The organism is Devosia sp. LjRoot3 (assembly GCF_964252865.1).
Lineage (GTDB): Bacteria > Pseudomonadota > Alphaproteobacteria > Rhizobiales > Devosiaceae > Devosia.
Map to the genome: position 1 here is coordinate 1 of NZ_CAXUPK020000003.1, position 57,671 is coordinate 57,671.

A 57,671-nucleotide genomic window follows, 5' to 3' on the forward strand; every position below is an offset into this window, starting at 1 on the left:
TCACTTCTCGGCGGAAATCAACACGTCTTCGCTCTAAAGTCATCTACGCCCCAATCGAACCTTAACTGCAGAAGTTTTCGCGCACTACGAACATCGCCGATCCGTAGGGCTTCCCCCTGTCCAGGATGGTGAACCCACAAATTCAATACCAAGCGCACCAAAAAACAAATACTTAACCTTTACCCTTGATGGGTATTTTATGAACTTGAGCTGCCAACGCTTCCCCCGTATGCCCTCCGCCGTTGGACAAAAATTCTTTCGTCCTCGGTAGTTTACTAAGTTGGGTTGAGTATGGACCGCGGTTTTATAGGCGCAGGCATGATTGGCGTCAGCGACACGAATGGGCTTGGCGAGATCAGTCCGGGCGCTCACATTGAGCATGACATCAAACCGAAAAGTGGAGCGAAAGTCCCACGGAACATCCGCTTTCCGGACCAGGCAGTGCAGGGTCGATCTTTGCGCTGGAAACGGGAGCATGCTGAACTGCAGGTCGCACTGGGCATCGTCGTGCGATCGCAAATCACTCTAATCAATTGCGGTCCAGACTCGTGCCTCGAAATTCCGGCAAAGCAACTTGGCTTTGGTCGATTCGATATCGCCACGTTGCGGGTGCTTTGCGGAAACCGCATCTTCAGCGTCATCTGCGCACCGTCCAGGGTCTGGAAAAAGAAAAGGCTCTTTAACAAACTTCTCGCGCTCAAGGCAGAAGCTGCTCAGAACGGCCATCGCGTTTTACTTATTCCGTCCCACTCGATCCTCAACGAGCAGCGGCTCGCCAAGGCGACAGCCTTGGCCTCGGCGAGGGCGTTAAAACCCAGCCGTAGTGAGCGGCAGAAAATAATCGAACATGTTGTGAAGCGTCAGGGCAGTTCAGTCGAGAATTGCGCAAACCTGATTTCACATCACCAAGACCCGGTAGGTGTGATACTGAACCTGGTCGTGCATCGTTGGCTTCAACTCTCGCCCGGCCCTGTGGGGCCTGACTCCTTGGTCACTGCAGGAGGCTGAAGCGCCTTGAGCATAATGCCACGGGCGCCGTCTCGCTCAAGAAACTCAACACCGAGTTTTTCCAACGCCAACTTAATCTTGAGCCGCGTCGAGTCAAATGGCTGGGCATCGCCATTTTCTGCGCCGGCTAAAGTCTTGCGGGTGATGCGCGCCTTTTTCGCAAGCTGTTCTTGTTGCAGTCCGAGCATCGCTCGAGCTGCACGAATTTGCGCCGATGTTATCGATTCTGGTGACATCGAGCGAAGAACACCACGGCTAACCGTAAAATGCAAACTACCCACCATGAGTAAAGTGGCTTGACATGCGGGTATTTTTCGTATAGGGAAGCCATCGTCAGCGACTAGACCCGCCTGACCGAGGGCCCTGCCCCTCCTGGCGCTTAGCGCCCTACCCTACATTTCGCACCACCCGGTGACGTTCTTCAATTCCTCAACAGCGAGGAAACATGAACGCTTTTACTCCCTTTACTCCCGCCGACACCCTCGATCTTGAGCGGCGCAAGCGCTACCGCATCGACATGGACCGTCTTCGCCGTAGCGCAGAAGCTTTGCTCTTGAGCCACCGTTCTATCCACTTCGTTGGTGAGCACGACGAAGTCTCCGAGCTCTGCATAGCGCTCGGGCTTGAACGCCATGACTTTTGTGCTCTTGAAGTTCGCATCAAAAGCCGTCGTGCGGTCCTGATATGCGTTCCCGGTCGCTTATGGCAGCGATCAGACGATATGTCCGTTTTTCACGATGTGAAATTGGTGAGCGCTACGCACGGATACCAAGTCATCCTGGTCCCTGAAAATTTCATCCGCCGTCAGCCCCGCCTCGATAACGCGATGCTCATCAGTGGCACAGCAAAGGTCCACGTCAGCCCGACGGATCGGATGTCGATACTTGGCCACCTCATCGAGCACGGTGATGCTTCGATCTATGACCTCGCCGGCTTGGTGAAGCACGGAGATCCGATATCGGCGGTATTGCACCTCGTCACCACTGGGGCGCTGTATCTCGATCTCAATTCGCGCATCACGCCGCACTCGATCATCAATCTCACTCCAGAGCTCTGAGGTCGAAATGAGTATCGATTTTCTTGGCTATGATCCGCTGGCAACAGCGGATCAATTGGCTCGTGCTGCCTACGATTTAGCCGAACTTGCCGCTGGGCATCCTCCCGACCCACTGTCTATGTCCGAGGCTCCGCTTTTGCGGCGCTGGGGAGCGATCAGAGCAGCCCGCCCCGCTTTGACTGGGGTCATCTACGGGCATCCGGAGCTTGAGGACGGCAAGACCGTGGTCACATCCGGACTTCTGGCGATTAATCGCCAAGCGGGCTGGGCCCGAACCCACTCGCGCTTCTATCTACTCGGTGCAGCATCACTTTTCGGACTGGATGCATAATGGCAAATATCGAAGACGAAGTCCCACGCCGCATGATGAAGCGCCTGTATCCGGCGAACCGTAAGCACGATGCCGAAGTCAGCGTCCAAATCTTGGTCGCAGAACAAGCACTCAAAAATGTCCTGTCAGTGGATTTGAGGAAGGCCTGGTCAGGCGGTGGCGGGGGTGCAACCGCGGTCCTTGTTCCGTCTTCGGAATGGGTACCGCATATCGCAACTGCGGTGGAGGATATTTGCGGCGAACTCTGCGTTCACATGAAAGTAGATGGCAAGAAGCGTGACGAGCACGGCTCGGCGATCGCACGTGCATTGGGCCAGGGTAAAGGCGTGGTTGCGATCAGCCCATCGCCGGATTTTCTGCCAAAGATGTTCCACACCGTCGTTGATCATACCCTGCAGATTGCGGTCACTCCGGCCACGATCGCAGCGGTCGTTCGCACGGTCGCAATTGGACGACTTCCCCGGTCCTTCAGCGAGCTGAATCTCGGGCTGCTTGATTTCGATGAGATTTGTGGACTGATCGTGCCGGGAAACTCGGCTTCGGACATTCACGGACGGTTCGAGCGAGCAATCGCGGGCAAGCGGAGCTTGGCTCGAAACGGCGAGAATCTTCCAAATATGGAGGAGGCCATCGAATTCGGACAGGCACAACGCTGGGCACTGGATCTTAAGCAGGATCTCTCCGATTTCTTGGCAGGGAAAATTGGTATCGAAGAGGTCGACAAAGGAATTATCCTTCACGGCCCGCCGGGAACTGGCAAAACGCTATTTGCTCGTAGTCTTGGACAGTATTTGGGAATTCCCGTCATTGTCTCAAGTATGGCGGAGTTTTTTGCAAGTAGTGCCGGATACCTTGATAGTGTCGTGAAGGCTCAGAGGGATCTCTTCGAGAAGGCACGTCAACAGAAGCCATGCCTGATTTTTCTAGATGAGCTGGATGCCACCCCGGATTTGGATAAGATTGACCGAAATACGTCATGGTGGTCTCCGGTTGTAAACGATTTCCTCGCTCTTCTCGATGGAGCCACTTCCGATCGCAGCGGCGTAATCGTGATCGGTGCAACGAACCGTCTTCATGCGATCTCACCCGCTCTTCGTCGTCCGGGCCGTTTCGAAAGGGAAGTTTTTCTTGGCCTTCCAGACTCCTTGGGCACGCTCCGTGTCTTGAGGCATCATCTTGCCGATCAACTCGCAGATAAAGATCTGACCGAAATTGTTGATCGCTGCACTGCACGCTCCATGAGTCCTGCAGTGATCATGGAAAAGGTTAGATCTGCGAAACGAATATCGCGGAGAGCCAAACGCGACATGACACTGGACGATTTACGGGCGTCGATCGTCCCGGTTGATGAGCGGGATCATTGGGAAAGGTTTCGAGTGGCAAGTCACGAGGCCGGACATGCCCTGCTCGCTGCTCTGTATTGCCCTGAACTTTTGGTATCAGTCGACATCGAACAAGATGGCGGAAGCAGTGGTGGCTCAACGCATTTTCGACCACTGAGAACGGCGGCATTGACTAGGGAATCTCTGATAAAACAGGTCAAGGTGTTGCTCGGTGGAAGAGGCGCGGAGACGCTGATGATGAGAGAGCCGTCGGCTGGATCAGGGGGAGGCCTGCAAAGCGACCTCCACCAAGCCACATCACTTCTTGCGATGGCTGCGATGTCATTCGGTCTCGATGCCCGCGTTCGGTGGCGATGCACACCAGAGCAGGCCGTGGATAGCCTTCTGATCGATCCTGAGCTTAGACTGCAAATCGAGGATGATTTAGAAAGCCTGGCTGTCGAAGTTGAAGTTGAACTGCGAAAGCATCGCCCAGCCTTGGAAGCGCTTGTCAAAACCTTGATGAATGAGCGTCGTTTGAATGCCGACCGAGTGCTCCATATCCTCTCTGAATACAAGCCCGGCTCTGTGCGAGCTGTAAATCATTGAAGGCGCAATCCGGCACAACGCTCAGCCAACTGCTAAAAAGTCGATCTGTGCAGGGTCTGCCGATTATTCCAACCCTTGCACTCGTAGGAGAAAAAATCACAAGAATTCGAACCAGCGAATCTGCATTTTAGAAAGCGGTTCACTACCACTTTAAAATAGTCGCGTTGGCGTTCGAAAAACGATTCAAGACGTCATTTTGGATCAACAGACCATTGAAATCCGAAATTTTCTTTTCGACAAGACGAATCAAATTTTTCGACTCTGCGTTTCGTCTCGCAATTTAAAAATCCGCTTAAGGATTTAAAGACGTCATCACGGACGCGCCCCTATGGCACATGCCATTGTCATGCATTTGATGCACGACATTCAGCCCGCCAGGCAGTTAATGTAAAACATTAAGAAACGCCAATAGCGGACTCGAAAGACTCAACTTCCGGGGACAAGAACGACAAAAAAATGGGGTGAGTCGCTGGACAGATGCGTAAAATATAGCATCATCAACAGCGTCGACGGCACAAGTCGTAGTCAAAGAAACTGAAGAAATGAAAAACGCCCCGGACGAGTCCGAGGCGTTTTTAAAACCGACATTTCCCAACAAGCTTGGCAGCACCGGGGAATGTCTCAACACGAAACTGAAAGGCCTCATGCAGGCCCGACTATCCTTGATAACCTCCACGGTGTCAATGGTCGGGCGGCATGAGCAGGAGAACTCATGTCTTTTTCACCCTCCTCTCCGTTCATTCCCCCAGAACGCAGCCGCGCCACCCGCCCCATATCGCTTACGGGCCGTAACAGCTTCCGTGGTGCCCTCGTGGCAAAGTTCGGCGGCATCGACCAAATAATTGCGTATGAATCCCTTCTTGAGCGCGGTTGCCTCCATATGCTGTTGGCGGATCCCAACGTGAATTACGTGTGGGAGCAACCGCCAGCGATCTCATTTCTCGACATCGAAGGCACTCCCCGCAAACACACGCTCGACTTCCTGGCGACATATTCCGACGGTCGGCAGATCGGATTCGCATGCAAGCCACACAAGAAGGTTTGGAACGACGACGGTTCCCCGACCAAGTTTCGGCGTGACATGGCCCGTGTTGCTGCAATCGCCGGCTTTCCGATCAAGATCGTCACGGAGAAGAGCTTCAGCCGCATTCAGCTTCAGGATGCTCAACTCATGCATATCTGCAACAGCGACACGGATGAGGAAGCTGACGCAGCGGTCTTGTCAGTCATGCAAGGTCTCAAGGGAACCTTTCCCGTTCGCACGCTTGCCGACATCACCAGTCTTGAGGGCCGTGCATTTCGATCCGCAGTGCGACTTTTTCGAGCCGGGCGCTTGGTAAAGTGCCAGAAGCGCCGTTTTGCCATCGACACCCTGGTGGAGGCGCGCCTCGATGGCTAAGACACCTTGGCAGCGCTTAGGCGATCACGACGGGCTAACCATCGACGGTGTCGAATACACGGTTCAAACCAGCGATGCGAATGGCCAAAAACTCCGCGAGGTCGCTCGACCTGGCGTTACGGCCATGTTCAATCATGATCAATGGCGCGCATTGCAAAGTAAACCCGGCTTTCAGCACAAGCCGGGTTTACATGATCGGCTGCAGGCCGAGCTACGCTCGAAAGTGGGCGTTGCATTCGCATCTGACATTCCGTTCAAACAATTCACGCGGATGCAATACTACGAGGACCTAGTTCTCGAACTGATCACGAAACATGCTGCCGGCAGCTTCACGCTCGATCCCGTCGAGGTGCAACGGCAGATGGATGAGAACGGCCTTGGTGCTATCGCAGATGAAAAGATGCGCCAACGACAGCTTCACAAATCCGGTGGGCTCGGCGGCACGGAGTATTCCCTCTTCAAACGCCCGTGCGGCAGCGTGTTGCTCGAAAAGCGTCGGGTTTATCTCAAGTATGGCCTTGAAGGTCTGAGAGACGGCCGCTTCCGTGCTGGGCCAGGTAGTCGACTAGATCCAGACGTTGCTGCCATCGTAGCGATTCATCTGGTCAAATACCGCGACAATCCTTCGGCCACCAAGCAATCGACCTTCCGGGATATCGTTGACGCAATCGACGAGCGCAACGAGCGACTATTGGCGCAGCAGCTCACGGCAATAAAGCCGTCAGACCAAATCGCGCTTTTGCAGGCGCCGGATCGCAAAACGGTTTCGAAGGCTATCGATGGCCTTGACCCGTTCCAGGTCGCGGTTGGGCGCAACGGCCTAGATGTTGCAATCCGAATGTTTCCTGCCGTGAGGGGCACTTCGGACCGCCTCGGCCCAATGGACCGTATTGAGTACGACGAGAGCAAAGTTGATCTGCTCAATTTGTTCGCAGAGACAGGCGTCTGGTCACTTTTGACGGCCGAGCAAAAGTCAGAGGTCAAAAAAGCCCGCATGATGATCGGCATCGCGATCGATGTCGTCACAAAGTGCATTCTTGCAATGAGAATCTACCAGGTCAGTAATGGAGATAATACAACTTACACACTGAAGATGATTATGCAGGATAAGACCCACCATCTTGGGTCCTTGGTCCGACATGGTCTCACCTGGCATCAGCATGGTGGCTCGCGCGTGTTCGTCATGGACCAGGGTTCGTCAAATATTGACCAATACACGCGAACGGCAATCAGCAATCTCGGAGCAGAAATCGTCTACGCACCCGCGGCGGACCCTGCCAAGCGAGGGGTCGGCGAGCGACTTTTTCGCACCTTTGGCAGTTTGATCTATGCCGAGTTCGATGACCGGACAGGATCGAACGTCATCGATCGCGAAAAGTACATGCCTGAAGATACGGCCCGTCTGACGCTGGACGAGTTATGCCACGTTATGGTTGCTGGCGCCGCCGGCCTCTATCACAACTCACCCCACCGCGATCTAGATGGTCGGACGCCGGCGGGCGAGTGGGAACGCCTCGTTCTTGTGCACGGGGTTCCTCACCTGCCGGATGGTAATCGATGGCGTGTGACGTTCGGAATCCACCGTTCCCGTCCGGCCACTCGCTACGGCATCACGCACTGTGGCCAATGTTACACCAACGACCTGGTCGATAACCATTACCTTCATGGTCACGGCGAACTCGAAATCGCCGCTGACCCTGACGATCTGGGCTTCATATCAGTCAAATTTGGTACCGCGTGGCATGAGGCAGCTTGTCTTGACTCCGACATGAGGGGGAAGAGCGCAATGGAATATCTTGCTGCATGCCGACTCCAGAAGTCGATCGCTGACGACGACGTCAAAAAGCGAAGTGCCGCTCGCCGTGCAGCGAAGAAATACATGCGTGACGTTCAGGAACGGGCTCGGCAGCGCCTCAAGGAGACGGATGAGGACGAACTCCCGGACGATCACATCGGCAAACCCAAAGTCACTTTGGCGATGATTGAAGAAGGTGAACGTCAGATCTTCGGAAAGTACCAGCACGCCGAGGACGACATGGACGTCGCCGACGGTGCCCTGGGCTTCGAGATCGCGCCTGACAACTCCGACCCACTGCTGCTTGCAGCGCCTGTCCCCACCCCTGTTGAAACTCCCGCGGCCAAAAAACCCGGCGGCAAGAAGAATTGGTCAGTGAAAAATGGCTGAAAACGTACGCAATATTAGTCTTGATGCCTGGGATCCTGTTGACGACGAATACGAGGTCGAACAGGGCTCAAACGTTGCTCACCTGGCAGCCGTGAAGGCCAAGATTAGCGAGCTTCGCAAAATGTATATCAATACGTCTCGCGATGCATCTCTCAACGAACAATTCGAGCGACTCTTGGAGGAGAAGGAGTCCGGTGCACCCGAACGGCGCTGGGCCGGTTTGCTGGTTAAGGCACCGTCCGGCTTCGGCAAGTCCCGCATGCTTCGCGAGTTTTTCGAGACCCACCCGATGATCCACGAATATGGTTCCGAGACCAGCAACCTCCTCGCAATCCAGGTGCCCTCCCCAGTTACGAACCGCTCACTGGGCTTGGCAGTCGTCCGAACGATGTATCCCCAAAAAACGGACCGCGGGAATCGAGGAATCAATAAGGATTCCGCCCTCTCCGACATCTGGTCTGAGGCACGAAATCTCTCGGAAGAGCTCGGTGTCTTAGGGCTGTGGATCGACGAAAGTCATGATCTGGCCGTTGGCGGTGAGAAGACACTCAAACTGCTCCAGCTCACATTCAAACGCTGGATGGGGCACGCTCACCGACCGCTGCTGATCCTGTCCGGGACGCCGGAGATCGAGGGCATGTTCACGACCCGTGAACTTCGCCGGCGTTTCCTGGATGTGGACTGTCCTGACCTGTCGGCAGAAGCTGACCAAGACGACCTGAAACGCGTCATCGCAAAATACCTTCGCAAGGCCGAGCTCGGTATTGATGCCTCTCTTGAACACCTGATGGGGCGGCTCGTTCACGCCGGAACGCGCCAACTCGGCTGGACATGCGATCTCGTGATTGAAGCGATCCGGGAAGCCTTGCTCACCCGTTCCGATCAGCTCGCGATGAAGCACTTCGCAAGCAGCTACGAAGCAATCGTCAAATGTTCCGACAACGACAACCCTTTCATCGCCGGTGACTGGTCAGGCATCGACACTGTCCTCCAGCGTGTCCGGGTCATCACGTCTCCTCCACCCGCCCCAAAACGTCGCCTCCGCCGGGAGCTAACGCCATGGTAAAGCATCTCCGTATTTCCGCCCCGCTGCAGCCTGAACAGACGATGTTCAGCTATGTCGGCCAGCTTGCGGCTTTGAATTTCCAGCCTGATACAACAGATTTCTGCAATGACATGGGTGCGCCACTGCTTGAGCTCACCGGCGGCCATGTTGAATCGATCAAGAAGATCGCCGAACTTTCCGGCGAAGACCCTGAACGACTGCTGGAAGCCTCCATTTTACGACGTGGCCCGGACATGTTTATCGGCGACGAAAAGCTGAGCAAGGCCACTCGCGCTCGCCGGGAGACCAGGTTTTGCCCTCAGTGCTTGATGGAAGACATCGAGGAGGCAACCAAGCTCGGCAAAAGACGGCCACACCTGGCGATATACGGCCGCCGTGCATGGCTTGTGTCCCAGGTCTATAGCTGTGTGCATCACGACATCGAGCTGGCCAGCGTAGGGGTCGGCTTTGGTCCGCAGCAATATGACTTCTTTGGCCATGTGCTGCCCTTGGTGCCGCAACTTTCATCAATTGCGGCGACCCTGGAGCGACGTCCCGCGACCGACTTCGAGCGCTATGTTCACGGCCGGCTAAATTCGCGAGGCAGTTTATGGTTGGACGAGCTCGGCTTCAGCACAGCTCTTCGGCTCTGTGAAATTGTCGGCACCGTGATCCGTCTTGGCCGCGACAAGCCTTACGCGAGCCTCAGTCCAGGTGAGCTGCGCCTTTCAGGTCAGTCTGGCTTCGAGGTCCTCCAACACGGTGTACCAGCTTTCCGCGAACTTCTGAGCACTCTTCAAGACGATGCTGATCGGCATGCTCGGGACGGTGCGAACACTGATTTCGGCAATATCTACGTGTGGGCAACACATGTCGGCGATCCAGATGTCGAGGCGGTGCTGGATATCATGCGCGATCATGTCGAAGAGACAACGCCGGTGGGAGCCGGCGATCAGGTCATGCGCCGTATCGTCAAAAAACGGAAGGTCCATTCAGTATACACAGCTGCACGCGAATTCGGGATCCATAAGGATGTTCTGCGTGCCCAGTTGAGTGCCCTGGGTGTCATCAACGATGATGGATCGAAGTATCATCACCATCTGCTTTTTCCTGCCGAACCGAATCTACAACTCCTCGAACGACTCGGCCGGGCTTTGACAGCCAAGGACGGGATGAAACACATCAACTGCGAGCGGCAGGTCTGGCCACTGCTTCTCGGGAAAGGGCTCATCAAGCCAATTTGTGAGACAGCAGCCACGGCTTTGGTCTTTGATCCGGCCGACCTGGATGCCTTTGTCGGAAGCCTGACTGGTTGCGTCAACGAACTGCCAGCCGACGGCCTGCTACCGATCAATCGCGCCGCAAGAAGGGCTCAAGTCAGCCAAGGTGATGTCGTTGAATACATTCTGGCCGGGAAGCTGAAAACGATCGGCCAAATCCCGGGGCAAGAGGGGTATTCATCTATCCTGGTGGATCCGGCTGAGTTGCTGGCACTTACAGCTAAGCCCGAGATCGACGGAATGGTGATCACCAAGATAGGGAGTGATCTCGGTGTGCCACATGCGGGTTTGGTTCAAATGCTTGGGAAACAATTGCCCACCACGTGGCGGCCCTACCCGAAGATGCGCAACGAAATGCAGCGCGTGGTTGATCTCGATGTCTACCGGGCGTTCAAAGAGAAGTACGTCAGTCTGCGTGATCTATCTCGAGCAGCCGGGTTAAACGGCAGAATGATGGAGGCCCAACTCAAACGAAACGGCATTTTCTCCGAAGCAGGCTTTCCACCGAACGTGCACCTCTATCTGCGAAGTCGCTTCCCCTGACCTCACCAAATCGGTAATTAAAGCCCGGCACATGCCGGGCTTTTTTTATTCCCGGGACTCAGGATTCGGTGTCTTGGGCAGATATCCAGACTCGGAATGCCAACGGACATATGTCGGTTTTTTCGACGGATATATGTCGGGATTATCAGACTGCCATTGCGAAAAAGCCCGGATTTCCGGGGGGCCATCAGTGTCCCAGACTCGGGATTACGACGGACTCCTACATTTGGCGCGGCGACTGTCGCGGTGTGCGCAGCGGCCGGCCGCCAGTTGGCCTAGATCGATCTATGGAAAGTGAAGAGCGCTACCAACGCCGCCGACGACGCATGAATACTCTACCGAGCGGCACACCCAAAAGGACGGCAAGAGTAGTCGCGGACAAGAGGCTCATAAAAACCGGAAAATTCACGGGCGCACCTATAGATCAATATTGGAGCGCATACGCAGTACCCAGCGCAATATTGAGTCTGGGCTGATTTGGTGAATAAGCGATAAATGGCCTTTTGCCGAGCTTCGAAACCAGGGCCTATCAGTCGGCCTTCCCTCCCCCTTGTGGGGAGGGAACGAGGGTGGGGGTACTGACAAACTCAGAAGAAGACACTTCCCCCTACGAGCCGATGTTCTCCCAATCGAGCACGATCTTGCCGCCCGTCCCGGACGCAGCCTCTTCGAACGCCGCCGCATAGTCGCCCGCAGGACGACGCCCGGTTATCACCCGGCGCACATCCAGCCCGCTTTCAAGCATGGCCAGCATCTTGTGCCAGGTCTCGAACATTTCGCGCCCATAAATCCCCTTGAGCGTGATCATGCGGAACACGATCTTCCCGAGATCAAACGGAAACGGCCGCGCCGGAATACCCAGCAGCGCAATCTTCCCGCCCATCACCATATGGTCGATCATCTGGTCGAGCGCCGCGGGTGCACCGCTCATTTCGAGCCCAACGTCAAAACCCTCGCGCATGCCGAGCCGGTTCATGACCTCGCGCAGATCCTCCTGCGCCACATTGACCGGCACCACATCGGCGACCTTCGCCGCCAGTTCCAACCGCTGCGGACTGATGTCGGTAATCACCACATGCCGCGCCCCAACATGCCGCGCGACTGCTCCAGCCATGATCCCGATGGGACCAGCGCCCGTAATAAGAACATCCTCGCCGACAATGTCGAACGACAGCGCCGTATGCACCGCATTGCCCAGCGGATCGAGAATGGCCCCGATTTCGTCGTCAACACTGTCCGGCAGCGGCACGACGTTGAAGGCCGGAATACGCACGAACTCGGCAAACGCCCCCGGCAGGTTGACACCAATCCCCTTGGTATCGGGATCGAGATGATACTTCCCGCCCCGCGCCGCGCGACTATTGCCGCCGACCACATGGCCCTCGCCGGAAACACGCTGCCCGATCTTGAGCCCGCGCACATTGCCACCCACCGCGACGATCTCCCCGGCATATTCATGCCCGGTGATCATCGACACCGGCACGGTGCGGCTCGCCCATTCATCCCAATTGTAGATGTGGACGTCCGTGCCGCAGATGCCGGTCTTCTTGACCTTGATTAGCACGTCATCCGGCCCGATTTCCGGCACCGGACGATCTTCCATCCAGATGCCGCGTTCCGGCTTTGCCTTGACCAGCGCTTTCATCAAATCACCCCCAGCGCGCGGCCGGCGTCGCCAAAAGCCGCAATTGCAAAATCCACATCCTCATCGGTCAGCGCCGCCGACATCTGCGTGCGAATACGCGCCTTGCCCTGCGGCACCACCGGATAAAAGAACCCGGCGACATAAACGCCCCGAGCATCCAGTTCCTTGGCCATGCGCTGCGCCAGCACTGCATCACCCAGCATCACCGGAATGATCGGCGTCTGCCCATCGATCAGCGAAAAGCCCGCCTCGCTCAGCCCCTTGCGGAATTTTGCCGCGTGCCCCGCAAGCTTGGCCCGCAGGTCATCCGCATCCTCGGCAATATCAATCGCCTTCAGCGACCCGGCGGCCACGGCCGGCGCCAGGCTATTGGAAAAGAGATAGGGCCGCGCCCGCTGCCGCAAGAGATCGATGATCGGCTGCGCCGCCGCGATGAACCCACCCATCGAGCCGCCCAGCGTCTTACCCAGCGTACCCGTAACAATATCGACACCGCTCCCCGCGCCGGTCAGCGCCGGCGTGCCCCTGCCCTTTTCGCCCAGGTGCCCCGTGGCATGGCAATCATCCACGGCCACAAGCGCCCCAAACCGTTCGGCCAGCGCGCAGATTTCCCTAAGCTTGGCGACATGCCCATCCATCGAAAACACGCCATCGGTAATGATGAGCTTGAACCTGCAACCATCGGCCTCAGCCTGCTTGAGCTGGGTTTCGAGCGCATCCATGTCCGACGTGTCATAGCGATAGCGCTTCGCCTTGCTCAGCCGCACGCCATCGATGATGGAAGCATGGTTGAGCGAGTCGGAGATAACGGCATCTTCCGGCCCGAGCAGCGTCTCGAACAGCGCGCCATTTGCATCGAAGCATGCCGCAAAGAGAATAGCGTCGTCCTTGCCGAGATATCTAGCGATCCGCCGCTCCAGCTCCCGATGCAGATCCTGCGTGCCGCAGATGAAGCGCACCGAAGCCATGCCAAACCCATGGCTGTCCAGCGCCTCTGCCGCCGCGCGACGAATATCCGGATGGTTTGCCAGCCCAAGATAGTTGTTGGCGCAAAGGTTCAGCATCTCGCGCCCGCCGACAGCAATCCGCCCGCCCTGCGGCCCGGAAATCTCGCGCTCCGTCTTGCGCAGGCCCGCCGCTTCGATCTCGGCCAGAACCGAGGTCACATGATCAAGAAATCCGCTATCCACCGCCGCATCCTCCGCTATAATGGAAATTCCAATATATTGGATGTTGAAATCCGTTACAATGGAATTTCTATGAGTACCGAGTCCGCGCCTCAGCTAGGGCCCATCATTCAGGCCGAGCGAAAGGCCCGCCACCTGACACTGGAACAACTGGCTGCCCGCTCGGGAGTTTCAAAATCCATGCTGTCACAGATCGAACGCGGCGAGGCCAACCCGACCTTCGCCGTGCTCTGGGGCCTCACCCAGGCGCTCAAACTCGATCTGTCGGAACTAGTCGGCGGCGGCATCAGCCAAAAGCAGGCCGAAACCATCGAAGTGGTGAGCGTCGCCCACACCCCCGAAATCCGCTCGCCCAAAGGCGACTGGACCCTGCGGATCCTGAGCCCGCCGAACCTGGCGAGTCAGGTGGAGTGGTATGAAGTGGAAATCGCCGCCGGCAAGAGCCTTGCAAGCTCGCCGCATTCGGCCGGCACCACCGAACATCTGACCGCCTGGACCGATGGCCTGACTGTCATCAGCGGCGGCAGTAGCCAGAAACTGGCCAACGGCGAAACCGCCCGCTACCGAGCCGACCTGCCCCACGAAATCGTCAATGACTCCACCGCTCCCGCAAAAGCGCTGATGGTCGTGCACTATCGCGGCTAGAAGGCGTTGAACGCAAAAATCGCGTCCAACCACGGAACGTCATCCTCGGGCTTGACCCGAGGACGCTGCACTTGATGGTGGCGCGGTAGGTGTAGCCCCCTCGGGTCAAGCCCGAGGGTGACGATTGGTGGAGGCGGAGGCTATTGCGTTGCCAGCAGATCTGGCGACCGCCTCAAACCACCTCTGGTATCCAGACCACCATGCTCCCCTGCCCGCGATTGGCCCAGAGATAGTATGGAATAGCCGTCAGGTTCGCCTCGCGCTCGGCCGGCGGCTTGGTCCGATAGAGCCCCGACCATTCCCCCTCATCGATCGCCGTCGCTGCCGCCTTCAGCGTCACCACGCCATCGAACAGCCCCGCCTCGGTCTTCACCTCCAGCGCCGCATCTCGCTTGATTTTCAACCGCTGCACGCGCCCACCGGGATTGTCGACTTCCTCGACGCAATAAACCAGCGGCCCCCGCTTCAGCGCCACGCGCCCGGCATTCATGATCACGCCCGGATGCGAATAAAGCCGCTCCGCCGGCATCGGCAGGTCGAGCGCGATGGTATCGCCCTTGGCCCAGGTGCGGTGAATGGTGACATAACCATTCTCAGCCTTTGCCTCGACCTTCTGCCCGTTCACCGCGATGGTCGCCCCATGGCACCAGCCCGGAATGCGCAGCTTCACATCGAACGCCGCCGGCGTTTCCGGATCGACCGAAATCTTGATGTCGCCCGACCACGGATAGTTCGACACTTCCCTGAGCGCGACCTTCTGCCCGCCGATCTCCACCGTGGAGCCGATCCCACCATAAAGATGGAAGGCCACCCCGTCATTCGACGTCGAGATAAAATACCCACCAACCGAGGCCACCAGCCGCGACACATTCATCGTGCAGCACGGACAGGTATGCCAATCCCACCGCGTCGGCGTACCGTCGCTCTCGAGCGGATTGGCATAGAAGTAGTGCTCGCCATCCCGGCTCAGCCCCGAAAGCGCGCCGTTGAACATGGCGAGCTCGAGAATATCGCCGTACTTCCCATCGAGATCGAGATGCAGCATGCGCTGCGCCCAGAAGATCAGCGCCACAGAGGCACAAGTCTCGGCATAAGCCGTCTGGTTGGGCAGATCGAAGTCATGCGTAAAGCCCTCATTATGCGCCGAGGGGCCAAGGCCCGCCGTCACATACATCTTGGTTTCCATCACATCGTCCCACAGCACCTCGCAGGCCCGTTTCAGCGCCGGGTCGTTCAGCTCCGCCGCCAGGTCCGCCATGGCCGTATAGAGATACATGGCGCGCACGGCGTGGCCGACCACCTTTTCCTGCTCGCGCACCGGCTTGTGGCTCTGCGAATACTCGTAGTTCCCAAAGACATAGCGCTGCTTGGCGTCGCCACCTTCGCGAGCCTCGCGCTCGATATCAAAATAGTGCGGGTTCGTGCGCCCACGCTCGTTGATCATGTACGTCGCAAAATCGAGATGCTTCTTCTCCCCCGTGAGGTAGTAAAGCTTCATCAGCGCCAGCTCGATTTCCTCATGCCCGTCATAGCCCCGGCGTTTGCCGGCCTCGGTGCCAAAGGTCGAATAGATGTGGTCGAGATAGCGCTCCATCACATCGAGAAAGCGTCGCCTTCCGGTTACCTGAAAATAGGCCACCGCACCTTCCAGCAGATGCCCGGCATTATACATCTCGTGATTATCGCGGAGATTGGTCCAGCGGTTCTCCGGCTCGCGCCCGAGATACCAGCAATTGAGGTAGCCATCCGGGGCCTGCGCCTTCTCAAGATCGTCCACCGCAGCCTCGATCTTGGCTTCGATATCGGCATCGCGCCGATGCGCCAGCGCATAACTCGCCGCTTCGATCCATTTGCCCACATCGCTGTCCCAGAACACCTGCACGGTGAACCCGTTATTGTGGCGCGGAAAGCGCAGCGGCGGCGGCGGGTTCGGCAGTTTCAGCGAGTCGAGAATGCCATATTCACCCAGCTTCTTGTGCTGGCTGGGCACCGTGCGATCGAGCACCGTCTCCAGCCGTTCATGCCAGAATTTTCCTTCCAGCCGCACATCGGGAAAGGGAACGGGAGCATAACGAGACATGAGAAAACCTTTTCGCTTATAAAGCAAAGAGTTGGTTGGAGTTTGGGGTTCTGTCCCTCCCCGTTTGTCACCCCGGCGAAGGCCGGGGCCCATCCTGAGATTTCAAGATGGATACCGGCTCAAGGCCGGGATGACAGCCGGTGGGAGCAGCAAAACAAAAGCCTAAATCCGTGCCCCGCTCTGTGGGTCAAACAGGTGCACCAGCGCCGCATCGATATCGAGGCCCACCCGGTCCCCCACTGAAAAACCAAGCCGCTCAGTCTGCACCAGTTGCAGGGCACCATCTTTGGACGTCAGGTACGTCGCCGAGCCGGTCGACTCCACATTGCCGACCTCAAAGTGAAAGCTTGCCGCCCCTTTCGCTACGCGCAGATTTTCAGGGCGCACGCCGGCAACTACCTTACGATTTGGCTCGGCCTGCCGCGCCAGCGGAATGCGATCCCCCGCCCCCACGACAACGCCACGACCATCTTCGGAAATGACACCGTCGACAAAATTCATCGCCGGCGAACCGATAAACCCGGCAACAAACCGATTGACAGGATGGTCGTAGAGATCAAGCGGCCGCCCCTGTTGCTCGATGATCCCGTCGCGCATCACCACCACCCAATCGGCCATGGTCATCGCTTCGATCTGGTCATGCGTCACGTAGACCGAGGTCGCCCCCAGCCGATCGTGTAGCGCGCGGATTTCCTTGCGCATCTGCACGCGCAGCGCCGCGTCGAGATTAGACAGCGGCTCGTCGAACAAAAACGCCTTGGGATTACGGATAATCGCCCGGCCCATGGCCACGCGCTGCCGCTGCCCACCCGAAAGCTGCCGCGGATAGCGCGACAACAGCGCCGAAAGCCCGGTCGTTGCCGCCACCTCGGCCGCCTTGGCCTTGGCTTCGGCCTTCCCCACGCCATGGAGGCGCAGCGAATAGGTCAGGTTCTCCTCCACCGTCATATGCGGATAGAGCGCGTAGGACTGAAACACCATGGCGATGTCGCGATGCCGCGGCGGCACGCCGGTCATCTCCTTGCCGGCAATATGCAGATCGCCCGAGGTGATGGTTTCGAGCCCCGCAATCGAGCGCAGCAACGTGGACTTGCCGCAACCCGAAGGCCCGACCAGCGCCACAAAACTCCCCTTCTCGATCGAGAGGCTGACATTCTTCAGCGCGTGGAAAGCGCCATAATGCTTGTCGATATTTTTCAGTTCGATCTGGGCAGTCATTTGAGTGCTCCCGAGGTGAGGCCGGAGACGATACGGCGCTGCAGCAGGACGAATACGGCAAGGATCGGCGTCACATAGATCGCCGAATAGGCCATGATGGCGTTCCAGTCGGTCGAGTTCGGTCCAAGGAAGCCCGAGAGACCAACGCTGGCTGGCTGCAAGGACGGGTCCTGGATGATCGACTTGGAATAGATGTACTCGCCGAACGAGCTCATGAAGGTGAGGATAGCGCAGACCAGAATGCCGTTCCGCGCCAGCGGCAGGACGATGGAGAAGAACGCCCCAACGCGCGAGTTGCCGTCCACCAGCGCCGCCTCTTCGAGTTCACGCGGCACGGTCATGAAGGTTGCGCGCACCAGCACGACGAAGAACGGCATGGCCTTGGCGGCCGCCGCCAGCACGACCGCAGTACGCGGATAGTTCAGCAACCCGAACTGGTTGAAGGCGACAAACAGCGGCGTCACCATCACCGAGGCCGGCAGCACCTGCAGCATCAGCACCGAGAAGAGGCCGATATCGACCCAAACGTTCCGGTAGCGTGCCAGTACATAGGCGCAGCCGGTTCCAAAGATCACGGTAATGGCCGTGACACCCGCTGCGATCAGCGTGGAGTTCCAGAGGAACACATGCATGGTCCGCCGCGTCCACACATTGGGATAGATCGACAGGTCGATCTCGCGCGGCCAGAAGGTGGGCGGATTGGCAAAAATCTCCGAGCCCGATTTGAAGCTCGTGACGTACATCCAGTAAAGCGGGAAGAGATAGACCGCGGCCAGCGCCAGGGCGACGACGACGAGCAGCCAGGGAATATAGGGCCGGGTCATCCGCGCACCTCATGGCGGGTGGAGCGCACATAGATGATGGACGCGATCAGCACGAGCACCAGCATCATCACCGAAATCGTGGCGCCCTTGGCGAAATCGTAAAGCTGGAAACTCATCTGCCAGGACCAGTATTGGGCAACCGTTGAGGTATTGGCCGGGCCGCCCTCGGTGATTGCGGGAAAGAGGTCGAACTGCTGCAAGGTGCCGATCAGCCCCAGCGACAGAACCGCGCCGATCGTCGAGCGCATCATCGGCAGCGTGATCGTCCAGAAGCGCTGGAAGGCATTGGCGCCATCGAGTTCGGCGGCCTCATAGAGATCGCGCGGAATGGCAGCGAGCCCAACCGAAAGCAGCAGCATGTTGAAGGCGAGACCCAGCCAGATATTGGCAATGACCACGGCCCAGATGGAAAAAGCCGGATCGGACTTCCAGAACACGTTCGACTGGATGATCCCGAGACCCTTGAGGATCGTATTGAGCACGCCGAAATCGCCCGCCAGGATCCAGCTCCAGATCGCGCCGACCACCAGGCCCGGCATCACCCATGAAACGAGGAACAGGCCGCGAATGGTCGAGGCGCCCGGAAAATTCTGCGCAAAGAACAGCGCCAGCGCGAAGCCGATGATGAACTGGCCGCCCATCGAGAAGAAGACGAAGATGAAGGTATTTTTCGTCACCAGCCAAAATGCCGGTTCGCGCACCACATCGATGTAGTTCTGGAAACCAGCCCACGGCCTGATCAGCGAGCCCAGGGTGAACATGTCCACCTGCTGAAAGCTCATCAGCACATTGTAGATCAGCGGCAATCCAGCCATGGCGATGAGAAACAGCATCGCCGCACCGACAAGCAAAATATCAAAACCCACGCCATCGCGCAGGGAAGCCAAAAATCGTCGCATAAGACCTCCAACGGTGGCCCCGGTTCCCCGGTCACCCCCACCCTCATTCCCTCCCCACAAGGGGGAGGGAGGCGCTCGCCTTGGCGTCAAAGTTCCATCGTCTCCCTCCCCCTTGTGGGGAGGGATCAAGGGTGGGGGTACGGCAGACGCAGCCCCACCCGACGGGTCCTTACTTCCCGAGAATGCCGTTGATGGTGGTCTGGGCCTGTGCCAGCGCATCCTTGGACGGCATCTGGCCGGTCAGTGCCTGCTGCATGGCGTCGTAGATTGCCTTGGAGATCTTCTGCCATTCCGGATGCGGACCACGCGGCTGGGCATACTGGAGCTGCTCCTTGAACACCTTGAGCGCGGCGTCCTTCGTCGCAATGCCGGTCACCGGCAATTCGATGTCGCTGCGCGCCGGAATGGAGCCGAATTCTTCAAAGATCCGGTGGTCCTGAGCAGCAAAATATTCAAGTGCGCGGAAGGCTTCATCCGGGTGCTTGGTGGTCGACATGATGCCCCAGTCGAACCCGCCCAGAGCCGAGGAGCGTTCTCCGCCTTCGGTGATCGTCGGCAGCAGTGCCACGCCCCAGTCGAACTTGGCGTCTTCCACCATGCGGTTGACTTCCCATGGGCCCGAAATCGCCATTGCGGCATTGCCCGAGTTGAACGTGCCGGTGGAGTCCCACTGGCCAAGGCTCAAAACGTCCTTGGAAGCCCAGCCGTTGTCGACCATCTTCTTCCACATATCGAGCACTTCGGCCGCGCCATCGGTCGCCACATTGTCATAGCCGCCGCCCGACATCTGGATGATCGGCAGGAACTGGAACGTCCCCTCTTCGCCCGCACGCGCCGAGAAGGTCGCGCCATAGACGTTGTTGGCCGGATCGGTCAGCTTTTCGGCATATTCAACCAGCTGCGCCCAGGTCGTGGGTGGCTCGGTGATCCCGGCCTTGGCGAACAGGTCCTTGTTGTAGAAAACGCCGATCGTGTCGGTGTACTTGGGAATGCCAAAATACTTGCCGTCCCACGAAACCGAGTTCAGCGGCCCCTGGAAATAGTTCTCGGCCTTGATCTCGGTCGAATTGGCGATCCGATCGGTAATGTCGAGCATCGCCCCACGCGACGAGAACAGTGCAAAGTCTGGATTGTCGAAGGACACGATGTCAGGCGCATTGCCCGTCGCGAAGGCGCGCAGCGTTTCGTTGACGAGATCGTCGAACGGAATGGCGCGGTATTCGACGACGATATCTTCGTTGGCCTCGTCGAATTCCTTGGAGAACGTATCGGCGATACCAACGCGGTCCACCCCGTCGATCGACCAGATTTTCAGCGTCACCTGCGCAAAGGCGGGCGTCGCCAGGCTCATCGCGCCAAGGCTGACAGCAGCCAGCAGTCCAAATGCGTTCAGTTTCATCAGGTTCTCCTCCCCTGAGCGGCACAATCGCCGCAAAAATGCTGCACAGGGCCCTCCTGCCCCAAAGCAGCGCTTAGTCGGCGGCGATGACTAGACCTCCGCGACGTTCCGTAACTGCAGCGTTACCGCCGCAAGATTCGTTGAGTGCCTTGAAGGTTGTCGCGACGCTCACGCCGGCGCGGCTTGCCACGTCATAAATGCGGACTCGACCTCCCCCAGCGCTCACGACAACCTCCACGAGAAACCGTTTTCTCATGCAGAGAAAACCTTTTCTTTTATCACGTCAAGTTAAGTATGACTTATGCGGAAACGAAATCCCCGCCGCGGCTCGCCTTGAGATAATTGAGGGCATGCACCTGCCCGGTGATCTCGAGATCGCCGCGATAGACCGGGTCATGCCAGCCCTCGATATCGATCGAGCCCTGGTATCCGGCGAGCCGCAGCTCCGAGATGACATCGGTCCAATTGGTGTCGCCAAAGCCCGGTGTGCGCATGAACACGAAGGGCACTTTTCCGAACACGCCATGCTCGCGAATGACGTCCCAGCGAATGGTCGCGTCCTTGCCGTGCACATGGAAGAACTTGTGTGCCCATTTGCGGATCTGCGGGATCGGCTCGATCAGATAGACCATCTGATGGCACGGCTCCCATTCGAGCCCGATATTGTCGTCCGGCGTCTCGTTGAACATCAGCTCCCAGGCGTCGGGATTGTGCGCGATATTCCAGTCGCCCGTCTGCCAATTGCCATCCATGGCGCAGTTTTCAAAGGCGATTTTGACGCCCTTGTCCGCCGCGCGCTTGGCCAGCTCGCTCCACACTTCCTTGTAGCGCGGCAGACTATCCGTAAGAACCTGGTTACGAATGCGCCCGGTAAAACCCGCCACGCAGGTCGCGCCAAAATGATGCGCATTGTCGATGCACTGCTTCCAGCCTTCGAGGGTAAGCAGATCCTTTTCCTGCGCCTCCAGCGGATTGCCGAACATGCCGATGGTCGAAATCGTGATGTCCCGATCCCCAATCGCATCGCGGCAGCGCTTCCCGAGTTCCGCCAGGTCCTGCCCATTGGTCGTCTGCCAGAAGAACGGCTCAAAGCTCTCAAAGCCGAGATCGGCAATCTTGGCGATATTCTCCGGCGCCTTGCCCTCGGTGGACTGGATCATGGTGCCGATGCGAATGGATTTGGCGGGATTAGTCACTGAACAAAAATCCTAGACAGAAATGGAAACACGTTGCTTGAGCTTGGCGCTCTCGATGGCCGCAAAGACCATGGCGAGGCTTTTTATGTTGTCGCTGCCCACCGTCTCCGGCCGCGCGCCGCTCTCGATGGCGTCGAGGAAGTCAGCAATGACGCTGGCATGCCCCTCGGTCTTGGAAGCATCAGGCATGTCGGGGATAGCGAGCGGCTCCAGCGGCCGGAAAAAGCCTTCCGTGCCTGCCACCTGATGGGCCTCAAACCTGTCATAGCCATCCCAGAGCAGCGTGCCTTTGGTCCCAACGATCCGCCAGGAAGCCTCCCAGCTCGTATTGGCGCCCTCGGCACTCCAACTGCCGCGATAGTTGAAGACGATATCGTCCTCGAACTCGTAGATCGCATTGGCCGCCGCGCCATGGGCATACCAGGAGCCCGGCGGATTGACCTCGAGGCAATAGACAGCCTTGGGCGCCGTCCCAGCCATGAACCGCGCCGCATCGAGCGTGTGGATCGCCATGTCGAGCAGCAGCACGTTTTCCATCTCTTCGCGAAACCCGCCGAAATGCGCGCCAACGAAGAAATCGCAATTGATTGATGTCAGCTGCCCCAGCGCCCCGCTTTCGATCAGCTGCCGGATGCGCCGCACGCCCGGCACATAACGCCGGTTCTGCACCACTGCGTGAATGCGCCCTGCCGCTTTGGCCTGCTCCACCATGGCGCGCGCGCTCTCCAGCGTCGGCGCCATCGGCTTTTCGGTAAGAACATGACAGCCATGGGCCAACCCCGTCGCCACCAAAGCCGGCCGCGCGCTGGGCACCACAACATCGAACAGCAAGTCCGGCTTGGTCTGGGCAAGAACGGTATCGAGATCGCTACCGATCACGACGTCAGTCAGCGCGAACTCCGCCGCACGCCCCTCGGCCACCTTGGGGTCAAGGTCGACAAGGCCGACGACCTTCACCCTGCCCTTGAGCAAGGGATGCTCGGTAAGGGCATTGAGCCAGCCTTTGGACATGGCTCCGCAACCCGCAAGAACGGCCTTAAACTGCACGCTGGAAATCCTCCCGCAAAGGACGTGCGCTGCTTCTACGCAGCTTGGCAGCCCTATTGCCGTAAACGTTTACGACGCTACAATTGAGACGAAATCCGTGTCAAGACACCTCCGTAAACGTTTTTGGTTCGCGTTTGGAAAAGTGAAATCGCCACCAGGGCGACCACGGAAGGCCTTGTGATCGCTGCGCGTTTCGGCGACACACTCAAGGCGAAGGTGCACATAGTGCCGGGGGAAAAATGAAGGGCATCAGGCGCCTGGCGCAGGAGTTGAATATCTCCATCGGCACGGTTTCCCGCGCCCTCAATGGCCGCGCCGATGTCAGCGACGAAACCCGCCAGCGCGTACTCGAAGCCGCGACCACCATGGGCTATGTCCCCAATCAGGCTGGCCGCAGTCTCCGCCAGGGCAGCACCAACGCCATCGGTTTCATGATCGAACTGGGCGCCGACATAAACGGCAATAGCGATACCTTCTTCATGGGCGTCTTTGACGGCGTGCAGTCGGTGCTCACCCGCCACCACCTCGATCTCGTGGCCCTACCCTGCCCAACCGACGAAAACCCGACCGCCTATCTCCAGCGCATGATCGGACGACGACTGGTCGATGGTCTCATCATTTCCGCCACACATCGCAAAGACCCGCGTATCGACCTTCTCACCAAGGCCCGCATCCCCTTCATCGCCCTCGGTCGCTCCCAGACACCGGGCGACTATCCCTGGATCGACCTCGATTTCGACGGCGTCGCCCGCCGCGGCATCGACCGCCTCGTCTCTGCCGGCCATAGCCGCATCGCGGCCGCTGTCCCCAGCAACGACATCAATCTCGGCTTCGTCTTTCTCGATGGCTACAAGGCGGCGCTAAAACGCCACGGCCTACCCTACGATCCATCTCTCGTGATGCGTGTCCCCTCGTCCGAGCTCGGCGGCTACCAATTGGGCCACGATATCCTGACGATGGAAAACCGCCCCACGGCGATCATACTCAACTATGAACTGCTGGCCCTCGGGCTCTATCGCCAGCTGGCCGAAGCCGGCCTCCAAGCCGGCCGCGACCTCGCCATTATCGGCTTCCGCGAAAACCCGGTCTCCCGCTTCATGTCCCCCCGCCTCACCTGCTTCCGCCTCTCCCTCAGAGACCTCGGCATCGCACTGGGTGAATCACTGCTTGCCAGCATGCCGGCCTATGCGGACGCCTATCCGCTGGGGACTGTGCAGAGGGTTTGGCCGATGGAACTGGTGCCGGGAGAGAGCGACGGGCTGTGAATCCAGTCCCCACCACTACCTCCACCCACCGACAGTCATCCTCGGGCTTGACCCGAGGACACTTCACTTGACGATGCCGGCTTAAGTGCAAAGCCCGGGGGTGACGATCCGGTGGCCCTACCCCAACCACTTCCCAAAAAACGCCAACACTGCCTCCCGCATCCGTGGCGTCTCCTGATGCCCAATCCCCGGCTCGCTGACCTTCTCCAGCTTCCCCGGCGCCCCGGCATAGGCTGGCGCCAGTTCCGCCCAGGCCCGCTCCACGGCCAATGGCGGGCTCAAATGATCCGCCTCACCGACGCAAATTAATTGCGGCCTTGGCGCAATCAGCGCCGCAATCGTCCCACCATCGGCCTCGCGCAGCAGCCCCGGCACGGTAAGATAAATCCCGTGCCCGTCATGCGCGCCCAATTGGATCATCGTCCTGAAATCGGCAAAGCAACAAAGATGCGCGACGGCTGAAATCCGGTCATCCAGCGCCGCCAGCCAATAGCTCAGCACGCAGCCCATCGAGAGCCCGAACGCCCCGATCCGCGCGGGATCGACATCATCACGACTCTCAAGATAGGTCAGCGCCGCCGCATGATCCGACAGCATCTGCCCGAATAGCGATTTGCCATGCCAGAGCAGTGCCTTGGCCGCAAAATCCTCGCTGACGGTCGCCCGCTCGCCAAAGATCGGCATATCGATGCAGAGCGTCACATAGCCCGCCCGCGCAAAAACCGGTCCTAGTGGCCCCACCAGATATTCCCGCCCATCGAGCAGTTCCCGCGCGCCAATCGCGTAACCACCGCCATGCGAATGCCCGTAGAGGATCGCTGGCAGACGTCCAGTCGCCCCACGAGGCTTGGTCAGGATGCCGCGCACATCCTCTTCCCCGATCCGCAGCCGCAAATGCTCGACCACATAGTCTTCGACATGCTCCTCCCGGCTGGAAATCAGCCCAATTTCGGGCGGCGCAAAGCCAAGCAGTTCGGCAAAACGAGAACGGGTAATCGACACGGTTTCCTCCCGGTGCAGTCGTCGGGAACCTAACGGAGGAGCAAGCGCTAGAGCAACCATCCACCAGCCCCCACGCCTCCGCATTGCTGCATTGCTTCACGACAAATCCATCCATCGGCACTTGCCGATGGAGTGACGCATATGCATCTATGCGCTCGTTGGCCGGTTCCGGCCGGCCACCGCTGGCCTAGGCCGCGCCTAACGAGAGACTTTCATGACCGATCTATTCTCCCCCATCGCCCTGCGTGATCTCACCTTGCGCAATCGGACAGTCGTTGCGCCCATGTGCCAGTATTCGGCCATCGACGGTTTTGCCAACGATTGGCACTTTGCCCATCTCGCGCGCTTCGGCATTGGCGGTTTCGGTCTCGTCATTCTCGAAGCAACCGGCGTGGTTCCCGAAGGCCGGATTTCCTACGGCGATCTCGGCCTGTGGAAGGACGAGCAGATCGCTCCCCTCGCCCGCATCGTCGATTTCCTCCACAGCCAGGGTGCTGCTGTCGGCATTCAGCTCGCCCATGCCGGCCGCAAGGCTTCTACCCCGGTTTCCTGGCGCAAGCCTGAAGACCTCGTGACCGAAGAGCAGCGCAAGGCCGCCGGTTATGAGCACTGGCAGCCCGTCGCTCCATCGGCCGAATCCAACAATCCCGCCGACCCAACCTTCCAGGTTCCAATCGCCCTCGACAAAGCCGGCATCCAGCGCGTCATCGACGGTTTTGTCGACGCCACCAAGCGCGCCGACAAGGCCGGTTTCGACACCGTGGAAATCCACGCCGCCCACGGCTACCTGCTCAATCAGTTCCTCTCGCCGCTCGCCAATCACCGCACCGACGAATATGGCGGCTCCAGAGAAAACCGCATGCGCTTGCTTCTCGAGGTGACCGACGCCGTCCGCGCGGTCTGGCCGAGCCAGAAGCCGCTCATCGTCCGCATCTCCGTCAGCGACAATGCCGAGGGCGGCTGGACGGTCGAGGATAGCGTAGTCCTCGCCCGCGAGCTCAAGGCACACGGCGTCGACGCCATGCACGCCTCGAGCGGCGGCTTCGCCCAGGGCCGGATCACCTCTTCGGCGGCCTATCAGGTGCCCTTCGCCAGTGCCCTCAAGAAAGGCGCCGACATTCCCACTATCGCCGTTGGCCTTCTCGGCGACGTCGACTCGGCCAATGAAATCATCGCCAATGGCGATGCCGATTTCATCGCGCTCGCCCGCGGCGCCCTGAACGATCCCAATTGGCCGGTCCACGCCCAGCGCCATCTCGGCAACAAGGACTATTCCCTCTGGCCCGTCCAGACCCGCCGCGTCTCCGAGCACGACCGCGTACTCGGCCTGCAGGCATCGTAAACACCTGGGGCGAGCGCAACATGCGCTCGCCCCAACAATTTCACCGCCCAATCGAAATTTCGCCGCAAGGCGAATACACCCTTGAGCTTGACGCTGCCGATACCCACCTCAGCGTCAATCGAGGGACAAGACATGGATACCAAGGCCGCCATCATCGCGCTTCTCAGCGTCTGGGGAGTTGGCACCGCAGCCTGCCTACCGGCCGTCGCTGAAGAGCCCGCAATTGCGGACGAAGGCGACAGCGACAATCCGCTGCTCAACAAGGTCTGGGTGCAGCAGGGCGAATCCCCCAGCCCCGGCACCATGCAGATCTTCCTTGCCGATGGCACCCTCGTCAGCGACAGCTGCTGGGAAACCTATCGCCTCTCCAAGTGGCAGCAGGTTTCCGACACCGCGATCTCGTGGGAAGAAGATGGCATGACCATCAATGCCGATATTTCGTCCCTCACGGCTGACGAACTTATCCTGTCGCTGAAACTGGGGAGTGACGTGGTCGAACAGCGCTTTTCGCCCGCGACCGTCCCAACCGTCTGCCCGGACATGCCGCGCTAACCTATTCGGCCAGGCGCGGCATTCGCGGGCAACAGTCTGCTAACCCAAGCGTGTCGCTACACGCCTAGATCACCACCTGAGTGCCGATTTCCACCACGCGTCCGGTGGGAATGTGGAAGTATTCCGTCGCATCGCTCGCATTGCGGGCGAGACGGATAAACAACCGATCCTGCCAGAAACGCAGCGGCCCGCTCTTCTTGCCGAGCTTGAGCGAACGCCGCGACAGGAAGAACGAAGTCGACATGATATCGAACTTCCATCCCAGCTTGCGCGCCAGCGCCAGAGCCGTCGGAATGTTCGGCGTTTCCATATAGCCGAACGTCACGACGACGCGGAAGAACAGCTCGTTGTAGGCGTCGATCGTCACCTTCTCATCGTCCGGCACGCGCGGCGAAGCCGAAGTGCGTACGGTCAGGATGACATTCTGCTCGTGCAAGACCTTGTAATGCTTGAGAGAATGGAGGAGTGCCGTCGGCGCGCCCTCGATATCGCTGGTCAGGAAAATGGCGGTACCCGGCACAGTGGTCGGCTTTTTCTTCGCCAGATTGTTGACGAGGAATTCCAGCGGAACTTCGTCGCGCCGGGTCTTTTCCGACAGGCGCCGACGTCCGGCCATCCAGCTCCACATGATCAGCGCCACGAACAGCGCCACCGCCGCCGGCACCCAGCCGCCCTGGAACAGCTTGGACGCATTGGCCGCGAAGAACCCGCCATCGATGCAAAGATAGACGACGCCGAAGAACACCACGGCAAGCGGGTGCCACTTCCAGTTGCGCCACATGACGACGACCAGCAGCATCAGCGTCACGATCATGACGCCCGATACAGCGATACCGTAAGCATTTGAAAGTGCAGAGGAACTGCCGAATGCTGCGACCAGGACCAGCACGCCGATCATCAGCATGGAATTGATCTGCGGCATGTAAATCTGGCCGCTCTGCGTCGCCGAAGTATGGTGCACCACCATGCGCGGCAGCATGTTGAGAGCGATCGCCTGCTGAGCGAGACTATAGGTGCCGGTGATCACGGCCTGGCTGGCGATGATGGTCGCCATCGTCGCCAGAATCACGAAGGGCAACAGGCCCCATTCGGGCACCATCTCGAAGAACGGGCTCGCGACATTGTCGACGCCATGGCTGATCACATAGGCGCCCTGCCCGAAGTAATTGAGCAGCAAACACGGGAACACGAGGCCGAACCAGGCCAGAACGATCGGCTTGCGCCCAAAGTGCCCGAGATCGACATAAAGCGCTTCCGCGCCGGTTACGGCGAGAAAGATAGCGCCGATGACCACGAAGGCGATGCCGAAATGGGTGACGAGAAACTCAACGCCCAGGAGCGGATTGACCGCCCAAAGAATCTCCGGGTGCTGAACGATGTTGGAAATGCCGGCGATCCCCAGCGTCAAAAACCAGATCGCGGTCACGGGCCCGAAGACGATGGACACCTTCGCTGTGCCGACTCTCTGCACCGCGAAAAGGCCCAGAATGAGAACGAGCGTTATTGGCACAACCCAGCGGGTCATGCCCGGCTGAACGAGCTCAATGCCTTCAACGGCTGAGAGAACCGAAACGGCTGGAGTGATGATGGCGTCGCCAAAGAACAGCGCCGCGCCGAGCACGCCCAAGGCGGTGATCCAGACCGGTGGATTGGTAAAAGTCTTGCGCGCCAGGGCCATAAGCGAAAGCGTGCCGCCTTCGCCATTGTTGTCTGCGCGGGTCACGAAGAACACATACTTCACCGCCACCGTCAGCGTCAGCGCCCAGACGATCAGCGAGAGAAGGCCCAATACCTCGATGTCAGAGGAAGCTGCCCCGGGCCGCACATACATGGCCTGCCGGAAGGCATAAATCGGGCTGGTACCAATGTCCCCGTAGACGACGCCGATAGCACCAAGGGTCAGGATAGGCAGATTGCTTTTCGCATGGCCGGCCTGATCGGCCGCTGCGATACCAGCCTGATGGCCGGTGGTTTCCGCTTGCGTCATGAGCTTTGGGGCTCTCTGTTTAAGGGCGGGCGCCGCTATACACCCGGCACCTTACACAAACAACACCATAAGCGTAACGGAATCAAAAAGGAGACAGGGGCCGTCCCTTGCGGAACGACCCCTGCTGCAAACGAGACCTGGAGGTCCTCGTAACTATTCGGCAGCCTTGGCGGCCGCAGCATCGTCTTCACGAGCGGCTTTGGCAGCCTCGCCCCACCAGATGAGCTGGTCGAGCATGTCCTTGGCCGAGTTGCCGATCGAACCTTCGATTTCGCTGATGGCCTTGGTGCCACCGAAGCCGGGGTGAACGGCCATAAAATCGGCGCCGGCAATGTGGACGGCCGAACGGGTCGAAGCCATCTGCAGTTCGATACCGATCGTGCGGAGGTTTTCGATGGCGCGGGCAGCGCCGACAGTGCCGTAGCCAACAGCGCCGAAGGCCTTCTTGTTCCAGTTCACATAGGCCTGGTCGAGAGCGTTCTTGAGGGCGCCGGTGATGGCACGGTTGTATTCGGCAACGACGAAGATGAAGCCGTCGAATTCGGAGATCTTGTTCTGCCAGCGAACAGCTTCGGCGTTCTGCGACGGCATCCAGGCGTTGGAAGCCATTTCGTCAAAGAACGGGAGCTGGAAATCGCGCAGGTCGACGATCTCGGCAGCAATTTCAGGGCGCTCGTTGGCCTTGTCGACAATCCACTTGGCCGGCAGTTCGCCGAAGCGGGTGGGACGGGTGGACGAGATGATGACGCCGATCTTGAGCTTGGACATTTGGGTGCCCTCCTTGGTAACAAAACGTAACTGAGGCGATATATGTGCCTGCCCCAGTTTTGCTCAAGAGGGCACCCGATTGTGTTCCGGCGACATCAGCGTGCCCCAGTTACATCGGTGTAAGTATAGGAAATCTAAGGTTTATCGCCGATTTCGTGGCTTTTGCAGGAAAGGACAGCAGACTTGTCTCTTCGGAGCCAACTCAGCGTTCGTCAAATAAGAACAACCAGCAGCTATTTTTCAGCGAGTACGGCGATGTAGCGCCGCGTGGCTTCGGCAAAGCCGAGCAGCAAAGCGTCGGCAGTGATTCCATGCCCGATTGAGGCTTCCGCCACGCCGGGCACGGCGAGCTGAAATGCCGGCAGGTTTTCGAGGGTCAGATCGTGGCCCGCATTGACTTCGAGACCGATCGAAAGCGCCGCAGCTGCCGTCTCGGCCAGCGCCGTCAATTCGGCTTGGGCCCGCATGGGGTCGGCATAGCAGGCGCCGTAGGGCCCGGTGAACAGTTCGACGCGGTCGGCGCCGGTGGCCTTTGCGGCCGTCACGCCCTCCAACCGGGCATCCGGATCGCAAAACAGCGAAATGCGGCGATCAGGGCGCTTCAGGCGCTGCACCACCGAGGTCAGAAAGTTGCCCTTGCCGACAAAGTCCCAGCCATGGTCCGACGTGGCTTGCGCGGGATCGTCCGGCACAAGGGTGACCTGGTGCGGGTTGACGTCCTCGATCAGCTCAAGGAAATCGTCACTCGGATAGCCTTCGATGTTGAATTCGGCTTCCGGATACTCTTCCCGGAGCAGCGCGCTGAGATCGTAAACGTCGGTGCGACGAATGTGCCGCTCGTCCGGCCGGGGATGCACCGTGATACCACTTGCGCCCGCATCCATCACCACGCGCGCTATGCCGGTGACGCTCGGCCAGGGAAGATCACGCCGATTGCGCAATTGGGCGACGGCATTGAGATTGACTGAAAGCAGGGTCATGGCGCGGACTCGGTAGGAACTTGGCCCTTCCTATACCGGATCGTCCGCGCCGCCCAATCGAACCTTGTGATAAGACTTATGAAGGTTGTGACGGGAGACCCGTCACATCCCCACAGGGCCGCGGCCAATGGCGGCAAGGCCGGTGCGAACCACTTCCACAAGACCAAGCGGCGTCATCAGCGCGATGAAGCTGTCGATCTTGTCGGGCTTGCCAGTGACTTCGAAGACGAAGCTTTCCACGGTCGCATCGATGATATGCGCGCGGAAGGCTTCGGCAAGGCGCAGCGTCTCGGCGCGGTGCTCACCCGTACCCTGAACCTTGATCAAAGCCAGCTCGCGCTCGACATAATTGCCCTCGGCCGTCAGGTCGTGCACACGGTGCACCGGCACCAGGCGCTCGAGCTGCAGCTTGATCTGCACCAGCGTCTTGGGCGTGGCGATGACGACAACCGTGATGCGACTAAGTCGCCTTCCGTGTTCGGTCTCGCTGACAGTGAGGCTCTCGATATTGTAGCCGCGGGCCGAGAACAGGCCCACAACACGGGCCAGGATTCCGGGCTCGTTGTCGACGAGCACGGAGAGCGTATGGCGCTCGGTCTGCTGGGTTTCCTGGGTCAGGAAATAGGCGGAGCCCGTGGGCTGGAGATGTGCGTTCATCTAAAAATCCTCCGCAACTGGCCGTTAGACCAGCTGCCGTCCCTTCTCGTCGATGATGGACCCGAGATTGGCGGTATCGGGCAGGATGATTTCATTATGTGGCTTGCCCGACGGGATCATCGGCAGGCAGTTCTCGTCCTTTTCGACGATCACGTCGAAAAGCACCGGGCCGTCATAGTCGAGCATTTCGGCAATGGCGGCGTCGAGCTCGGCCGGGTTCTCGCAGCGGATACCCCGCCCACCATAGGCTTCGGCCAGCTTGACGAAGTCAGGCAGCGATTCCGAATAGGAATGCGCATAGCGCGAACCATGCAGCAGATCCTGCCACTGGCGAACCATGCCCATGCGTTCGTTGTTGAGAATGAAGATCTTGATCGGCAGGCGATACTGCACCGCCGTCGACATCTCCTGCATGGTCATCTGCACCGAGGCTTCACCGGCAATGTCGATCACCAGTGCATCGGGATGGGCCACCTGCACACCCACGGCGGCCGGAAGGCCATAGCCCATGGTGCCGAGGCCGCCGGAGGTCATCCAGTGGTTCGGCTTGTCGAAGTGGAAGTGCTGGGCAGCCCACATCTGGTGCTGGCCGACTTCGGTGGTGATGTAGACTTCCTTGGACTGGTTCTTCGTCGCCTCATAGAGACGCTGAATGGCCCATTGCGGCTTGATCACCGTGTCGGAGTTCTTGAAGTTGAGCGAGCCAACGGCACGCCACTTGTCGATCTGGCTCCACCACGGAGCGATCGCCTCGGTGCGCGGCTGGTTGGTCTTGCTGCGCCAGATGCGGATCATCTCCTCGAGCACGCGATTGCAATCGCCCACGATCGGGACGTGAACCTGCACGACCTTGTTGATCGAGGACGGGTCGATATCGACGTGAATCTTGCGGCTATTGGGCGAGAACGCATCGATGCGACCAGTGATGCGGTCGTCGAAACGCGCGCCAATATTGATCATGACGTCGCAATCATGCATGGCGAGGTTCGCTTCGTAGGTGCCGTGCATGCCAAGCATGCCCAGCCACTGCGGGTTGGACGCCGGGAAGGCACCCAGACCCATCAAGGTCGAAGTAACCGGGAAACCTGTCAACTCGGCAAGCTCACGCAGGTTCTCAGAAGCCTCAGGGCCCGAATTGATCACGCCGCCACCGGTATAGAACACCGGGCGCTCGGCCTTGAGCATAAGGTCCACGGCCGCTTCGATAGCCTTGAGGTCGCCATCGACCTGCGGACGATAGGACTGGTGACGAAGGCTCTCGACCTCCGGCCGGTAATACTCGCCAACGGCAAACTGCACATCCTTGGGGATGTCAATGACCACCGGGCCCGGACGGCCGGTCGTCGCAATCAGGAAGGCCTCATGCAGAACACGCGGCAGGTCGTGAACCGACTTCACGAGGTAGTTGTGCTTAGTGCAGGAGCGCGTAATGCCGACCGTGTCGCATTCCTGGAAGGCGTCCGAGCCGATCAGGGTCGTCGGAACCTGGGCGGTGATGCAGATCAGCGGGATGGAGTCGAGCAGCGCGTCGGTCAGACCGGTCACCGCATTGGTTGCGCCCGGGCCCGAGGTCACCAGAACCACGCCCGGCTTGCCGGTCGAACGCGCATAGCCTTCGGCCATGTGGGTTGCGCCCTGTTCGTGACGAACCAGAATGTGCTGAACGACGTCCTGCTGGAACATCGCGTCATAAATCGGCAGGGCAGCACCGCCCGGGTAACCGAAGATATGTTCAACACCCTGATCCGCTAGCGCCTGGATCACCATTTCCGCGCCGGTCATTTTCTCGGCCATTTGCGCTTCCTACTCCTCGTGCCCGCCGTACCGGGCGTTACGTCCTTGACGCCTTCAAACCGCCTCGGCGGAAAAAAGGCAATAAAAAAGGCCCCATTCGGGACCTGTTTTCGGCGCACCAGCTATCGCGCGGGGTTTTACCCCACGTTGCCGATGCGCCTACCTACTACGAGAATGAGTGCCCGCACGGGACCTCTCCTAAAAATTAGTCGCGCATTGATAGGAGCATTGCGACAAAGCTGTCAAGGCTCGCTTTGCATCAGAAGCTTCGCCATAGTCCCCTCCTCTTTCAAATCGATCAGCCCGAAGACATGAACAGAAATCCGCTCGACAAGGAGCTGCAGCACATCTCTGGCATGAACACGGCCAGCCAGGCACTGGTTCAGCGCACTGCGGCACCGGGTCTGGCGATTCTGTTTCTCGCTCTTGTCGCCATGTGGGCCTCTGCCTCGGTTGGGCAGACACCGGCGGCCGTCGTCGTTGTCATCGGCGCTATCGTCGCGGGCTATATGGCGCTCAACATCGGCGCCAATGACGTGGCCAACAATATGGGCCCTGCAGTCGGCGCGCGCGCCCTGACCATGCCTGCGGCCCTGCTCATCGCTGCAATCTGCGAAGCTGCGGGCGCATTGCTCGCCGGCGGGGACGTCGTCGAAACGGTCGCATCGGATCTTTTGGTGGGATTGAACATCGCCCCGGCCAGCTTCGTGCTGGTGATGATTTCAGCGCTGCTGGCAGCGGCCATGTGGGTGCACCTGTCCACGTTCATCGGCGCCCCCGTTTCCACCACGCATTCCATCATCGGCGGCGTAACCGGCGCCGGCATCGCGGCAGCTGGCCTCAGCGCCGTGTCGTGGACCGATATCTTCATCATCGCCTTTGGCTGGGTCGTCTCGCCCATAGCCGGCGGTGCAATCGCGGCGCTGCTACTGTTCCTGACGCAGGTAGCCATCACCAGACGAATGGACAAACTGCGTGCGGCACGAACCTGGGTGCCCGTCTTTGTCGCCGTAATGGCCGGAACGTTTGCGATGTACCTGGCCGACAAGGGCCTACAGCGGGTGTGGACACCCAGCCCCTTTACCACCCTCACGATCGGATTGTTGGCCGCTCTGATCGGCTGGGCGATTGCGTTCTCGGGGGTGCGGCGTCGCTCCATTGAACTGGAGAACCGAAAAAAACACGTCGCAACACTGTTCCGGTTGCCGCTGATCCTTTCGGCGGGTTTGCTATCGTTTTCCCACGGAGCCAACGATGTCGCCAACGCCATCGGCCCCCTCGCCGCCATCGTCTCGACTTTGTCCCACGGCACGGCAGAGGTGGGGACAGATCTGCCATTCTGGGTTCTGTCTATCGGTGCATTCGGCATCTCGGTGGGTCTGGCCCTATTCGGCCCACGGCTGATCCGCACCGTCGGCGAGCAGATCACCAAGCTCAACGAAATCCGCGCCTTCTGCGCGGCTCTCTCGACCGGCCTCACGGTGCTGGTCGCCTCGGCCCTGGGCATGCCGGTGTCCACCACACATATCGCCATCGGCGCGGTCTTCGGCATCGGCTTCCTGCGCGAATATCGCTCGCGTCAGGAAATGATGCGCAAGTCAGTGCCCATCTACGCGCGCTTCGTCGATCCGCGCGAACTGAACGCCACGCCGGAAATGGCCTTTGCGAATGCGCGCGAGGCCGATCACCGCCGCCTGATCCGGCGCCGGAGCGTCTATGGCATTATGGGAGCCTGGATGGTCACCCTGCCCTGCTCCGCCATATTGGCGGCCTTGGTATTTTTCATCGTGAGCAAGTTCGCGCTTTAGGCGCGGCGCTTTTCGGCGCGGGCATCGTGAAAGCCGGCCACAAGATCGGCGAGATCGCGATGCGCCAAAAGGCGGCGGGACTCGCGCACCGTCACCCAGTGGCGCAGGCGCTGGCCTTTTTCCTTCCAGCTATCGAGTTGTTGGGTAACACGGAGTGGGTAGAGGTCAATGTCGATAAGCCTGGCGCCGGAACCGGCCGCGGCGCGGTAGCTTCCGATAGGCACTTGCTCGACCTCTCCAAGAACGCCGGCTTCCTCATAGGCTTCAAGGGCAGCACTATCCCAAGGTGTCAGATCGGGCTCGATCGCGCCCTTCGGGAAAATCCACCGACCACTGCGCCGGGACGTGACGAGCAGGAAGGCCATGCGTCCATCCACGACCGCGTAAGGCAGCGCACCCACTTGGCGGATCACACCAGTCGTCGGAGCTTCCGTGGTTTGCCAATCCTTGAACAGACGTCGCAGCATGGTCGTATTCGAACCTTCCTCAAGCGAGTTGAGACCGATTCCCAGTCAAAAGACAGAGGGGCCCCGAAGGGCCCCTCAAAATTCCGGTGCTGAAAGCGATTAGCTCAGCAGGGTCAGATCGGTCGCCGAGACCTTGCCATCACGGCCGGTCTGCAGTTCGAAGCTGACCTTGTCGCCTTCATAGAGGCCCTGCAGGCCCGAACGCTGTACGGCAGAAATGTGCACGAACGCATCCTTCTCGCCATTGTCAGGCGAGATAAAGCCGTAGCCCTTGGTCGTGTTGAAGAATTTCACGGTACCGGTAATGGCAGCCATGTTGAACCTCGTGGTCTGTAATACCGCAGCATGCGGTGGGAGGGTTTATTCGGCCCCCAGGAGGGATCCGAACTTACGATGCACCAGATCAGGAGGTAGCCTAGATTCCGGAAATACCGGTCGTTCAGGTAGCGCAAGTCGAGTGGCACGTATTTCGGGATTATTGCGATCCGCCGTGAAATTATCAAGGCAATATCGGCAGTTGGACGTAGAACACCCGGTCGGTGGGGGCGCCGGCCGGGTGTCTTCGCAGCATGATGGCGGTTGGGACGACTACCGCCTCAGCGAAACTTTAGCCCCGCGGGCAGGTGTCGATATACTGGCTGCCATCGCGACGCTGATAGACGCAGCGGTTGTTGCTGCCTTCGACGCGACCAAGTACGTCGCCGGCGGCCGCGCCAACAACGGTGCCCACACCGGCACCAACAACGGTTCCTAGAAGGCTGCCACCGGTTGCGCTGGCACCGACAACGGCACCACCAAGCGCACCAACCGTCGCGCCCTGCTGAGTTGACGTACAGGCTGCCAGCGACAGGGTAGCGGCAACGATAATCAGGAACTTATGCATGAGATCCTCCAGGACTGATCGGACGATTAATGTTCGGTCGGAATTTTAGTTCCAGCCGTCGCTCAAGAAATGTTGAATCATTCGTTAAGTAAACCCCGGAACATTCCTGCGACGGCCACACCGAGCCATCCGAGGATCATGCCGCCCCCGCCGATGGGTGCTGCGCCGGGAAACAGCGAGGTGCCGACCCAGTGCCGCATGGCAAGATCGGCCACGAAAATGGTGCAGCCGGCGGCCAGCACGAGGCCGGCGATGGCCAGCGGCCTGCTCCGCCCAATCAATCCGACGATGAGCAGAACCGGAGCATGAGCCAGCGCCATGGCGGAGATGGCTGCAAGATTTCGGACATCTTCGCCATGCGAAGCCATCGCGGCCGTAGCGACGCCGACTGCCCCAAGCAAGCCCGCAACGCCAACCAGAACACGCCGCACCCAATCCGCCATTTCCGTCCCCATCTTCCAAGCCAGACGCCTTTCGACTAGAGCATGGCGGTGTGTGTGGGAAACGAAAATGACTGAAACAGTCGCGCCGCCGTCGTCGACGACGGGTGCAAGCATCAGCGATTCATCGAGCTGGGCCACGGAGTTCCGGGCGACTTTCGCGCTCGCCTGGCCGCTCGTCATCGCCCAGCTCGCCCAAAACATGTTGCATACGACTGACGTGATTCTGCTCGGCTGGCTCGGTTCGACCTACCTGGCAGCCGGCACTTTGGCGTCGACCTTCATGATGCCTTTCCTCGTCGGCGGCGTTGGACTCGTTGGTGCCGTCGCTCCTCTCGTCGCACAGGCACGAGGGTCGCGGGATATCAAGGCCGTGCGCCGCGTCGTGCGGCAGGGATGCTGGGCGGCCATCGTCATGGCCGCACTACTGGTTCCGCTTGTCCTCCAGATCAGGCCGATCTTTCACGCGCTTGGACAGGATCCCCAGGCCACGGAAATGGCCTATCAGTTCATCCAGATCGCGGCCTGGTCGCTGTTCCCGGCCTTTGGGATAATTGCCTTTCGTTCGCTGCTCTCGGCCTATGACGCCACCCGCGCCATTCTGGTGATCACGGTGCTGGGCGTATTGTTCAACGCAGCGGCCGCCTATGTGCTGATCTTCGGCCATTTCGGCTTTCCCCGGCTTGAACTGCGCGGCGCCGCCATCGCGACGACGCTGACCAATGTGTTCATGCTCATCGCCATGGTGCTCTATGTGGTGCGCCATCCGAGGCTGAAGCGCTTCCATGTGCTGGTGCGCTTCTGGAAGCCCGACTGGCCGCGTTTCCGTGAAATTTTTCGCATCGGCACGCCGATCGGGCTGACCGTCGTTGCCGAGGTCGGCATGTTCACGGCCGCAGCGCTGCTCATGGGGCGCCTCGGTACTGACGAGGTGGCGGCCCATGCCATTGCCCTCCAATGCGCCTCCATCGCCTTCATGGTGCCACTGGGGCTTGGTGTCGCCGCAACGGTGCGCGTCGGCATGGCCTATGGCCGTGGCGATGCTGAGGGCATTCGCAAGGCTGGATGGACCTCCTTTGCCATGGGGACGGCGTTCATGACGCTCTCCTGCATCTCATTCCTGACCCTCGGCCCGCATATCGTGACGGTGTTCCTCGATCCCCACCTTGAGGCCAACGCCAATTCGCTGACCCTGGCCGCATCTTTCCTGATCGTCGCCGGCGTCTTCCAGCTCGTCGATGGCGCTCAGGTCGTTGCTGCCCATTCGCTGCGTGGCCTCAGCGACACCAAGGTGCCGATGGTGCTGGCCATTGTCGGGTACTGGATGGTCGGGCTGCCCGTTGCCTATGTCCTCGGCTTCATTGCCGATTGGAAGGGTATCGGCATCTGGATTGGCCTCGCCGCCGGGCTCGCTTTCGTGGCGGTGGTACTGGTGACGCGCTTCGTGCTGCGGGAACGGATCGGGCTTCTCGACAAGATGCGCCGGCCAGCCTGACGTCAGGCCTCGATCGGCTTGCCTTCCAGCCCGAGCCGGGGCCAATCGCCCATGCGGTTGCGGAACCAGGTACGCTGGCGCTTGGCATATTGGTGCGTGGCGATGATGGCCAGGGTGATCGCTTCGTCGCGCGTCTGCACGCCATCGAGCCAATCGCCGATTTCGCGCACGCCAATGGCCTTCATCACCGGCAGGGATGGATCGAGATTTTGCGCCCGCAGGGCCTCGACCTCCTCCACGGCTCCACTGGCGAACATCGCCTCAAAGCGCAGGGCGATGCGGGCACGGAGCACGTCGCGATCGGGAGAGAGGACGAAGCGTTCGATTTTCCAGTCGCCAAGCAGGCCGGATTGCGGATTGTCCTGAAAGGCGGAAAGCGGCTTGCCGGTGGCGCGCTTGACGGCGAGCGCGCGGGTGACGCGCTGCGGATCGGCAACTTTCAGGCGGCGTGCGGTTTCGGGATCCTCGTTGATAAGCAGCGCCATACGGCCCGCTTCATCCAGGTCCTCGATCTCGCGCTGAACCTGCAAGGTCAGCTCCTGGGAGATTTCCGGGACATCGGCGAATCCGTTTGTCAGGGCTTCGAAATAAAGCCCTGTTCCACCAACGAAAATCACCTCCCGTGCAGGATCGACTTCCGCCAAAATCGTGCGCACGGCTTCGAGCCATTGGCCGGTCGAAAACCGCTGCGATGCCGGAATGGCACCGTAAAGGTGGTGCTCGGCCAGGGATTCTTCCTCAATGGAAGGACGCGCCGTGACGACGCGCAGCGTGTCGTAGACCTGCATGGCGTCGGTATTGACGATGACGCCGCCATTGGCCTGCGCGCGCGCAAGCGCCATGCTCGACTTGCCGCTGGCAGTCGGACCCGCTATCAGGACGGCGCTTCTCTGGCGCGTCACCCTTGTCTCCCGAAAGTCATTTTCGCCATGCCGGTCCTCAGCCTCATCGCCAATCCCGCCGATTCCGACCTCGACGTCTCGCTTGCGGCCGCAGTGGTGCAGCAAACCGGCGGAGAACTCAACTGGCTGACCCATCAGGTTGCCTGCGATATTCTCGAGCCCAAGGCGACCGACGCACTGGCGATCGCCCGCGAGATCATCGGCACCAAGCGCGTTGACGCCAATGTCGTGCCCACCGAAGGCCGCCGCAAGCAATTGCTCATTGCCGACATGGATTCCACCATGATCGAGCAGGAATGCATCGACGAACTGGCGGCTGCGCTCGGGCTCAAGGCTCAGGTCGCCGAAATTACCGAGCGCGCCATGCGTGGCGAACTGGATTTCGGCCAGGCGCTCGATACCCGCGTTGCCCTGCTCAAGGGGCTCGAACGGGCCACCATCGAAGAAATTCGCCGCGAAGCGATCACGCTGACGCCCGGCGGTCGCGCACTGGTTCACACCATGAAGGCCTATGGTGCCTTCACCTCGCTGGTCTCGGGCGGTTTTACGTTCTTTGCCGACTATTTCGGCAAGCGGATCGGCTTCGACGAGGCCATCGCCAATGTGCTTCAGTTTGATGGCGACCAACTGACCGGCACGGTGCAGAAGCCGATCGTCGACAAGAACACCAAACGCATTCGTCTGGAAACACTGGCAAGCGAACGCGGTCTCGATCTGAGCCAGACGCTGGCCGTGGGCGATGGTGCCAATGACCTCGACATGATCGGTATCGCCGGCTTCGGTGTCGCTCTGCATGCCAAGCCGGCTGTGGCGGCTGCCGCGGGCTATCGGATCGATCATGGCGACCTGACGGCGCTCCTTTATCTGCAGGGTTATGCGGACGAGGAATTCGTTCGCTAGGGGCCGCATCGGGACCAGCTCTTGAACCACCGCGTCATTCCCGCGAAAGCAGGAATCTCCCCCTCGGTGGTATTGGGATTCCCGCTTTCGCGGGAATGACGCGGGGGAAATAATCGGAAATCGAGGCAGCTCACACCCGCCCAGCACGATGCGCCGCACTGCCTTTTGGCTTGCGGTTGCACGGTCGCGACGCCCTTCGGGCGCACGGTGGAAGCGGCTTTCGCCTCGAAATTTGGATGAAAGAAGAGGCGAAAGCCGCTTCGCACGTCCGGGATTTTTTGCGCATGCATCGAGCGGCCCCCTTTTGGGGTTTTGCGGTCCAGATCGCCGTCGGGAGCATCGCTGGGATGCAACGGGGGCTCTCTGCCGCTTGACCGGTGGTCAGCATCCACGCATTCGCCCAGGCGACCCCGAGCGACCCGACTTCCCGCCCGGCACTTCGTCGGTGCCGCGTGTTATCGGCGGGAACGAGGGCATATTGGCATGGGACGATGTGGGCGGGGATAAGTGGGATAGATTTGCTAACTCACACTCGATTCAGCGCCCTCGCCGCAACTACCCCAGCACGCTCCTACAGGCGACGAAAGATCTAGATTCCAGATGCCCAGAAGAAAGCAATTCAAAGGTATTTGCCACGACATCCTTGGAACATTTGTCAGTCGATACAATGATCTCAATGGCTACTGGGCGTTAGGTCAGTACGTTGCTTATCTTGAACGTCGCGGCAAACATCAACTGCAGCTAAAGCTGGGGAACGAAATTGGCGTTCCTGACAATAGCAGCGCAGTCGTCGCGGCAAGATACTATCGGGGCGCAGTTCTTCGAATGATGAACGCACAGGCGATGCCAGAGGCGTGGCTCGCGGATGGGACCATCACATTCTCCATTGTCGCCTCATCCCAAGCGGCTTGCGAAATTGAGATCGTTTGTGACCTCGGCAGGACGTACCGGAGCCAATGCACCATAGACGTTCGGCCCCATGACCCCGACGTTGAATGGCGCAGAAAAGACAAGTTCGGTCCTTCAAACCAGAAAGGGCACTAGACGTGCGAGGGGCCCCCACGCGCCCATCTCAAAACAAAAAAGCCCGGCACGAATGCCGGGCTTTCTGTTCTTGTCGACTGCCTTACTGGCCGGTCACCGGAGCCGGAGCTTCAGTGCCGACGGTCGGGGTGAGTTCCGAACCATCCTGCAGGGTCACGGCCGGAGGCGCCACGGTTTCTTCGATCCCAAGACCATCGAGGGCCGGCTCGTCGCTCGTTTCGGTGATCGGAGCAGCGGTCGGGGCGATGGGCGTGGCGAAGGTCGTGCTTGCTGCCGGCAGTTCGCCGTTCGACCCGAAGTAGCGGAAGAACGCGCTATCGGGCGAGAGGACCATAGTGGTGCCGGTATTGGCGAGAGCCGAACGGTAGGATTCCATCGAGCGGTAGAACTCGAAGAATTCAGCATCCTGGCCATAAGCGGCCGCGAAGATGCGGTTACGCTCGGCGTCACCGGTACCGCGGATGATTTCCGCGTCGCGGGTGGCGGCAGCCACGATTTCGACGGCCTGACGATCGGCGATAGCACGCAGGCTCTGGGCCTGTTCTTCACCGCGGGCGCGGAGGAGAGCGGCTTCAGCAAGACGTTCGGCGCGCATACGCTCGAAGGTCGTGGCCGAGACGTCTTCGTCAAGGTCGGTGCGCAGGATACGCACGTCGATGACGTCGATACCGAGGTTGGCCATTTCCGGACGGATCAGTTCGGCCGTTTCGCGCATCATCTGGGCGCGCTGGTCAGAGAGCGCCGCGCTGAACTCACGCAGACCATAAACTTCACGCAGCGCCGCATCGAGGCTGGCCCCGATACGAGCTTCGGCCACCGAGAGCTGGCCGGTTGCGCGTTCGCGGAAGAGACGCGCATCGGAGATGCGGTAGGTGAGGAAGGCGTCGACCTGGTAGAAGGCGTTGCCCGAAACCTGCACGCGCATATTGGCGATGTCATAGCGCAGGAGCCGATCTTCGATGATCTGCACGCTGTCCACGATATCGGTCGGGATCTTGAAGTAAATGCCCGGTTCGGTGCGCACGTCGGTGATGTCACCGAAGCGCGTGACGATGGCCTGTTCGCGCTCGTCTACGACATAGAGCGAGGAGAAGAGGACGTAGAGGGCCGCAACGATGACGGCGCCGATGATAAAGAGGCGGTTCGTCATGATCAGTTCCCCGTCGATGTCGTTGAGCCCGAGCGCAGCTCAGGCAGCGGCAGATAGGGTACGACACCGGAGCCAGCGGCACCGTTTTCGATCAGCACCTTTTCCGAGCCCCCCAGAACCTCTTCCATGGTTTCAAGGAACAGGCGCTTGCGGGTGACTTCCGGCGAGTTCACGTATTCGGCATAAACGGCGTTGAAGCGCTCGGCTTCACCGGTTGCTTCCTGCACGACGCGGTTCGTATAGGCCGCAGCGTCTTCGCGCAGCGCCGCGGCACGACCGCGGGCATCGCCGAGAAGCGTGTTGGCATAAGAGCGCGCTTCTTCCTGAAGACGGGTTTCGTCCTGGCGGGCACGCTGCACTTCGTTGAAGGCGTCGTAGACCTCGGACGGCGGACCGGCATTTTCGATCAGGATCTGATTGACCGAAACACCAAGGCCGTAACTTTCGAGCGTTGCCAGCGTAATGCGCTGCACGTCGGCAGCAATGCCGGAGCGGTCGTCGCTATAGATGTCCTGCGCCGGGCGGCGGCCGACCACTTCGCGCATGGCGCTTTCAGCGGCGTAGCGAACCATGGATTCGGGATCGCGAACATTGAAGAGATAGGAAACCGGGTCGTTGATCGCCCAGAAGACCGAGAACTGCACGTTGACGATGTTCTGGTCGCCGGACAGCATCAGGCCATCGCGGGCCGCAGCACGCGAGCCGCCGCTGGCATTGGCGACGCCGATCTGGGTCTGATTGACCGTGGTGGTGGCGCGCTCGACGGTTTCGACCGGCCAGAACAGGAAGTGCAGGCCCGGGCCGGACAGTTCCGGCTTGGGCTGGCCGAAGCGAAGCTCGACGCCGACTTCCTGCGGGTTGATGGTGTAGACGGAATTGACGCCCCAAAATGCCAGAAGCGCGATCACGCCACCGACAATGGCCCAGCGGCCGCCGGGGACACCACCGCGAAACTGGTCGCGTCCTCGATTGAGGATGTCTTCGAGATTGGGAGTATTTCCACCGGGACGGCGCGGGCCGCCGCCACCTCCACCGGGTGCCTGGCCCCAGGGGCCGCCGTTATTGCGGCCGCCTCCGCCTCCATTATTCTCCCAAGGCATCTCGTTCCTTTCGGTTCCTGCGTATTTTTGGTTGCAAACTTATATAGGCAAGGCGCCGACGCGATCAATGCGTGGACGTTCTGCTTTAAGGCGCTATTTGACGCGGGAAGAAAGTTAGGGCTTGGGAAACAAACTAAGCTGCTCCTGCTCGACTGCGTCTTCCATAGGATTCGACGTTTGCAGGGCCAGCCAATCGTTGAGTTTCGACAAAACCTCGCTGTCGGACGAGCGAAACTCATCGACGAAGCGCTCTCGGTGCTGGGGCTTACGCCGTACCCAACAGGTTATCCGGAAGGGATACTCATCCTGGTCAGTGGCGGGATAGTCCCGTTCTGAATGGGACCACCAATCATTGAGCGAAAACTCGAAATCGAACTTTGCATCACCATTAATTCGGCCAGAAAAGACCTCGGTTAGCCAAACTCTATTGATGACATCGGAGAATTCTCTGTAAATCCTCTCACCGCCAATCACAAAGAACTGACGCTGCAAGTTACAAATGGCGTAGATATCGGCCATTAGAAGCGCGGTACTCACATCCCTCGCCCATTGGACGTTGCTCTGCTCAGGAAATGGTTCTCGCGACAACACGATATTGAGCCGACCGGGAAGCGGACGCCCCAGCGATTCAAACGTTCTGCGCCCCATAATTATCGCGTGACCTACGGTCCTGCTCTTAAACAAGGCTAAGTCCGTGCGGAGGCGCCACGGGAGCCTGTTTTCAATACCGATGACGTGGTCCGGGTAGCTACGCGCGACAATGGACGTCGCCGAAGGCATTTTAACTCGCGCTGGCGTCGTCATCAGGCTCGGTCCGATAGGGTAGATGGCAGGCTGGGGCTTAATGACAAACCCTAGCCCCATCAGCAATACACAATACCTGTTAATTGGCTGCGAGTTTCAGCGTCGCTCCGGAAGGGATACGCAAGGCCACCAGCTACGAGTGGGGTCATCCCCTGCCCTTTCTGCCGGTTACTCGGCGTCGACCTTCTTGAGCAGCAAGATTTCCAGCTCGCGATCATAGGGCGGCCACCAGTCGGTCGCCGTCATCTGGAAGGTGGTCGGGCCGATCTTCTTGACGCCCTCGCCGCAGAAGGAGACGAAATTGTCGGTGCTGCCCTTGTCGACGGTCAGGGTAAACTTGCCGATGGAACCAGACCAGTTATTGCCGGTCGACCAGATGTAGGAAATCCAGTTTTCGTAGTAGGGATAGTTCGTCCAGCCGTCCTGGGTAATGCCCTGCTTGCGCACGGCCGAAACCAGATTGTCCTCGACACAATACTTCTTCACGTATTCGTCGTAGCGCTCCTGCGCGTAGTCGTCGCCTTCCTTGGGAATGAAGGTCGTGGCGACCGTGCCGCCGACGCTGGGGCGATAGGTGTGCACCACGTCCGAGATGCCCGGCTTGAAGGTCGCTTCCCAGCTATAGGTGGAGCGCAGGGTCCAGATCGGGACGACATCGACCTCCGTGCCGTTGCCGCCGTCGAATTCGTACGAAAAGACGAGTCCCAACCGGGTCAGGTTCTGGATGTCGTCGGCATCGAGCTTGGCCAGTGCGTCGGACGTCGCCTCACCGAAGGGCTCAAGCGGCACGCCGAGGTTTTTCAGGAGCTTGGTGTAGTCGATATTGTTGTTGAAGACATATTGATGCAGCTCGGCCTCGACCGGCACGCCATTGAAGGTTGTGGCGAAGCCGAAAAGATTGTCGGGGTCATCGATGGGATCGGCGCTGCCGTAGTTCGCGTTCTGGATCGGCACGTCGACCATGAAATCGCCGCTGCCCTGAATGTCGGGCATGGGGAAGGCTACCAGGATGTGCTGGTCTTCCTCGGACGTGTTCTCGAACTCGTAGGTCACCCGCACTTCGGTGGGCGAAATATAGAGGTCTTCCGAGGCCATCTTGATCTGGTCATTGGTGACAAAGACCAGACCACCCGTCCCCAACTGCGCCATCGTATCGTTGCCGACCACCGGCGCTGCAAGCATCAGTGCGATGGTCGCCGTTGCGAAAGCCCGCATGGCCTTACCCCCTATCCCTCAATGTCGCTATTTCTAGCCGTTCTCTTTGTCGGCGCGAAGATAGGAGAACCATTTCCGATCGAGCGCCGCTTCAAGGTCAATGCCGTTTTGCCGGGCATAGAGCAGCAGGAAGGCGAGCAGATCAGCCGCCTCGTCGTCCCGCGCTTTGACAATCTCGGCATCGGAAAAATTCTTGCGGCGGCCGCGGCCGGAGAGGCGCAGGTGCTCGGCGATCAGCTCGCCCAGCTCTTCCTGCATTTTGAGCGCATACCAGTCGTCATTTCGCAACACGCCGGTCTCGCGCTCGTACATGTCCGAGACTTCTGCGGCGAGAGCCGTGAGATCGGCAAGGGTCCGGCTCATACCGAGACTTCGGCCTTGATATGCGGGTGCGGGTCGTAGCCTTCGAAGGAAAAGTCTTCGAAGACGAAATCTTCGAGCCGCTTTCGCTCGGGATTCATGATGAGGCGCGGCAGCGGACGCGGCTCGCGGGTCAATTGCAGGCGAGCCTGCTCGAAATGATTGTTGTAGAGGTGCACGTCGCCAAAGGAGTGCACGAAGTCGCCGACTTCGAGGCCTGCTACCTGCGCCACCATGTGGGTGAGGAGCGCATAGGAGGCGATGTTGAAAGGCACGCCGAGGAACGTGTCCGCGGAACGCTGATAGAGTTGGCAGCTGAGCTTGCCGTTGGCGACGTAGAACTGGAAAAGGCAATGGCACGGCGGCAGGGCCATGTCGTCGACCTCAGCCGGGTTCCAGGCGGTGACGATATGGCGGCGGGAGTCGGGCTTGTTGCGGATGGATTCCACCACCGCCGCAAGCTGGTCGATATGGCGGCCATCGGGCGCGGGCCATGAGCGCCACTGCGAGCCGTAGACTGGGCCGAGGTCGCCGTTCTCGTCGGCCCATTCATCCCAGATCTTTACGCCGTGCTCCTGCAGCCAGTGCACATTGGTCTCGCCGCGGATGAACCAGAGCAGTTCATAGATGATCGACTTGCGATGCACCTTCTTCGTCGTCATCAGCGGGAAGCCCTTCGAAAGATCGAAGCGCATCTGATAGCCGAAAAGGCTGCGCGTGCCGGTACCGGTGCGGTCCGACTTGTCGGCGCCGTTTTCGAGAATATCGGAGAGAAGCTGAAGATAGGGCTGCATGGCCACACTCTATTCGATTCGCCGGCAAATTGCCGCTAGGCTCGATTCCGTCAACAGGCGAACACATGCGGTAATAGAATACCGACGGGCCTGCTGACAGGCGGCGGCAGCGGGTTCGCGTAGAACTGCGACATCACCAGTAGCGAGGAGAAACTCATGGCCATCGAATATGTGAACCCGCCGGGAATGTATCAAAGCCCCATCTTCTCTCAGGGCATCATCCTGCCGGCAAATGCACGCATCCTGCTCATTGGCGGGCAGAATAGTGTCAATGAAAAGGGAGAGGTCGTTCACAAGGGCGATGTCGTCAAGCAGACCGAACAGGCGCTGGCCAATATGCAGAAGGTGCTGGAAGCGGCCGGCGCGACGGTTGAAAACCTCGTGAAGACCACGATCATCATGCAGCAGGATATCGATTTGCGCGCCGCATTCGGCGCCTGGATGGCGGTCTGGGGCAATCGGCCCAATCCGCCGACGGTGACGGGCATGCGCGTTGCGGGCCTCGCCAATCCCGATTTCCTCATCGAAATCGAAGCCCAGGCCGTCTTGCCGTGAGCCCGGTCCTGCGTCCCTTGCGCAAGCGCGAGGACATGCCCGAATTCGTGAAGGCCGCGCTTGAGGAGCGCGGTCTTCGCGAACAGTATGACGCGCGCCCGCCCTATCAGCGCAACGACTACCTGATGTGGATCAACAACGCCAAACAGGAAGCGACCAAGCGCAAGCGCCTTGGTCAGATGCTTGAAGAGCTCGAAGATGGCTATGTCTATATGCGGATGAACTGGAACCGCTGAGGGCTAGCACCAGCTTTCCCGGCGACCGCGCCATTCATGTGCGAGACCTTCCGAGACGAGCATTTGTCCGACAGACCGCCCATCGCGCTCGACGATCCGCAGCTTGCGGCCATATTGGTCTTCGTCGCGGTCCGCAGCGCGCAGGTCGAGTGATGCGCCACTGAGGAGTTCGGCGAGGCGAAGTGAGGCCTTGCGGCCCAGGGTAGCCTCGGCGGAGCACTGGGGCTGGCTTACTTCGGGGGTGTTGATATCGGCAATGCGGATTTTGGCGCCATCGAGCCAAAACGTGTCGCCATCAACGACGCAGGTGTGGCGTACCGAACCGGAGCAGAGGTCGAAATTGCGAGGCGAAACGCTGCTGACGACGATGGCCGGCGCATCGAGCAGGAACGTCGACAGCCCGGTTTCCTTGACGCCAACGGTGGCAACGACAACCAGGATGCCGAACAGAAGCGGGGCCAGTGACCTGCTGCCAAGCCACGAACGCCTGCGGCGCCTGAGCTTGCCGCCCGTAAATTGCCTGCCAGTCCCCACGCCGAATCCATCCGCCATAGCCGGTGTCACGCTGTGGCAGATGACACCTGTGGCGTATATTCGGGGTTAATCCGGATGCTCGGGCTGGGAGGGTATCGAGGCGGAATTAATTCCGCTTGATGTTTGCATCTCGCCCCACCCTCACCTATATAGAACCTGCCCTTCGGGGCTATGGCGATAAACTGTCATTGTAATAAACCCATCGGACCCGGGGGCGGTACCCGGCGTCTCCACCATCTCCCCTTCAGGGGGGAGCCAATGGGGACGAAATAGGATCGACGAGGGCGTAAAGAGTGTGCTTTTGCTCGGTGAGGTACCACCGTTATCGGTCCAAAACTTATAGTTGCTAATGACAACCATAAGGCTCCGGTCGCTCTCGCCGCTTAAGCGGTGCTAGCACTGGGAATTAAAGTCCTCCGCTCCTAGCCGGGCGACAGGCGGGGTTCGCAGGCACCTGGCAACAGAAGCCTGCACTTTTCCTCTATTCCGCCCGACACTTGTGCCTTAGTCCTTGAAAAGTTCGGGAACGTAAGGCTGATATGGGCCGTTCGGGATTCTGCCGGGCAAAGCGACGACCAAGGAACTAAAATGGCCGAAGATCATCTGCGTTACGACATTCTCGCCCAGGAAGCCCTGCGCGGCGTCGTGCGCAAGGTTTTGGCCGAAGTGTCCCGCACTGGTCTTCCCGGCGAACATCACTTCTTCATTTCCTTCGCCACCCGCGCGCCCGGCGTGCGCCTGAGCGAGAAACTGCTGACGCAGTACGACAAGGAAATGACCATCGTGCTGCAGAACCAGTATTGGGACCTCAAGGTCAATGAGACCGGCTTCGAAGTCGGCCTCAGCTTTGATGGCATACCCGAAACTCTGGTCATCCCCTTTGCCGCCATCAAGGGCTTTTTCGACCCCTCCGTGCAGTTCGGCCTGCAGTTCGACCCGGCCACCGCCCCGCGCGAGGATGGCTCGGAAGAAGAAGCGGCTGATGCCAAGGCAGAACGTACCGAAAAGGGCGAAACTGCTGCTGATGGCGAACAGAGCGGCGAAAAAGTCGTCAGCCTCGACGCCTTCCGCAAGAAGCCCTGATTTCCGGGCCGCGTGATGCAGAAGCGGTCCTTTTCGATCGCCGGCCACCGCACCTCCGTAGCCCTTGAGCCCGAATTCTGGCTTGCGCTCGAAGAGATCGCTTCAGCGCGTGCGCTAAGCCTTGCGGGTCTGGTGCGGGAAATCGATGAGACGCGGGAAGCGGCCAACCTCTCCTCCGCCATTCGCGTCTCGATCCTTGCCTGGTATCGGACGCAGGCGGCGAGACCTATCGAAAAAGCAGATTGACCGGACCCGTGGGCGAATTGTTCACCCCGGGCTGAAAGCCCAGGTTGAGCGGTACGGTCGGTGCTGTGGGTGCGGGCGTTTCCGGGGTCTCAACCGGCGGGGTCGTGCCGGTGCCTTGCTGTTGCTCCAGCGCCTGACGGGCAGCCTCTTCGGCAGCGGCGCGAGCGGCGGCCTCTTCAGCGGCCTTCCGGCGTTGCTCCTCGATCAACCTGTTGCGCTCGGCAGCGGCCGCACGTTGGCGTTCTTCATCTTCGATCCGCAGGGCTTCGAGCCTGTCGACCTCGAGTTCATTGGCGCGAACCTGGATGGCGGCGATCAGTTCGGTGGTGTCAAGCTCGACAACCGGCGCCAGGAACGTGCCACTGAGCCGCGCAACGATCCGCGCTGCGTCGTTTTCGATGAGGCCCGATGGATCGACATAGCTGAAGGGCGTCAGCACAAAGCTGCCATTGAGCCCCAGCGAGGAAAGGGCGAAATCAATGCCGCCGGCCAGCCGGGCGCCGCTGCCCTCGATGATCAGATTGGCCAGACGCAAGGTGCCGCCGGCTATGGCAAAGGCGCCATTCGCCTTGGACGCGTTGAAAGGTCCCTGCCCCAGCGACTGATCGATGAGAATATCGAGGGCCTCCGCATCGATATTGAGAACGTCCTGGAGCCCGGCAAGGGCGGGATAGACGCCGGGATTGAGCCGATCGAGCGACAGATCGGCAAGCGAGAAATTGCCTTCGCCCGCCAGGCTCGAAATGACCTCGGCAAGGGATGCGCCCGTACCCTCAAAGCTGCCGCTGCCGGTAAGGCTGGCCGAAAGGCCAGCGGATGCCTCGGCGGTCACGAGGGCGGAAACCTGCACATTGTCGAGCGACACGCGACCGGTAATCGTCCGATCGGTCAGTGGACCGGCGCAGCAATGGCTGAGCGTAGCATTGAGACTCCCCCCGCCTATCGAACCCTTGAAATTGGAAATGGCGAGGGATTGCTGGTCCCAAGTGAGATCAAAGGCTGCATCTGTGAGCGTGGACGCACCTATTGCGATCTCGCCTGCCGTGACCTCGATTGTGCCGCGAGTAGTTCGGGTCGTGCTGCTGGTGGCGAGAGGACCTTCCGGCCACACCCCGTCACCGGGAACAAGGGCTGCGGGAGAGAGCAAGGCGCCAGCCAGGCCTCGGCCGGGCAGACGGTCGAAATGCAGCGCCCCCTGGACACTCGGGCGCTGCGCCACCTGATCCACGGCAATGTCGCCGGAAAAGGCGGTGCCGGAAGACCTGCCGGCAATGCCGGTGATGGCGATGGACTGGAGCCCGTAAAATTCAACGCCGGCGCTGGCCTCCAGTGAACCAAGGCCGATGCCCGTGCCACCGGCCAATGCGGCAAGGCCGGACCCGTCATCGAGTGCGATATCGAGTGTGCCGGTGCCTGCCAGTTCGCCACTTTCGAGCACCGACAGTTCGCCACCGAAGGCCAGAAGCTCGTTGCCCTGGCCGATGGAGAGGCGCGCATCGAAGCCGGCTGCCGCGTCGCCTTCGGCAAACAGGCTCAGGAAGGCGGATTCATTGCCCGAGAACAGCGGCGTGTCCGACGCGTCCAACTGGCGGACGAGATCGCCGCCATTGGCGGATTCGAGTGAGCCGATTATCTGGACCCGGCCTTCTCCGACGCCGCTGAGGCCGCCTGCCATGTCGATCGCGAGGTCGAGATGCGCGATGCCCGCGGTGCCATTGAGGGTAAAGCGCTGCGATCCGGGACTGTCGCCACCGAGGAGAGAAAAATCGAGCGAAGCCGGCACAGACCGATCCAGAACCGGGCGCCAATTGGCGGGAACGCCAAGGAAGCCGTAGATCGCGCCGAGCGCCGGGGCGTTGGCGGCGCCGACATCGACATGGCCGGAGCCGGTGAGCGCGGGCTTTGCCAGCGTTCCCGCCAGATCGCCTGACGCATTGATGCCGATGCCACCCCAATTGCTGCTGACGAGCTTGGAAAAGCGCAGGCCGGAGCCGGACCAGCTGCCCTCGGCTATGAGGTCCTGCGCTTCGAGGCCCAGAATGCGGATCGTCTGGCTGTTGAAGGAAAAGCTGCCTTCGGGAAAACTGGTGCCAAAAGTGCGGTCGCTGTTCGGATCGGGGAACATGGCCGCGAGAATGGCGCTGTCGCCGGGGGCGAGATCGTCGAAGCGGCCGACGAGGTCGAGGCGCGGCTCTTCGCCAAAGCCGAGGCGCAGTTCGAGCACATGGACCTTGTCATTGAGGACGAGGCGGCCGTGGGAAAAGCCGAGAGCATCGCCGGCCAGCATCACCTGGCCGGAGAGCTCGGCGGGAACGTTGAACAGCGGGCTGTTTTCGCTCGTCTTGCGCCAGAGCTGGCTCAGCGCGTCTAGGCGTGTGGTGGTAATGCTGATGTCGCCGTTGAAACCGGCGACGCCGCTATCGTTGCGCAGGGCGCCGGAGAGGTTGACCTTGGTGCTGCCGGGCAATTCGGCCTCCGCGCGGGAAATCGTCCAGATATCGCCATTGGTGCTGGCATCGACGCGCACGTTTCGCAGCGCAGCGCCGCGCAGCCCGATTTCGGCGAGATCGATGCCGATCTCGCCCGGAATGGGCGGCAGCGGTGGCGCGGGCAATTCGCCCAGCAGGCGCACCAGTTCATAGGGCATCAGGCTCGCGTCTTCCTCGGCATCGCGCGGCGGCAGGGTGAAGACACCGCCTGACACCACCGCCTCGAAGGAGGTGCGCGCACCGAGTTGAATACTGGCCGCCCCGGTCAGGCGCATGCCGGCCCGGTTCTCGTCGGGCAGCAATGTGTAGCCATTGAGCACGATGCGGTCGGTCGAGGCCGTGACCTTGCTCTCGAGCACCAGATTGCCGCGGATCTGCTCGGCCCGCTCTGCGGGCGGCGGCGCCTGCTTCAGGATCATCGTGCCGTCGAATTTGGGCGCCTGCCCCGTGACAAGGGCGCCATCGAGGGTCAGCGAGCCACGGCCGCCGACCTCGGCGATGAAGGCAGAAACGCGAGCTGAGCCGACGTCGTCTACCACGCCGCTATTGAGCCGCAAACTGTAAGCCGTGCCGTCGCGGGTTGCGCTGCCCTGGAACTGGAACGGCCCGGCAAAACTGCCAAGCCGCAGGTCGCCATTGATCGCGGAGAGTTCGTAGGTCGAGCCCGAGCGGCGATCGGCCAGCGTCAGGCGACCGTTCTCGATGCGGGCCTGATCGAGTGCTACGCCCCCGCCGGCCCCCGAGAGATCGACGCCGCTCGTGAGAAGGCCGTTTTCGTCGAGTTCGAAGGCGATAACGGGCGATTTGAGGATGAGAGCCGAAAGATTGTACTGGTCGCGCAGGAAATCCATCAGCGCGAACTGCGCTTCAACGGCGCCAACCGTGGCGGCGGGTCTTTCGGCAGGACCGATCACGACATCGGAGAAGGCCAAACGTGGCGCGGGCAGCAGGGCAAAATCGATATCGCCGCGAATGGTGACTTCGGTGCCGAAGACGCCTTCGGCCAACAGCTCCATGCGATCGCGGTAGTCGCCCCATTGGATGAAGCGCGGCGCGATGAAGGCACCGGCGAGGGCCAGGATCGCGATAATACCGACGATGATGTAGATCCGATTGAGCACGGCTTCTCGAACTGCCTGTCAGATTCCTGGCGCGAGTGTAGGGACTTGCTGCCCCCGTGCAAGTGCGCCGGACACGAATCCTGCGCAAGATTCCGACATGAGAATCCAATCGGTTCAAATGATAACGGCCGGACTTTCGTCCGGCCGCTCATTATTCGTGTTGAGGCGTCTTATTCGAGGTCGATGGACCAGAAGAAGGTCTCGCCCGAGGAGTCATCAACGCCGTCATTGTCGGTGATGACATAGCCCTTGCCGCTGCTGTCCACGGCAAAACTTTCGACCTTGTCGACAACGTAGCCATTGTTGGAAGCAAGGTCCGGGATCAGGTCGCGGACCAGTTCCTTGGTCACGACTGGCAGCTCGCCGCCGAGTTCGGCACCGACGAGTTCGGCAACCGGCACGCGGTAGATGGCCTTGAGGCCGGCCTTGTCGGCGATCTGATTGTCGCGTTCGACGATATAGGCGTAGTCACCATGAACGGTGATTTCGCTGAGACCAACCCAGCCACCTTCCGGCGCGGCTTCGAGCGGGTAACGGACGGCAGCCCATTCCTTGGTCGACGGCTTGTAGGAGAGGAGCTTCACAAAGCCCTTCTCGTCATCGCCCCATTCGCGCTGCATGGCGACCCAGAGGGTCAGTTCGTCGCCCGAACCGATAGCGGCGACGCCTTCGGCGCCAAAGCGCTTCTGGCCAGCGAGGAGATCAACCGGGAAACCGACTTCGGCGAGGATCGCGCCTTCGGCATCAACATGGATCAGCGCGTGCGGCACGAGCTTGTCGCTGTCGCCTTCATTAGCGAGCCAGAAACCGCCTTCGCCATCGAGGGTAATGCCTTCGAGATCGAGCTTCTGTGCGGTTTCACCCTTGCGCGTGACGACGGTCTTCTTGACGATGCGAGCCGGGTGAGCGGTCGCGTCGATTTCGAAGATTGCCGGGGCGCCATAGAGGACGCTGTCGCTGACGGCATAGAGAATGCCGGGCTTTTCAGCATCGGCAACGGCGCCGGAAATGGCAGCCCAGCCGATCGGGTGACCGTCTTCGCCCAGCTCGGAGACGAGCTGCGGATAAGCGGCTTCGCCCTCGGAGAGTTCGTAGACCATGACATGCGAACCGGCGAGGCCGTCAGCACGAAGGTCGACTTCGTTGGCGGTGGCGAGAAGGTTACGCTCGGGAATGGCAACGAGGCCTTCCGGCGAGATGCCCGAGGGGATCGACTGGACGAATTCCGGCTCGGCGCCAGTGTCCTTGTAGACGGCGATCAGCGAGGCGCGTTCTTCGGCGATGAAGATGTACTGGGTGTCGCCAAAAGTCGCGACTTCGAGGCCTTCCGGCTCGACGCCCTTCTTGTTACGGAAGTCGGGATAGTGACCGAGCTGGGCAGCGTTCACATCGAGCGCATTGCCCGAGTCGAAGGCAACCGAACCATCGCGATTGAAGATGGTGAAGCCGCGCGAACCGCCGTTCCAGTCGCCTTCATTGGCAACCACGAGACGATCGTTGTCGAGCCACTTGACGGCGTCGGGCTCACGCGGAACGACCTTGTTCTCGCCCGAGAAATCGATCTTGCCGTCGTTCTTGGTGTCGACGCCGGCAACGCCGGTTTCGCCAGCTTCGAAGCCGCCGGTGACAGTGGCAGTCTTGGCGTCGATGATAGCGATGTAGTTGTTTTCCTGGAGGGTGACGGCAACTTCGTCATTGTCGTTGAAGGCGACGAATTCGGCTTCGGCATCTTCCGGAGCGATGGCGGCAATGCCGGTCAGGTCGACTTGTCTGATGCCTTCGGCAGTAACGGCACCATCGGTCAGCGTCACGATGGTCAGGAAACCGGTGGGAGCCTGCGGAATGGCGCCATCGTTGACCTCTTCATCGCGCTGGTTCTCGATGGCGATGGCAAGGATGGTGTTGTCCTTGTTGTGCGCGATCGAGTCAGGCTGGCCGCCGAGATCGAATTCACCATCGACCGACTTGCCGGCGATGTCGACTACCACGAGCTTGCCCGACGGCGCGGTGAGCTCTTCGGTGGTGTTGACGGCCACATAGGCCTTGCCGCCGATGACGGTGACGGAAGTGGGCTCGCCGCCCATATCCATGTAGCCACCTGCCTTGGGGGCCGAAACGTCGGTGATGTCGACGAAACCGATGCCACCATTGGGGCTATCGGAGTAGATCAGCGTCAGGCCGTCGTCTGTGGCAGTGATGATTTCCGAAGAGGTGCCTTCGGCTTCGGGCGCGTTGAGCGCAACCGGGAAACTGGAAACACGGTTGAAGTATTGGGCAGCATTGGCCGAAACAGTCGAGGCCAAAAGGGCAGCAGTCAGTGCACCCAGCAAACGTGGCGTATTCATGTGAGGTCCCCCTATGAATGGGCCCTCGCATAGAGGCGTGCCAAGACTCCTCAGTGACAGTCACATGACAGATCGGTGACGGCAGCGCGTCCTATACATCGCGGCGTCGGAACCCTATATTGCGAACGAGAACAAAATAAGATTCGTCAATCCCGCGCAGAGCGCCCCGCCCTGGCCCGCCGCGATGGAAAGGCCCTCAATGCCCGGTGAAACCCACCCCCTGCCCCGCCCCCAAGGCGGCCCGATCACGAGCCAGCTCAACCGGCGCGAGCAGGTCGACTATTTTCGCGGCCTCAATGCCGAGCAACGTGATGCAGTTGAGACGACAGAAGGACCTTTGCTGGTCCTTGCAGGAGCCGGCACAGGTAAGACCCGGGTCCTGACGACGCGGATCGCACATATTGTTCGGCAAAGACTTGCATGGCGTAACGAAATTCTCGCGGTGACCTTTACGAACAAGGCCGCCAACGAGATGAAGCAGCGCATAGAACACTTCGAACCCGACACGACCGGGATGAAATGGGTGGGCACTTTCCATTCAATTTCGGCTCGACTTCTACGACAGCACGCCGAACTGGTTGATCTTCAGCCATCGTTCTCGATCCTCGACACTGATGACCAGCAAAGAGTGATCAAGCAGTTGCTGGCGGTAGAGAACATCGACGAGAAACGTTGGACGGCTCGCGGCTTCGCCAGCATGCTCGACAACTGGAAAAATCGCGGCTGGCTGCCCAAGGATGTTCCCGACGCCGAAAAGCACGCGTTTGCCAACGGGAAGGTGCCCAACCTTTATGCCGACTACCAAGCACGCCTAAAGACCCTGAACGCTGTCGACTTCGGGGATCTTTTGCTCGAGTGCATTAGACTGTTCCGCGAAAACCCCGAGGTGCTCTCGAAGTATCACCAGCAATTCAAATACATCCTGGTCGATGAATATCAGGACAGCAACACGGCCCAGTATCTGTGGCTGCGCCTCCTAGCGCAGGGGAAGCCCGCTTCTGAAGCCAATATCTGCGTGGTGGGCGACGACGACCAATCGATCTACGGCTGGCGCGGCGCTGAGGTGGATAACATCCTCCGCTTCGAGAAGGATTTTCCCGGCGCCAAGGTCATCAAGCTCGAACGCAATTACCGTTCGACGGCCAATATCCTCAAGGCCGCATCGACACTGATCGCCCACAATGAAAGCCGGCTCGGTAAGACCCTGCACACCGACATCGCCGAGGCCGGCGAGCCGATCTCCTTCACGCAGGTCTATGACTCCGAGGAAGAGGCGCGCACGGTCGGCGAAGAGATCGAGCAATATCAGCGCCTCGGCGAGCCGCTGAACTCGATGGCAATTCTGGTGCGGGCCTCGTATCAGATGCGCGAACTGGAAGAGCGTTTCATTACTCTGGGGCTGAATTATCGCGTCGTCGGTGGCCCGCGCTTTTATGAGCGCAAGGAAATCCGCGATGCACTGGCCTATCTGCGACTCGTGGCGCAGCCGGCGGACGACCTGGCCTTCGAGCGCATCATCAATGTGCCGAAGCGCGGCCTCGGCGATTCCACCGTGAAGACGCTGATGGAAACAGCGCGCCATCAGCGCGTACCCCTGCTGTCGGCAACGAGCATGCTGATCGACACGGAAGAGCTAAAACCCAAGCAGCGCACGACCCTGCGCGGCCTTGTCGACCAATTCCACAACTGGGCATACCGGGCGGAGAGCCTGCCGCCCTATCAACTCGTCGAGCAAATTCTCGAAGAGAGCGGCTATATGGACATGCTGTCGGCCGACAAGTCAGCAGAATCCCAGGGTCGCAAGGAAAACCTCAAGGAACTCAGCCGCTCGATGGAAGAGTTCGAGACGCTTGGCGGTTTTCTCGAACACATATCGCTGGTGATGGACAGGGACAGCGCCGAGGCCAGCGACGCCGTCACAATCATGACGCTCCATTCCGCCAAGGGGCTGGAATTCAACACGGTTTTCCTGACTGGGTGGGAAGAAGGTTCTTTCCCGAGCCAGCGATCGATGGACGAAAGCGGTCGCGCCGGGCTCGAGGAAGAGCGGCGGCTTGCCTATGTGGGGATCACCCGCGGCCGGAAACGCGTCCGCATTTCGTCGGCGCAAAACCGACGCATCCATGGCCTCTGGCAGTCGGCGCTGACCTCGCGCTTTGTCGATGAACTTCCACCGGACGCAGTGGTCGTGACCGACCGTGGCTCGGCCTATGGTGGCTATGGCTATGGCGGTGGCGCCGCCAGCCGCTTCAACAAAGCCGATCCGTTCGAAAGCGTCTACGAAACGCCCGGCTGGCAGCGCGCTCGCGCCAATCAAGCCAATCGCAAGGGTGGCGGCCCCCTCACCATCGATGGCGAACTGGTGGCGCGCTCCGTTGACCTTGGCGGCCAGTCGAGCGGCTACAAGGTGGGCGAGCGCGTCTTCCACCTGAAA

At 59.9% G+C, this 57,671-nt stretch carries 50 protein-coding genes and 1 other RNA gene (1 of these 51 running past the window's edge); 21 read left to right on the plus strand and 30 right to left on the minus strand.

The genetic code is table 11. The features are described from left to right. Positions 1–291 precede the first annotated feature (291 nt). Complete coding sequence (locus tag ACSQ2A_RS11020) at positions 292–1,008, plus strand: hypothetical protein (RefSeq protein WP_436072284.1); 717 nt, start codon at positions 292–294, stop codon at positions 1,006–1,008. Here the strand turns inward: ACSQ2A_RS11020 and ACSQ2A_RS11025 are convergent. Further along, positions 954–1,280, minus strand: coding sequence for a helix-turn-helix domain-containing protein (locus ACSQ2A_RS11025; RefSeq protein ID WP_436072285.1), 327 nt, complete (start codon positions 1,278–1,280; stop codon positions 954–956). The genes ACSQ2A_RS11020 and ACSQ2A_RS11025 overlap by 55 nt on opposite strands. Positions 1,281–1,453: 173 nt before the next feature. Between ACSQ2A_RS11025 and ACSQ2A_RS11030 the strand changes: the two genes are divergently transcribed. From ACSQ2A_RS11030 to ACSQ2A_RS11060, 7 genes are all read left to right on the plus strand, one after another. Next, on the plus strand, positions 1,454–2,065 hold the full coding sequence (locus ACSQ2A_RS11030) for a hypothetical protein (protein WP_436072286.1): 612 nt from the start codon (positions 1,454–1,456) through the stop codon (positions 2,063–2,065). A 7-nt stretch (positions 2,066–2,072) separates the two neighbouring features. Continuing rightward, positions 2,073–2,396 (plus strand): DUF6634 family protein, encoded by a 324-nt coding sequence (locus tag ACSQ2A_RS11035; RefSeq protein WP_436072287.1) that lies wholly within the window; start codon positions 2,073–2,075, stop codon positions 2,394–2,396. Next, complete coding sequence (locus ACSQ2A_RS11040; protein WP_436072288.1) at positions 2,396–4,327, plus strand: AAA family ATPase; 1,932 nt, start codon at positions 2,396–2,398, stop codon at positions 4,325–4,327. Before ACSQ2A_RS11035 ends, ACSQ2A_RS11040 begins: the two co-directional genes overlap by 1 nt. A gap of 712 nt (positions 4,328–5,039) precedes the next feature. Beyond that, entirely contained in the window at positions 5,040–5,726 is a 687-nt protein-coding gene (locus tag ACSQ2A_RS11045) for a hypothetical protein (RefSeq protein WP_436072289.1), read from the plus strand. Further along, complete coding sequence (locus tag ACSQ2A_RS11050) at positions 5,719–7,911, plus strand: hypothetical protein (RefSeq protein ID WP_436072290.1); 2,193 nt, start codon at positions 5,719–5,721, stop codon at positions 7,909–7,911. The genes ACSQ2A_RS11045 and ACSQ2A_RS11050 overlap by 8 nt, the downstream gene beginning before the upstream one ends. Then, positions 7,904–8,977: an ATP-binding protein gene (locus ACSQ2A_RS11055; protein ID WP_436072291.1), complete on the plus strand. Its 1,074-nt coding sequence runs from the start codon at positions 7,904–7,906 to the stop codon at positions 8,975–8,977. Before ACSQ2A_RS11050 ends, ACSQ2A_RS11055 begins: the two co-directional genes overlap by 8 nt. Next, positions 8,971–10,779, plus strand: a complete 1,809-nt coding sequence (locus ACSQ2A_RS11060; RefSeq protein WP_436072292.1) for a TniQ family protein — start codon at positions 8,971–8,973, stop codon at positions 10,777–10,779. The genes ACSQ2A_RS11055 and ACSQ2A_RS11060 overlap by 7 nt, the downstream gene beginning before the upstream one ends. 607 nt (positions 10,780–11,386) lie before the next feature. Here ACSQ2A_RS11060 and tdh read toward each other — a convergent pair. After that, positions 11,387–12,424 (minus strand): L-threonine 3-dehydrogenase, encoded by a 1,038-nt coding sequence (gene tdh, locus ACSQ2A_RS11065; RefSeq protein ID WP_436072293.1) that lies wholly within the window; start codon positions 12,422–12,424, stop codon positions 11,387–11,389. After that, positions 12,424–13,614: a glycine C-acetyltransferase gene (locus ACSQ2A_RS11070; RefSeq protein ID WP_436072294.1), complete on the minus strand. Its 1,191-nt coding sequence runs from the start codon at positions 13,612–13,614 to the stop codon at positions 12,424–12,426. Before ACSQ2A_RS11070 ends, tdh begins: the two co-directional genes overlap by 1 nt. Positions 13,615–13,683: 69 nt before the next feature. On the opposite strand from ACSQ2A_RS11070, the gene ACSQ2A_RS11075 reads away from it, so the two are divergent. Further along, positions 13,684–14,256, plus strand: a complete 573-nt coding sequence (locus ACSQ2A_RS11075) for a helix-turn-helix domain-containing protein (RefSeq protein WP_436072295.1) — start codon at positions 13,684–13,686, stop codon at positions 14,254–14,256. A gap of 172 nt (positions 14,257–14,428) precedes the next feature. On the opposite strand, the gene ACSQ2A_RS11080 is transcribed toward ACSQ2A_RS11075, so the two are convergent. The 7 genes from ACSQ2A_RS11080 to ACSQ2A_RS11110 all read right to left on the minus strand — a co-directional run bounded on the left by ACSQ2A_RS11080 (position 14,429) and on the right by ACSQ2A_RS11110 (position 22,919). Next, positions 14,429–16,336, minus strand: coding sequence for a glycoside hydrolase family 127 protein (locus ACSQ2A_RS11080; RefSeq protein ID WP_436072296.1), 1,908 nt, complete (start codon positions 16,334–16,336; stop codon positions 14,429–14,431). Positions 16,337–16,498: 162 nt separating this feature from the next. Further along, complete coding sequence (locus ACSQ2A_RS11085) at positions 16,499–17,554, minus strand: ABC transporter ATP-binding protein (RefSeq protein ID WP_436072297.1); 1,056 nt, start codon at positions 17,552–17,554, stop codon at positions 16,499–16,501. Further along, a complete protein-coding gene (locus ACSQ2A_RS11090; protein ID WP_353920187.1) occupies positions 17,551–18,378 on the minus strand; it encodes a carbohydrate ABC transporter permease in 828 nt (275 codons plus the stop codon). Before ACSQ2A_RS11090 ends, ACSQ2A_RS11085 begins: the two co-directional genes overlap by 4 nt. Next, positions 18,375–19,277 (minus strand): carbohydrate ABC transporter permease, encoded by a 903-nt coding sequence (locus tag ACSQ2A_RS11095; protein WP_436072298.1) that lies wholly within the window; start codon positions 19,275–19,277, stop codon positions 18,375–18,377. Before ACSQ2A_RS11095 ends, ACSQ2A_RS11090 begins: the two co-directional genes overlap by 4 nt. Positions 19,278–19,446: 169 nt before the next feature. Further along, positions 19,447–20,676, minus strand: coding sequence for an ABC transporter substrate-binding protein (locus tag ACSQ2A_RS11100; RefSeq protein ID WP_436072299.1), 1,230 nt, complete (start codon positions 20,674–20,676; stop codon positions 19,447–19,449). A 299-nt stretch (positions 20,677–20,975) separates the two neighbouring features. Continuing rightward, complete coding sequence (locus ACSQ2A_RS11105; RefSeq protein ID WP_436072300.1) at positions 20,976–21,872, minus strand: sugar phosphate isomerase/epimerase family protein; 897 nt, start codon at positions 21,870–21,872, stop codon at positions 20,976–20,978. Between the two features lie 12 nt (positions 21,873–21,884). Continuing rightward, positions 21,885–22,919 (minus strand): Gfo/Idh/MocA family protein, encoded by a 1,035-nt coding sequence (locus tag ACSQ2A_RS11110; protein WP_436072301.1) that lies wholly within the window; start codon positions 22,917–22,919, stop codon positions 21,885–21,887. A gap of 239 nt (positions 22,920–23,158) precedes the next feature. Here ACSQ2A_RS11110 and ACSQ2A_RS11115 point away from each other — a divergent pair, with 239 nt between their 5' ends. Beyond that, complete coding sequence (locus ACSQ2A_RS11115; protein WP_436072302.1) at positions 23,159–24,184, plus strand: LacI family DNA-binding transcriptional regulator; 1,026 nt, start codon at positions 23,159–23,161, stop codon at positions 24,182–24,184. Positions 24,185–24,301: 117 nt separating this feature from the next. Here ACSQ2A_RS11115 and ACSQ2A_RS11120 read toward each other — a convergent pair whose 3' ends face one another. After that, on the minus strand, positions 24,302–25,186 hold the full coding sequence (locus ACSQ2A_RS11120; protein ID WP_295411539.1) for an alpha/beta hydrolase family protein: 885 nt from the start codon (positions 25,184–25,186) through the stop codon (positions 24,302–24,304). A gap of 214 nt (positions 25,187–25,400) precedes the next feature. Here ACSQ2A_RS11120 and ACSQ2A_RS11125 point away from each other — a divergent pair, with 214 nt between their 5' ends. Both ACSQ2A_RS11125 and ACSQ2A_RS11130 read left to right on the plus strand, forming a co-directional pair. Continuing rightward, complete coding sequence (locus ACSQ2A_RS11125) at positions 25,401–26,528, plus strand: NADH:flavin oxidoreductase/NADH oxidase (RefSeq protein WP_295411538.1); 1,128 nt, start codon at positions 25,401–25,403, stop codon at positions 26,526–26,528. 132 nt (positions 26,529–26,660) lie between these two features. Next, complete coding sequence (locus ACSQ2A_RS11130) at positions 26,661–27,080, plus strand: hypothetical protein (protein WP_436072303.1); 420 nt, start codon at positions 26,661–26,663, stop codon at positions 27,078–27,080. Between the two features lie 64 nt (positions 27,081–27,144). Here the strand turns inward: ACSQ2A_RS11130 and ACSQ2A_RS11135 are convergent, their stop codons facing one another. From ACSQ2A_RS11135 to ACSQ2A_RS11155, 5 genes are all read right to left on the minus strand, one after another. Further along, positions 27,145–29,067, minus strand: a complete 1,923-nt coding sequence (locus ACSQ2A_RS11135) for a potassium transporter Kup (protein WP_436072304.1) — start codon at positions 29,065–29,067, stop codon at positions 27,145–27,147. 153 nt (positions 29,068–29,220) lie between these two features. After that, positions 29,221–29,835 (minus strand): NADPH-dependent FMN reductase, encoded by a 615-nt coding sequence (locus ACSQ2A_RS11140; protein WP_295411535.1) that lies wholly within the window; start codon positions 29,833–29,835, stop codon positions 29,221–29,223. Between the two features lie 233 nt (positions 29,836–30,068). Further along, on the minus strand, positions 30,069–30,815 hold the full coding sequence (locus tag ACSQ2A_RS11145; protein ID WP_436072305.1) for a pyridoxine 5'-phosphate synthase: 747 nt from the start codon (positions 30,813–30,815) through the stop codon (positions 30,069–30,071). Positions 30,816–30,917: 102 nt separating this feature from the next. Further along, positions 30,918–31,472 (minus strand): acetolactate synthase small subunit, encoded by a 555-nt coding sequence (gene ilvN / locus ACSQ2A_RS11150; RefSeq protein ID WP_295411533.1) that lies wholly within the window; start codon positions 31,470–31,472, stop codon positions 30,918–30,920. Positions 31,473–31,496: 24 nt separating this feature from the next. Further along, positions 31,497–33,266 (minus strand): acetolactate synthase 3 large subunit, encoded by a 1,770-nt coding sequence (locus tag ACSQ2A_RS11155; protein ID WP_436072306.1) that lies wholly within the window; start codon positions 33,264–33,266, stop codon positions 31,497–31,499. A 311-nt stretch (positions 33,267–33,577) separates the two neighbouring features. On the opposite strand from ACSQ2A_RS11155, the gene ACSQ2A_RS11160 reads away from it, so the two are divergent. Next, a complete protein-coding gene (locus tag ACSQ2A_RS11160) occupies positions 33,578–35,074 on the plus strand; it encodes an inorganic phosphate transporter (RefSeq protein ID WP_436072307.1) in 1,497 nt (498 codons plus the stop codon). Here the strand turns inward: ACSQ2A_RS11160 and ACSQ2A_RS11165 are convergent. The 4 genes from ACSQ2A_RS11165 to ACSQ2A_RS11180 form a co-directional block, all read right to left on the minus strand. Beyond that, positions 35,071–35,541, minus strand: a complete 471-nt coding sequence (locus ACSQ2A_RS11165) for an NUDIX hydrolase (protein ID WP_436072308.1) — start codon at positions 35,539–35,541, stop codon at positions 35,071–35,073. The genes ACSQ2A_RS11160 and ACSQ2A_RS11165 overlap by 4 nt on opposite strands. A 99-nt stretch (positions 35,542–35,640) precedes the next feature. Then, on the minus strand, positions 35,641–35,856 hold the full coding sequence (locus tag ACSQ2A_RS11170; RefSeq protein WP_046104661.1) for a cold-shock protein: 216 nt from the start codon (positions 35,854–35,856) through the stop codon (positions 35,641–35,643). A 292-nt stretch (positions 35,857–36,148) separates the two neighbouring features. Continuing rightward, positions 36,149–36,424, minus strand: coding sequence for a YMGG-like glycine zipper-containing protein (locus tag ACSQ2A_RS11175; protein WP_035087184.1), 276 nt, complete (start codon positions 36,422–36,424; stop codon positions 36,149–36,151). A gap of 77 nt (positions 36,425–36,501) precedes the next feature. Further along, on the minus strand, positions 36,502–36,867 hold the full coding sequence (locus ACSQ2A_RS11180) for a DUF423 domain-containing protein (protein ID WP_436072309.1): 366 nt from the start codon (positions 36,865–36,867) through the stop codon (positions 36,502–36,504). 67 nt (positions 36,868–36,934) lie between these two features. On the opposite strand from ACSQ2A_RS11180, the gene ACSQ2A_RS11185 reads away from it, so the two are divergent. Next, positions 36,935–38,359: an MATE family efflux transporter gene (locus tag ACSQ2A_RS11185; RefSeq protein ID WP_436072310.1), complete on the plus strand. Its 1,425-nt coding sequence runs from the start codon at positions 36,935–36,937 to the stop codon at positions 38,357–38,359. A gap of 2 nt (positions 38,360–38,361) precedes the next feature. Here ACSQ2A_RS11185 and miaA read toward each other — a convergent pair whose 3' ends face one another. Continuing rightward, positions 38,362–39,261, minus strand: coding sequence for a tRNA (adenosine(37)-N6)-dimethylallyltransferase MiaA (gene miaA / locus ACSQ2A_RS11190; RefSeq protein ID WP_436072311.1), 900 nt, complete (start codon positions 39,259–39,261; stop codon positions 38,362–38,364). Positions 39,262–39,288: 27 nt separating this feature from the next. Here miaA and serB point away from each other — a divergent pair, with 27 nt between their 5' ends. Continuing rightward, positions 39,289–40,161 (plus strand): phosphoserine phosphatase SerB, encoded by an 873-nt coding sequence (gene serB / locus ACSQ2A_RS11195; protein ID WP_436072312.1) that lies wholly within the window; start codon positions 39,289–39,291, stop codon positions 40,159–40,161. 1,126 nt (positions 40,162–41,287) lie between these two features. Here the strand turns inward: serB and hflC are convergent. The 6 genes from hflC to ACSQ2A_RS11225 form a co-directional block, all read right to left on the minus strand. Next, positions 41,288–42,355: a protease modulator HflC gene (hflC, locus tag ACSQ2A_RS11200; protein WP_295411525.1), complete on the minus strand. Its 1,068-nt coding sequence runs from the start codon at positions 42,353–42,355 to the stop codon at positions 41,288–41,290. Positions 42,356–42,357: 2 nt separating this feature from the next. Next, positions 42,358–43,455, minus strand: a complete 1,098-nt coding sequence (hflK, locus tag ACSQ2A_RS11205; RefSeq protein WP_295411524.1) for an FtsH protease activity modulator HflK — start codon at positions 43,453–43,455, stop codon at positions 42,358–42,360. 114 nt (positions 43,456–43,569) lie between these two features. Further along, complete coding sequence (locus tag ACSQ2A_RS11210) at positions 43,570–44,259, minus strand: dihydrofolate reductase (protein WP_436072313.1); 690 nt, start codon at positions 44,257–44,259, stop codon at positions 43,570–43,572. A gap of 168 nt (positions 44,260–44,427) precedes the next feature. Beyond that, positions 44,428–45,474 (minus strand): DUF4424 domain-containing protein, encoded by a 1,047-nt coding sequence (locus ACSQ2A_RS11215; protein ID WP_436072314.1) that lies wholly within the window; start codon positions 45,472–45,474, stop codon positions 44,428–44,430. A gap of 33 nt (positions 45,475–45,507) precedes the next feature. Continuing rightward, positions 45,508–45,837 carry a phosphoribosyl-ATP pyrophosphohydrolase gene (locus ACSQ2A_RS11220; protein WP_295411521.1) on the minus strand — a complete coding sequence of 110 codons (330 nt, stop codon included), beginning with the start codon at positions 45,835–45,837 and terminating at the stop codon, positions 45,508–45,510. Further along, entirely contained in the window at positions 45,834–46,628 is a 795-nt protein-coding gene (locus ACSQ2A_RS11225) for a thymidylate synthase (RefSeq protein WP_436072315.1), read from the minus strand. Before ACSQ2A_RS11225 ends, ACSQ2A_RS11220 begins: the two co-directional genes overlap by 4 nt. 156 nt (positions 46,629–46,784) lie before the next feature. Here ACSQ2A_RS11225 and ACSQ2A_RS11230 point away from each other — a divergent pair, with 156 nt between their 5' ends. Both ACSQ2A_RS11230 and ACSQ2A_RS11235 read left to right on the plus strand, forming a co-directional pair. Beyond that, on the plus strand, positions 46,785–47,183 hold the full coding sequence (locus ACSQ2A_RS11230; RefSeq protein ID WP_436072316.1) for a RidA family protein: 399 nt from the start codon (positions 46,785–46,787) through the stop codon (positions 47,181–47,183). Beyond that, the gene (locus tag ACSQ2A_RS11235; RefSeq protein WP_436072317.1) at positions 47,180–47,419 is read left to right on the plus strand and encodes a YdeI/OmpD-associated family protein; all 240 of its coding nucleotides are present in this window, start codon (positions 47,180–47,182) and stop codon (positions 47,417–47,419) included. Before ACSQ2A_RS11230 ends, ACSQ2A_RS11235 begins: the two co-directional genes overlap by 4 nt. Before the next feature lie 3 nt (positions 47,420–47,422). On the opposite strand, the gene ACSQ2A_RS11240 is transcribed toward ACSQ2A_RS11235, so the two are convergent. Beyond that, positions 47,423–47,971 (minus strand): thermonuclease family protein, encoded by a 549-nt coding sequence (locus ACSQ2A_RS11240; RefSeq protein ID WP_436072318.1) that lies wholly within the window; start codon positions 47,969–47,971, stop codon positions 47,423–47,425. Positions 47,972–48,072: 101 nt separating this feature from the next. Here ACSQ2A_RS11240 and ssrA point away from each other — a divergent pair. From ssrA to ACSQ2A_RS11255, 3 genes are all read left to right on the plus strand, one after another. Then, positions 48,073–48,428: a transfer-messenger RNA gene (gene ssrA / locus ACSQ2A_RS11245) on the plus strand. A 113-nt stretch (positions 48,429–48,541) separates the two neighbouring features. Beyond that, positions 48,542–49,036, plus strand: coding sequence for an SspB family protein (locus ACSQ2A_RS11250; protein ID WP_295411516.1), 495 nt, complete (start codon positions 48,542–48,544; stop codon positions 49,034–49,036). 15 nt (positions 49,037–49,051) lie between these two features. Then, a complete protein-coding gene (locus ACSQ2A_RS11255; RefSeq protein WP_436072319.1) occupies positions 49,052–49,282 on the plus strand; it encodes a ribbon-helix-helix domain-containing protein in 231 nt (76 codons plus the stop codon). On the opposite strand, the gene ACSQ2A_RS11260 is transcribed toward ACSQ2A_RS11255, so the two are convergent. Together ACSQ2A_RS11260 and ACSQ2A_RS11265 are read right to left on the minus strand one after the other, a co-directional pair. Further along, positions 49,263–52,892 carry an AsmA family protein gene (locus ACSQ2A_RS11260; RefSeq protein ID WP_436072320.1) on the minus strand — a complete coding sequence of 1,210 codons (3,630 nt, stop codon included), beginning with the start codon at positions 52,890–52,892 and terminating at the stop codon, positions 49,263–49,265. The genes ACSQ2A_RS11255 and ACSQ2A_RS11260 overlap by 20 nt on opposite strands. 170 nt (positions 52,893–53,062) lie before the next feature. Further along, entirely contained in the window at positions 53,063–55,237 is a 2,175-nt protein-coding gene (locus tag ACSQ2A_RS11265) for an esterase-like activity of phytase family protein (RefSeq protein WP_436072321.1), read from the minus strand. A gap of 199 nt (positions 55,238–55,436) precedes the next feature. On the opposite strand from ACSQ2A_RS11265, the gene ACSQ2A_RS11270 reads away from it, so the two are divergent. After that, positions 55,437–57,671, plus strand: partial view of an ATP-dependent helicase gene (locus tag ACSQ2A_RS11270; RefSeq protein ID WP_436072322.1) — the 5' portion only. Its footprint extends 105 nt past the window's final position; the window shows 2,235 of its 2,340 coding nt (coding positions 1–2,235); the start codon lies at positions 55,437–55,439; its stop codon lies beyond the right edge, outside the window.

Bases quoted from the DNA above. Each gene is read 5' to 3' on its own strand.
- ACSQ2A_RS11020 (WP_436072284.1), top strand. From the start codon at position 292: ATGGACCGCGGTTTTATAGGCGCAGGCATGATTGGCGTCAGCGACACG.
- ACSQ2A_RS11030 (WP_436072286.1), top strand. From the start codon at position 1,454: ATGAACGCTTTTACTCCCTTTACTCCCGCCGACACCCTCGATCTTGAG.
- ACSQ2A_RS11035 (WP_436072287.1), top strand. From the start codon at position 2,073: ATGAGTATCGATTTTCTTGGCTATGATCCGCTGGCAACAGCGGATCAA.
- ACSQ2A_RS11040 (WP_436072288.1), top strand. From the start codon at position 2,396: ATGGCAAATATCGAAGACGAAGTCCCACGCCGCATGATGAAGCGCCTG.
- ACSQ2A_RS11045 (WP_436072289.1), top strand. From the start codon at position 5,040: ATGTCTTTTTCACCCTCCTCTCCGTTCATTCCCCCAGAACGCAGCCGC.
- ACSQ2A_RS11050 (WP_436072290.1), top strand. From the start codon at position 5,719: ATGGCTAAGACACCTTGGCAGCGCTTAGGCGATCACGACGGGCTAACC.
- ACSQ2A_RS11055 (WP_436072291.1), top strand. From the start codon at position 7,904: ATGGCTGAAAACGTACGCAATATTAGTCTTGATGCCTGGGATCCTGTT.
- ACSQ2A_RS11060 (WP_436072292.1), top strand. From the start codon at position 8,971: ATGGTAAAGCATCTCCGTATTTCCGCCCCGCTGCAGCCTGAACAGACG.
- tdh (WP_436072293.1), bottom strand. From the start codon at position 12,424: ATGAAAGCGCTGGTCAAGGCAAAGCCGGAACGCGGCATCTGGATGGAA.
- ACSQ2A_RS11075 (WP_436072295.1), top strand. From the start codon at position 13,684: ATGAGTACCGAGTCCGCGCCTCAGCTAGGGCCCATCATTCAGGCCGAG.
- ACSQ2A_RS11080 (WP_436072296.1), bottom strand. From the start codon at position 16,336: ATGTCTCGTTATGCTCCCGTTCCCTTTCCCGATGTGCGGCTGGAAGGA.
- ACSQ2A_RS11085 (WP_436072297.1), bottom strand. From the start codon at position 17,554: ATGACTGCCCAGATCGAACTGAAAAATATCGACAAGCATTATGGCGCT.
- ACSQ2A_RS11090 (WP_353920187.1), bottom strand. From the start codon at position 18,378: ATGACCCGGCCCTATATTCCCTGGCTGCTCGTCGTCGTCGCCCTGGCG.
- ACSQ2A_RS11095 (WP_436072298.1), bottom strand. From the start codon at position 19,277: ATGCGACGATTTTTGGCTTCCCTGCGCGATGGCGTGGGTTTTGATATT.
- ACSQ2A_RS11100 (WP_436072299.1), bottom strand. From the start codon at position 20,676: ATGAAACTGAACGCATTTGGACTGCTGGCTGCTGTCAGCCTTGGCGCG.
- ACSQ2A_RS11115 (WP_436072302.1), top strand. From the start codon at position 23,159: ATGAAGGGCATCAGGCGCCTGGCGCAGGAGTTGAATATCTCCATCGGC.
- ACSQ2A_RS11125 (WP_295411538.1), top strand. From the start codon at position 25,401: ATGACCGATCTATTCTCCCCCATCGCCCTGCGTGATCTCACCTTGCGC.
- ACSQ2A_RS11130 (WP_436072303.1), top strand. From the start codon at position 26,661: ATGGATACCAAGGCCGCCATCATCGCGCTTCTCAGCGTCTGGGGAGTT.
- ACSQ2A_RS11135 (WP_436072304.1), bottom strand. From the start codon at position 29,067: ATGACGCAAGCGGAAACCACCGGCCATCAGGCTGGTATCGCAGCGGCC.
- ACSQ2A_RS11140 (WP_295411535.1), bottom strand. From the start codon at position 29,835: ATGTCCAAGCTCAAGATCGGCGTCATCATCTCGTCCACCCGTCCCACC.
- ACSQ2A_RS11145 (WP_436072305.1), bottom strand. From the start codon at position 30,815: ATGACCCTGCTTTCAGTCAATCTCAATGCCGTCGCCCAATTGCGCAAT.
- ilvN (WP_295411533.1), bottom strand. From the start codon at position 31,472: ATGAACGCACATCTCCAGCCCACGGGCTCCGCCTATTTCCTGACCCAG.
- ACSQ2A_RS11155 (WP_436072306.1), bottom strand. From the start codon at position 33,266: ATGGCCGAGAAAATGACCGGCGCGGAAATGGTGATCCAGGCGCTAGCG.
- ACSQ2A_RS11160 (WP_436072307.1), top strand. From the start codon at position 33,578: ATGAACAGAAATCCGCTCGACAAGGAGCTGCAGCACATCTCTGGCATG.
- ACSQ2A_RS11165 (WP_436072308.1), bottom strand. From the start codon at position 35,541: ATGCTGCGACGTCTGTTCAAGGATTGGCAAACCACGGAAGCTCCGACG.
- ACSQ2A_RS11170 (WP_046104661.1), bottom strand. From the start codon at position 35,856: ATGGCTGCCATTACCGGTACCGTGAAATTCTTCAACACGACCAAGGGC.
- ACSQ2A_RS11175 (WP_035087184.1), bottom strand. From the start codon at position 36,424: ATGCATAAGTTCCTGATTATCGTTGCCGCTACCCTGTCGCTGGCAGCC.
- ACSQ2A_RS11180 (WP_436072309.1), bottom strand. From the start codon at position 36,867: ATGGCGGATTGGGTGCGGCGTGTTCTGGTTGGCGTTGCGGGCTTGCTT.
- ACSQ2A_RS11185 (WP_436072310.1), top strand. From the start codon at position 36,935: ATGACTGAAACAGTCGCGCCGCCGTCGTCGACGACGGGTGCAAGCATC.
- serB (WP_436072312.1), top strand. From the start codon at position 39,289: ATGCCGGTCCTCAGCCTCATCGCCAATCCCGCCGATTCCGACCTCGAC.
- hflC (WP_295411525.1), bottom strand. From the start codon at position 42,355: ATGACGAACCGCCTCTTTATCATCGGCGCCGTCATCGTTGCGGCCCTC.
- hflK (WP_295411524.1), bottom strand. From the start codon at position 43,455: ATGCCTTGGGAGAATAATGGAGGCGGAGGCGGCCGCAATAACGGCGGC.
- ACSQ2A_RS11210 (WP_436072313.1), bottom strand. From the start codon at position 44,259: ATGACGACGCCAGCGCGAGTTAAAATGCCTTCGGCGACGTCCATTGTC.
- ACSQ2A_RS11215 (WP_436072314.1), bottom strand. From the start codon at position 45,474: ATGCGGGCTTTCGCAACGGCGACCATCGCACTGATGCTTGCAGCGCCG.
- ACSQ2A_RS11220 (WP_295411521.1), bottom strand. From the start codon at position 45,837: ATGAGCCGGACCCTTGCCGATCTCACGGCTCTCGCCGCAGAAGTCTCG.
- ACSQ2A_RS11225 (WP_436072315.1), bottom strand. From the start codon at position 46,628: ATGCAGCCCTATCTTCAGCTTCTCTCCGATATTCTCGAAAACGGCGCC.
- ACSQ2A_RS11230 (WP_436072316.1), top strand. From the start codon at position 46,785: ATGGCCATCGAATATGTGAACCCGCCGGGAATGTATCAAAGCCCCATC.
- ACSQ2A_RS11240 (WP_436072318.1), bottom strand. From the start codon at position 47,971: ATGGCGGATGGATTCGGCGTGGGGACTGGCAGGCAATTTACGGGCGGC.
- ACSQ2A_RS11250 (WP_295411516.1), top strand. From the start codon at position 48,542: ATGGCCGAAGATCATCTGCGTTACGACATTCTCGCCCAGGAAGCCCTG.
- ACSQ2A_RS11255 (WP_436072319.1), top strand. From the start codon at position 49,052: ATGCAGAAGCGGTCCTTTTCGATCGCCGGCCACCGCACCTCCGTAGCC.
- ACSQ2A_RS11265 (WP_436072321.1), bottom strand. From the start codon at position 55,237: ATGAATACGCCACGTTTGCTGGGTGCACTGACTGCTGCCCTTTTGGCC.